Raw genomic sequence first — 57,098 nt, 5'->3', positions numbered from 1 at the left:
GACCGTCGCAGCCGCGCTTCTCGCCGGATTGCCGGCCGCGGCTCAGGACGGGGGAGAGCTGAACCTCTATTCCTCGCGCCATTACGACACGGACGAGCAGCTCTACGACGAATTCGAGGAGCAGACGGGGATCACGATCAACCGGATCGAGGCCGATGCCGACGAGCTGATCGCGCGGATGGAGGCCGAGGGGGCGAATTCGCCCGCCGACGTGTTCATCACGGTGGACACGTCGCGGCTGGAACGCGCCAAGGATGCGGGCCTGCTGCAATCGGTCGAGAGCGACGTTCTCGAACGGCGGATCCCCGATTCGCTGCAGGATGCCGACAACGAGTGGTTCGGCTTTTCCCAACGCGCGCGGATCATCTTCTACAACCCCGAGACGGTCGAGAACCCGCCGATGAGCTACGAGGAGCTGGCCGACGACGCTTACGAGGGGATGATCTGCATCCGCTCCTCGACCAACGTCTACAACCAGACGCTGATGGCCGCGCTGATCGAGCATCTGGGCGTCGAGGAGGCGACCGCCTGGGCCGAGGGCGTGGTCGGGAACCTCGCCCGGTCGCCGCAGGGCGGCGATACCGACCAGCTTCGCGGGATCGCGTCGGGGGAATGCGACATCGCGGTCGCGAACACGTATTACTTCGCGCGCGCGCTGTCCTCGGATGTCGAGGGGCTGGAGAATGCGGCCGAGACGATCGCCTGGGTCTTTCCCAACCAGAGCTCGACCGGCGCGCACATGAACCTGTCGGGCGGCGGCGTGGCGGCCAATGCCCCCAACCGCGACAATGCCGTGGCCTTCCTCGAATATCTGGCCTCCCCCAGCGCGCAGGAATACTTCTCGGCGGGCAACAACGAATATCCGGCCGTCTCGGGCGTCGCGATCACCGACGCGGTGGCGCGGATGGGCTTCTTCCGGCCCGATGACGTGAACCTGTCGGCGGTGGCGGCCAACCTTCCCGAGGCGCAGCGGATCTTCAACGAGGTCGGCTGGGAATAAGGCACCCGTTCGGACGACGCGGACAGGACAGTACCGGGCCCGGAGCGTGGATGCTCCGGGCCCGTTTCGCATGCGGGGCGGCACATGACCGGATCGCGGGCACGCGCTGCGGCGGGTGCCGGGCATGGCGGTCGCGAGGGCGGGATGACGCCGTCGGTTGACTATGCGCTCGCGGACGGGAAATGAACGGGGCGCATGTTCATGGAACCGGCGGCAGGCCGGATGTTGCGTTCACGGAGACTGCACGATGGCGACCTTTCTGCTGATCCTTCATCTGCTGATCGTCATCGGCTTCACGCTGCGCGTCTTTCTGCGCGACGATTACTCGCCGCAGGCGCGACTGGCGTGGTTCGTCGTCCTCGCGGTGCTGCCCTATGTCGGGGGCATCATCTATTTCCTCTTCGGCGAAGTCGATCTGGGGAACCACGCGAACCGGCGGCATCAGGAAATCTTCGACCAGATCCGGGCGCGGGCACCGCATCTCATGGGGGATCCGGCCGATACCGAACGGCTGATCGATCCGCTCTACAGGCCGGCCTTCCGGTATGCGGGATCGATCAACGGTTTCCATCCGGTCGGGGAGAACCGTGCGGAGCTGATGGCCGATGCCGAGGAGACGAACGCGCGGCTGATCGCGGATATCGACGCCGCGCAAAGCCATGTCCACGTGCTCTATTACATCTGGCTGGACGACCGGACCGGAACCGACGTCGCGCATGCGCTGATCCGCGCCGCGGAGCGCGGCGTGACCTGCCGCGCGATGGCCGACGGGCTGGGATCGCGCGCGCTGATCGGCTCCGCCCTCTGGCACAGGATGAGGGATGCGGGCGTGCAGGTGGCCGTGGCCCTGCCGCTGGACAACGTGATCCGCACCGTCCTGTTCAGCCGGATCGATCTGCGAAACCACCGCAAGATCACGGTCATCGACAGCAAGATCACCTATTGCGGCAGCCGCAACTCGGCCGATCCGGAATTCCTGATCAAGGCGAAGTATGCCCCTTGGGTGGATATCATGCTGCGGTTCGAGGGCCCGATCGTCGCGCAGAACGAATTGCTGTTCCTCAGCGACTGGATGCAGGCGACGGGCGACACCCTCGACGGGTTCTCGCTGACGGCGCATCCCGTCGGGGGCGGGTTTCCCGCGCAGGTGATGGGGGACGGCCCGACCGAGCGGCGGGGGGCGACACCTCAGCTCTTCTCGGCGCTGATCGGCAGCGCGCGGGACGTGTTGACGCTTTCGACGCCGTATTTCGTGCCGGACGCGACCGTGCTCGATGCGCTTTGTTCGGCCGCGCATCGCGGGGTGGAGGTCACGCTGATCTTTCCCAAGGTGAACGACAGCTGGATCGTCGCGGCGGCGAGCAGGAGCTATTACCCCAAATTGCTGTCGGCCGGGTGCCGGATCCACGAGTTCAAGGGCGGTCTGCTGCATGCCAAGACGCTGACGCTCGACGGAAAGGTGACGTTCGTGGGCTCGTCGAACCTCGACCTGCGGAGCTTCGATCTGAACTACGAGAACAACATCCTGCTGCAGGACCCCGACATGACGCGGGCCGTGCGCGAGCGGCAGGAGACCTATATCACGCGATCCGATCCCGTGACGCTTGCCGCGGTCTCCGACTGGCCGCGCCACAGGCGCATCTGGAACAACGCGATCGCGACGATCGGGCCGGTCCTCTGAGGGGGCGGGGTCCTGCCGCGTGGCCGGTCCGCGCCGCCCGCCGGGCCGAGCGCGCTGGAAGGCCGCCGCGGCGTATGCTTGATGCCTTTGGGGGGATGGGTATCCCCGATAGATCCGGGAGAACTCCATGAGCTGGAACATCGTCGAGGGCTGGGCCACGCATCTTCATCCCGACAAGTGGTCGGGCGCGCTGATCATCCTCGCGCTCTTCGTGCTGGCGGGGCTGGTGCTGTCGCATCTGCTCAAGCACACGATCCGCCTGGTCGTCGAGCGCGACCACGACAATCGCCTCGACCGCATGTCGATCTCGTTCCTGTCGAAGGTGGCGAGCGCCTTCGTCTGGATCATGATCCTGATGCTCTATGCGCACATGATCCCGGCGCTCGACAAGCTTGCCACAGCGCTGCTGGCGAGCGTCTCGGTCGCGTCGGTGGTCTTCGGCCTCGCCGCGCAATCGACGCTGTCGAACTTCGTCGCGGGCTTCAGCCTGATCTTCTACCGGCCGTTCCGGCTGGGCGACAAGCTGCAGATCACCGCGCCGACCGGCGTCGAGACAGGAATCGTCGAGGACGTGTCGCTGGGCTACACGATGCTCAAGACCTACGACAATCGCCGGGTCATCATCTCGAACTCGTCGATCTCGAGCACGACGATGGTGAACCTGTCGGCCAAGGAACAGCGGACCATGGCGATCATCGCCATCTCGGTCGGCTACGATTCCGACATCGACACGGCCCGCGCGCTGATCCTCGAGATCGCGTCCGGCATTCCCGAGATCGAGGAGGTCGTGGGCTGCCCGGTCACCAATCTCGGGGCCTCGAGCGTCGATTTCAGCCTGCGCGTCTGGTGCGCGGATTCGGGTGTCGCGGCCGGGGTCACGAACACCGTGCTCGAATCGGTGAAGAAGCGGTTCGACGCGGCCGGGATCGAGATTCCCTATGCCTACCAGAACCTCGTGATCAAGGAGGTGCCCGAGGCGCTCCGCCGGGAGGAGCGTGCCGGGGCCGAATGATCGAGGCCGCTCTCGGGCGTATGCGTTGCGATGCCCGCCGGGGGCGCGGGGTCAGGATGCAAGAAGGGGCGTACTGGCGGCGATCGCCCAGGCCAGGATGACGCCGAGCGCCAGGCCCGCGGACCACGGATCGCTGCGGAGCCGGACCCACCGCGCGGCGATCCCGTAGACGAGCCAGAAGAGGACCATGACCGGAAGCACGGTGAAGGCGATCCCGAGGGGCGGGGTGATCAGCATCGCCCCGAGCAGCGTGACGAGGGGCAGAAGCCGTTGCAGCCCCGCCGCCACCCAACCCGATCGCGCCGTCACCACGGCATCCGCGACGCAGAAAGGGATCGTCCCGAGCATCAGCAGGCCCATCAGCCCCAGTCGGGGACCGGTCGGCACGAAGGCCGCGCCGTAGCGGTCGAGCGCCAGGGCGAAGATGCCGAGCCCCCAGACGAGCAGGATCGCGATGGCGGTGGGATGGAGGCGGCCCGGACGCATCCCGCCGCGCCGGAGCAGTGCAAGCTGGACCGCCCCCCAGATACCGAAGAAGGCCGCGAAGGCGGCAAAGGCGACGAAGGAGCCCGCTGCGGGCGGGACCGCGATCGTCGCCAGAAGGGCCGGTGCGACGGGCAGAGCGAGCATCGCGACCGCCTTGCGCCCCAGCCGTTCAGGATGCGGCACGACGGGGCCGGTCATGCGCGCGACGGGCCACATCAGCAGGACGAGCGAGGACAGCAGCGCCAGCAGCCACGGCCCGATGCGCGGGAGGGGGGCTGAGGGCGTTCCGTCGCGCGCCCCGCCGATCCAGTCGCGCACCTCCCGCAGGGTGACGGGGGAGTAGAGCACGCCCACGTGACCGACCCGGGGTGCCGAGACCGCGCGCCGTTCGACAGCGCCGCGCGTGACGGTCACGCCTTCCGCCCCGTCCGGGTCGATCTGGCGCAGGCGGTCCAGCGCGACCTCGCGCAGGCGTCCCTCATGCGCGCCGGAGACGATCAGCAGGCGCTCCGGCGCGTCCGGCGTGACGGCATCGGAATACATCGAGATGGCCACGACCGCCGCCGTCCGGTCGAGCCGGTCCGCCGCCCGGATCACGATGTCGGTCGCCATCGAATGCCCGACGAGGGAAACCGGATCGCTGACGCCCGGCAGGTCGCCCGCCGCGCGCGCGACGGCCAGGGTCTGATCGACCAGCTGCGCGGTCGTGCCGTCGATCGATGTCGGATCGCCCTGCATCGGGATCGGATTGCGGCCGTGCCCGAAGAAGTCGAAGGCCGCGACGGTGAAGCCCGACCGCGCCAAAGCGATGGAGATCGGCTGCATCATCCGGCGCGATCCGGCATAGCCGTGTGCGACGACGACGAGCGGGCCGCCCCCGGCATCGTCGGGGCGCCAGATCGTGACGGGGGAGGATGCGAGGACCAGCCGCTCGGACGTGACGCCACCGCGCTGCCGTTCGAGCATGACCACGGACAGCACGGCGAGAAGAGCCGCCACCGCCAGAACCGCTGCCGTCGTTCGATCGATCCGCATGGAGGTGAGTATAGGGCGGGATCGGCGGATCGCCCTGCCGGGGCGAGGCCTTCGGGTGTCGTCGGGTCGCGAAATCGGGAGGGGCGTCGGGCATCCCTGCGTCCGGGACGGCGACGGGAGGGTGCGGAACGGGGCTTGTTCGACGGGGCGGCCAAGACCACAGGGTTCCTTGCCATCGTTTGGGGACTTCAGTTCCGGCCTTTCCCCGATCATTCTCGGGCGGGGCGCGATGCGCGTCGGAACGCTCGGACAAGAGGCAGCCGCAATGATCATCGACCTCACCGCACCGATCCTGTCCCCGCCGGATGGCGGTGGGCGCTGTGCGGCGATGGAGGGGGCGCGATGAGCGGCCGGTCGAGATCGCTGAGCCTGGGCCTGCTGCTGGTGGCGGAATTCGGGGCCATGTCGCTGTGGTTCGTGTCGTCCGCCATCCTGCCCGATCTGCTTCGGGCGTCGGATGCGGGACCGTGGCGGGTCGGGCTGCTGTCGATGGCCGTGCAGATCGGCTTCGTGATCGGGGCACTGACGCTCGCGATCCACGGCACGTCCGACCGGATCGATCCGCGGAGGGTCTTTGCGGTCAGCGCGCTTGCCGCCGCGGCGGCCAACCTCGCGCTGATCTTCACCGCGCCGGGCGGCACGGCGCAGATCCTTTCGCGCGCGGTGACGGGGATGTGCCTCGCCGGGGTCTATCCGGTCGGCATGAAAATCGCCGTCGGATGGACCCTGCGCCGCCGGGGGCTGGTGATCGGGGCGCTGATCTCGGCGCTCGCCTTCGGATCGGCGGCGCCGCACGGGCTCGCGCTGATGGGCGGGGCGGATTGGGGGCGGACCGTGATCCTCGCGAGCGGGATGGCCGCTTTGGCGGGCGTGATGATCCTGTTCACCGGCCTCGGGCCGCATCACGCGAGGGCGCAGGCCTTCCGGCCGGGGGCATTGTGGCTCATGTGGCGTCTCAGGCCGGTGCGTCTGGCGACGGCGGGCTATCTCGGCCACATGTGGGAGCTCTATGCGTTCTGGGCGTGGATCGGCAGCGCGCTGATCGTCTCGTTCGAGGCGGGCGGACGGGCGGATGCCGAGACGCTTGCCAGATCCGTCACCTTCGCGGCGATCGCATTCGGGGCCGGGCTCTGCATTCCGGCGGGGGCGCTGGCCGACCGTATCGGAAAGGCGCGCGTCGCGGGCGGGGCACTGGCGCTGAGCGGGAGCATGGCGCTCGCCACGGCGCTGTCCTTCGGGGGGCCGGCATGGCTGACCATCGCGCTCGTCCTGGCATGGGGGATGTTCGTCGTGCCCGACAGCGCGCAGTTCTCGGCCCTCGTCGCGGATGCCGCGCCGCCGGAAAGCGCCGGAAGCCTGATCACGCTGCAGACCGCGCTCGGCTTTCTGCTGACGGTGTTCACGATCCAGATCGCGCCGATCCTCGCCACGCAGTTCGGCTGGCCCGCGACCCTCGCCCTGTTCGGGATCGGGCCGCTTGTCGGTGTGGAGGCGATGCGACGGCTGATCGCGCTGCAAAGGGCATGAGGCGGCACCGGACACGGCGTCCGGCGGTGTCGGAGGGGCATGGCGGTTGACGTCGAAGGGGGCATCGTGTGAGTCGACCGGCCTTTAGTTCTTTTCCGGCGCATGCGCGCCAGACCTGACCGAAGGAAGGATCCATGGCTCTCACCCTGCATCGCAATCGCGAGGGCGACCTCGCGCCCCTGGCGGCAATGCTGCCGCCCGAGGAGATTCCGCTGATGAACCCGAATGCGAAGGTCCCGTTCGACGAGATGGAATGGCATCGCAAATGGCTGGGAGAGCTGGACGATGTCTCCTACTATCTTCGGGACGATGCGGGGCGCGATGTTGGATTCTTCGCCCTGAGGGTCGGGATCGGCCCGGAGGTCCGCCACCTCACATATGTCTACCTGAGCGAGGAGGCGCGCGGCGGTGCCGCGTCGGAACTGACGGAGCGCGTGGAGCAGGCGGCGCGGGATCTGGGCGCGCTGGCACTGACGCTGAAGGTGGAGCTCGACAATGCGCCCGCGCTGAACGCGTATCTGTCGGCAGGCTACCAGGAGCTGTCCCGCCGTCAGGGCACCGCCACCATGCGGCTGGACCTCGAGGACGAACGGACGGGATGATCCGCCCGGCCGCGCGGCGCGGGCCTAGCGGGGGATCACGAGTGTATGCCGCGTGCCGGTGGTCTCGCTCTTCAGGTGCATCTTGCCGTCGAGCTGGGTCGTGAAGGCCTCCGTCAGCTTCTGGCCGAGGCCGGAATCGACGCGGGCATCGGGGTCGATGCCCGGCCCGTCATCCCAGACCGACAGGGTCATCGCATTCCCGTCGACGGAGAGTTCGACCCCGAGCCGTCCCCCGGGCCGCCCGGCATAGGCGTATTTCAGGCTGTTCGTGACCAGTTCGTTCACGATCAGCCCCAGCGGCACGGCGACCCGCGTCGAAAGCCGTATGTCGGCCACGTCGAATTCCGTCGAGACGGCGTCCGCCTGGCCCGACGATGCGACGACGTTGCCGACGAGGGCGGTGAGGTAGGATTGCGCCGTCACCGTGTCGACGGAGCGGGTCTGCGACAGGCTGCGATAGAGGCTCGCGATGGCGTCGATCCGGGCCCGCATCCGCGAGAAGGCCGCGCGGCAGGCCTCGTCGCTCATGTTGCGCGCTTCGAGAGCGATGATGCTGCCGATCATCGTCAGGCTGTTCATCACCCGGTGGTTCAGCTCTTCGAGCAGCCTGTCGGCATGGTCGAGGGCGTCTGTCCGCTCGGCCTCCAGCCGCCGCTGCGCGGTCACGTCCTGCATCGCGAGAAGCAGCAGGTGGGTGTGATTGTCCTCCCGGAAAACCTTGCGCGCATTGAGCAGGATGATCCGCTCGCCCAGGTCGGGAAAGTCGTGGCTGACCTCGAAATCCTCCACCACGGTGTTCCGCGGCACCACGTCGGTCAGGAGGTCGAGCAGTTTCGGGATCGCCCACTGGCCGTTGCCCAGATCGGCCAGCCGCCGTCCGATCGTGGCATCCGGTTCGACATTGAACGTCCTGTAGAAGGACCGGCTTGCCAGCACGACGGAGAGCTGTTCGTCCAGCACGAGGAGCGGCTCCCGGATCGTGTCGACGATGCCCACCGACAGCAGACGCTCGCGTTCGAGGGCCGTGGCGGCGTCGCGTTCGGCGGTGACGTCCTCGATGGCGAGGAGGATGCGCCGCGACCCGTTGCCCGGGCGCACGGTCTTGCGCGCGTTCAGACGCATCACCCGCCGCCCGATCTGTTCGAAGGCGTGATCGACCTCGAAATCCACGACCTCGTCTCCGCCCGAGACGATCCTGCCGAGTTCGCCGAGAAGGGCGGGGATATCCCACTGGCCGTTGCCAAGCGTGGACAGCGGATATCCGACGGTCTCGTCCGATGCGACGTCGAAGGTGCGGAAGAAGCGGTCGTTGGCATATTCCACGACCAGATCCTCGGTCAGCACCAGCAGGCTCTCGCGCAGGCTGGCGACGATTTCGGCGGGGTCGATCTGGCGAAGCAATGCGATGTTGATGGCGGGCCCTCCCGAACGGGCAGAACCGCTGTCGGAGCCCGCAAGAGAGAAGACATACACGATTTGAGCGGCAATCGAAAGGGTTGGCAGCCGATCCGTACGGTGGGGGATATCCACGATCGATGCGACATCGGAGAAGGGGCCCGCGTTTCGGGGGCGGTGATCGCGTCGGTCCGCCCCGGGGAAGTAGGCGCGAAGGTCCCTGTTTCGGGATGGGTCCGTGCGCGTCGGGTGCGGCTGATTCAGGCTGCGGATGCCTGATTTTGCGGTTCGAGCCCGGCTTTCCCGGCCACGGGGGCAGGATGAAGGTATCCCGACCCGTGAGCCTCGGCACCGGTCCTGAGGGGGCGCTTCAGGCCGTTTCCCTCGGGATCAGTTCCGCCTTGAGGCTGACGGATCTGCCACCGCTCGCCTCGCCCAGCCAGAGGACGCATGCCTCGCACATTTCCGCGATTGGCTGCGAGAAGGTCGTCAGACGGTAGCTGTCCCAGGATGCCTGATGGATGTCGTCGAACCCGATGACGGAAAGGTCCTCGGGAATCCGCAGGCCGAACTCCTGCCGCGCGGCATCCATGAATCCGCATGCCAGAAGATCGGTGGTGCAGAACACGCCGTCCGGCCGATCGTCGGAGGAAAGGAGCGCGCGGCCCAGATCCCGCCCCGTCGCGTATGCGGTCGGGCCGATGGACCGGACCGTTATCGGAACCCCCGCGCGCCGCGCCGCGGCCTCGAAGCCCTTCGCGCGCAGCCGGAGACTGGTCGTCGCGTGCAACGAGGTCGCCAGCGCGGGCCGCGAGCATCCCCTTTTGCGCAGATGCTCGAACGCGTCTTCGCCGCATCTGACGTCATCGAGACGGACATGCAGCGCCTCGGGAAAGTCCTCGTCGCGGTTGATGAGGACGAGCCGCATGCCGTTGCGCTCGCAAAGGCGTCCGAGCTCGGCATCGGGGCGTCCCGAAAGGACGATGGCGGCATCGGTGCGGTAGGACATGGCCTGCCGGAGCGCGCCCTCGACGCTTTCGTCGGAGCGGTCGGTGTTGATGAGCATCGCGACCTTCCCAGCGGCCTGCAGCCGGTTGGTCAGGGATGCGACGAAACGGGAGCGGAACGGCGTGTCGAGCTCGGCCACGATGAGCGCGACGATCCCCGATTCCGACCGGTTCAGCCCGCGCGCGAGGTGGTTCACGTGATAGCCGAGCGCGTCCGCGGCGGCGAGCACCTTGGCACGGGTCGCGGGCGCGACGCTGGCACCGGGCGTGAAGGTCCGCGACACGGCCGTGCGCGAAACGCCCGCCAGTTCGGCCACGTGTTTCGCGCTGACGGAGCCGCGCGGCGGTTTCTCGGGACGATCGTGGTTCATGATACGCCTGACTACCCCGCAAATTGCCGCCCGCATACTTTTTGTTGACACGAGCCTACCCTCTCAGTGATCGTTTGCACAGCTGTGCAAAGGGAGGGGAAAGATGAAGAAGACCATGGTGATTCTCGCCGGAGGGGTCTCGGCCTCCTTCGCGGAAGCCGCATCCGCGCAGGATCTCAATCTCATCTGTTCGGCCGATCAGGCGGTCTGCGAGCGGCTGGTCGCGGAATTCGAGGGCTCGCACGACATCGACGTCAACATGGTGCGCCTGTCCTCGGGGGAGGCCTATGCCAAGATCCGCGCCGAGGCGCGCAACCCGCAGACCGATCTCTGGTGGGGCGGGACGGGCGATCCGCATCTGCAGGCCGCGATCGACGGGCTGAGCGAGGAATACCGCTCGCCCATGCTGGAGAAGCTGCAGGACTGGGCCGTCGAGCAGGCGGAGACGTCCGAGTACCGCACCGTCGGCGTCTATTCGGGCGCACTGGGCTGGGGCTACAACACCGACATCCTGGCGGAGAAGGGGATCGAGCCGCCGCAATGCTGGGCGGATCTGCTCGACCCGGCCCTGGCCGGCGAAGTGCAGATGGCCGATCCGAATTCCTCCGGCACGGCCTACACGGCGCTCGCGACGCTCGTGCAGCTGATGGGCGAGGACGAGGCGTTCGACTATCTCAAGAAGCTCGATGCGAATGTGAGCCAGTACACGAAATCCGGCTCCGCTCCGGTCAAGGCGGCCGGACGTGGCGAGTCGGGGCTCGGCATCGTCTTCATGCACGATGCGGTCGCCCAGGCGGAGGAGGGCTTTCCGATCGAGGTCGTCGCACCCTGCGAGGGGACGGGCTACGAGATCGGCTCCATGTCGCTGATCGCCGGCGCGCAGAACGAGGACTCGGCCAAGACCTTCTACGATTGGGTCCTGGGGGCGGACATCCAGTCGATGCTGCCCGAGGCCGGATCTTTCCAGATCCCCTCCAACGTCGATGCGAAGGTGTCGGAGGCCGCTCCGAAGCTCGATGACGTGAAACTCATCGATTACGATTTCGCCCAGTACGGCGGATCGGATCGCCGCGCCGAGCTGCTGTCGCGGTGGAGCCGCGAGATCGGCGGCGTCGGCAACTGAACGGACGAGGTCGGCGGGAGAGCCGCCGACCCTGCCTTTCGGAGGACCATCCATGCAGCGCGACAATCTTCGGCTCGACGTTCTCGTCGCGGCCGCGCTCCTCAGCTTCGTCCTGCTGCCGTGGTATCACATCCGCGGCGGGTTCTTCGGGATGTCATGGCTCGCGGACTGGGCGGGCGACCGTGACCTCTGGCCCGGGATCGCGCAGCTCGCGGCCCCGTGGCTCTGGCCGCTGCCGGTCCTGATCGGGGCGGCCGTGGCCCTGCGACTGATGCGGGAGCCCGGATCGCGACGCGGCGGCGCGCTGCTGGCACTCGGGGCGGCGGGGCTGGCCTGGCTCGCCATCGAGGGGCTTTCGATCGGCCTGAGGGGGTGGAACTCGGCGCTGCTGGAGGCGGCCTTCGGCACGGTCGAGGGACAGCCGGCCTTCGGGGCGGGGGCGATCGGTCTGGGTCTCTGCTTTGCCTTCATGATCGCCTTCGGTCTTGCCGAGCGCGGCGCGTTGAAGGGCGATGCGTTCGTTCTGGGCGCGATCACCCTGCTGGTGCTGCTCGTCACGCTTTTCGTGCTCTATCCCATCGGCTCGATGTTCGCGGGCGCGTTCCAGGATTTCCGCGGGGCCTTCACGACCGAGGGCGTTCGCGACAATATCGGCGATCCGCAGATCTGGAGCCTGCGCTGTCTGACCGGATCGGGCGGCTGCGGTGTCGCGTGGCGCACCCTTCTGCTCGCGCTCTCGACGGCGACGGGCACCACCGCGCTCGGGCTCGCCTTCGCGCTCGTCGCGACGCGGACCGGGATGCGGTTCAAGAAGGGGCTGAGGCTGCTGACGGTCCTGCCGATCATCACGCCCCCCTTCGTGATCGGTCTGACGCTGATCCTGATGTTCGGGCGCGCGGGCTTCGTCACGGAACTGATCGAGGACGTCACCGGCCTCCAGATGGGGCGCTGGCTCTATGGTCTGACGGGGATCTGGATCGCGCAGATGCTGAGCTTCACGCCGATCGCCTTCCTCGTGCTGATCGGGGTGGTCGAGGGCGTCAGCCCGTCGATGGAGGAGGCGAGCCAGACGATGCGGGCGGGGCGCTGGCGGACGTTCCGCAAGGTGTCGCTGCCGCTCATGGCACCGGGCCTCGCCAACGCGTTCCTGATCGGCTTCATCGAATCGATGGCGGATTTCGGCAATCCGCTCGTGCTCGGAGGGTCCGGAGGGGTGCTGTCGACCGAGATCTTCTTCGCGGTCGTCGGGGCGCAGCACGATCCCGCGCGCGCGGCCGTGCTGGCCACCGTCCTGCTCTGCTTCACGCTGTCCGCGTTCCTGCTGCAGCGGCTCTGGCTCGGCCGTCGAAGCTTTGCGACGCTGTCGGGCAAGGGCGACGGGGGGCGGCACGCCTCCCTGCCCAGGCGGGTCGCCGTGCCGGTGATCTTCGTCGTGGCATGCTGGTCGGCCTTCACGATATTCGTCTACGGAATGATCATGTTCGGTGGCTTCGTGAAGGTCTGGGGCCTCGACCATTCCCTGACGCTCGAACATTTCGCCCGCGCCTTCTCGATCTCGTTCGCGGACGGCCTGGTCTGGACGGGGGTCGCGTGGAACAGTTTCTGGACGACGATGCAGATCGCGCTCATCGCCGCACCGCTGACCGCGGCGATCGGGCTGCTGACGGCCTGGCTCATCGTGCGACAGCGGTTTCCGGGGCGCACCGCGTTCGAATTTCTGCTGATGCTGAGCTTCGCCATCCCCGGAACGGTGATCGGCATCAGCTACATCTCGGCCTTCAACCTGCCGCCGTTGCAGATGACCGGAACCGCGCTCATCCTGATCTTCTGCTTCGTGTTCCGGAACATGCCCGTGGGCGTCAGGGGCGGGGTCGCGGCGATGGCACAGCTCGACAAGTCGCTCGACGAGGCGTCGCTGACCCTCGGGGCGTCGAGCCCGCGGACATTGCGGAGGGTCATCCTGCCGCTGCTGCGTCCCGCGATCCTCGCGGCGCTGGTCTATTCGTTCGTCAGGGCCATAACGTCGATCTCGGCGGTCATCTTCCTCGTCAGTGCGAAGTACAACATGGCCACCGCCTATATCGTGGGCCTCGTCGAGAACGGGGAATACGGCGTGGCGATCGCCTATTCGGCGGTCCTCATCGTCGTGATGCTCTCCGTCATCGGCGTTTTCCAGCTTCTGGTCGGAGAGCGCCGCCTGAGGCGCGGCCCGGACAACGCACGACGCGCAGCGGCAAGAACAACAGCAGAGGTACCGGCATGAACGGCGAACTTCGCGGGGCCGTCGCGTTCCGGCAGGTCCGGAAGAGCTTCGGGGCATTCACCGCGATCCACGACCTGAACCTCGAGATCCGTCCGGGCGAGCTCGTGACCCTTCTCGGACCGTCGGGCTGCGGCAAGACGACGACGCTGAGGATGCTGGCGGGTCTTGAAAGCCCGACCGACGGGGAAATCCATATCGGCGGGCAGGACGTGACGCGCCTGCCGGCGAACCGGCGCGACGTGTCGATGGTGTTCCAGTCCTACGCCCTGTTTCCGCACATGTCCGTGCGACAGAACGTGGCCTATGGTCTCGAGGCCGGTGGCATCAGACCGCGCGAGGCCCTCGGGCTGGCGGATGACGGCCTCGAACTGGTTGGGCTCTCCGGGATGGGAGAGCGCCTGCCGTCGGAATTGTCGGGCGGCCAGCAGCAAAGGGTGGCCGTGGCGCGTGCCCTCGTGCTCGAGCCGCAGGTCCTGCTGCTGGACGAGCCGCTCTCGAACCTCGATGCGCGGCTGCGTCGCCGGGTCCGGACCGAGATCCGCGACCTGCAGAAGCGGCTCGGGTTCACGGCCGTCTACGTCACCCACGATCAGGAGGAGGCGCTGGCCGTCTCGGACCGGATCGTGGTGATGCAGGACGGCCGGATCGCGCAGCAGGGCACGCCGCGCGAACTCTACGAGGCACCGAAATCGGAATTCATCGCCGATTTCATCGGCGAGGCGAACATCCTCGACTGCAATGTCGAGGCGGTGTCGGACGGGATCGCGACGATCGCGGTGGGCGACCTGAGGGAGAGGTTGCCCGCGCGGGGTGCGGTGCCGGGGCCCGCGAAACTGGCCGTTCGCGCCAATGCGATCCGGCTCGCCAAGGGCGAGGGGCCGCTGACGGGAACTGTCCAGTCGTCCGCTTATCTGGGGGATCACATGGAATACGAGGTCGAGACGGGAGATGCCCGCCTCTTTGTCATCGCCCATGAGGAGGACCGCGCGCTGATGCGGGGGGACCGCGTGTCGCTCGAATTCAGGCCGCGCGGACTGGCGCTGATCTCGTGAGCGGGGCCCTTGATGCCGACGCGCGTCTCGCGGTCGCCGAACGCATCGCCCGCGAGGCCGGCGCTCTCGCCAAGGAGTATTTCGACCGGCGCGAGACATTGGCGGTCGAGACCAAGCGCGTCCTGCAGGATATGGTGAGCGAGGCGGATCGCGATGTCGAGAGAATGATCCGAACCGGGCTGTCGGAGGCGTTTCCGGACGACGCACAGCTGGGCGAGGAGCACGGTCATCTGGAGGGGACGTCCGGCCTCACATGGGTGATCGATCCGATCGACGGCACGGCACCCTTCCTCGCGGGTCTGCCCGGCTGGTGCGTCTGCGTCGGGGCCTGCGACGATGCGGGCCCGCTGATCGGCGTGATCCATGCCCCGATCCTGGGCGAGACATTCGTCGCCGCGAGGGGTCGCGGCGCGACGCTCAACGGGTCGGCCATACGTGTCACGGACCGGTTCGACCTTTCGACGGGGCTGCTCGGGATCGGCGCGAACGACCGGGTGCCGCACGGGAATGTCGGCGACATGCTGGCGGCCTTCATGGAGGCCGGGGCGAGCTGGACTCGGTACGGGTCGGGCGCGCTGATGCTGGCCTGGGTCGCGGCGGGTCGGCTGGTCGGATATGTCGAGCCGCGGATGAGCGCGTGGGACTGCATGGCCGCCTATTGCCTGATCGAGGAAGCGGGCGGCCGCGTGCTGCCGTTCCCGCAGGGCGAGGCGATGCTCCGGCCCGCGCCCGTGCTGGGCGCGTCACCCCGGTGTTACGAACAGATCCTAGAGCTTTCGCAATTGACCGACGACGCGGTTTGGGGAGGCCGCGACAATCGCGGGTGAAACTCCTTCCCTATCTCGCATCACCCGTCAATTTGAGTCAGATCGGGAGAATGACATGCTGAAGACGATGACCGCCGCCGCGATGATGTTGACGGCGACATCTGCGATGGCCGCAGACGACGTGATGCCGCTGGCAAAGGCGCATGCCCACAACGATTACGAACACGAGAGGCCGCTGCTCGATGCGCTCGCGCACGGGTTCACCGGATTCGAGGCAGATATCTGGCTCGTCGGCGGTGAACTGCTCGTCGCCCATGACGAGGACGAGATCGAGGAGGGACGCACCTTGCAGAGCCTCTATCTCGATCCGTTGCGCAAACGCGTCGAGGAGAATGACGGAAAGGTCTATTCCGCCGAGATGGATCGACCGGCGATGCTGCTGATCGACATCAAGTCGGACGGGGCCGAGACCTACGAGGTCCTTTCGTCGGTCCTCGAGGGCTATTCCGACATGCTGACCACCTACCGGGACGGGAGCATGGAACCCGGCGCGGTGACGGCCGTGATCTCGGGCAACCGGCCGCGCGAGATGATGATGGATCAGGACGTCCGCCATGCGGGCTATGACGGGCGCATGGACGATCTCGAATCCGACACGCCCGCATCCTTCATGCCGCTGCTGAGCGACAACTGGACGAACCATTTCGACTGGACCGGCGAGGGCAAGATGCCCGACGAGGAACGCGCCAGACTGGACGAGATCGTGTCGACCGCGCACGACAAGGGCTGGCAGGTCCGGTTCTGGGCGACGCCCGACGAAGCCGGCCCGGCAAGGGAGGCGATCTGGACCGAACTTGACGATGCGGGCGTGGACCGTATCAACACCGACGATCTGGCTGGCCTGCAGGAATTCCTGCAGTCGCGATAACGGCTCTGGACGTCTTTCGCCGGCGCGGTCCGACTGCGCCGGCGGTCAGCCGGGATAGGCGGCGTCGTGGAAGGCGTATTCCAGATCCTGCACCATCCCGAAGATGCGGCTGCAGGCGGCCGCCTCGTCCTCGTCCATCCCGGTGCCCGCGATATCCAGGCGCGACCTGAGCCAGTGGGCCCCGTCGACGAAGCCGGGTTCGGTATGGAGATCCACCCAGGCGCGGATGTCGGGGTCCCCGTTCGGATGCGCGCCGGCCCGCCTGCACCACGTCATGTACATCCATTCGGCCCCGAACATCGCCGCGACGATCTCGGCGAACGTGCCCCCGGCCGCGATATCGTGCATTCCGCGGTCGAAGGCCACGACGCGCGGATCGGCGGTGACGGCGGGATCGGCGGCGATCCCGCGACGCAGGAGAACCTGCTCGAAATAGGGGATCTGCTCGTTGGCGAGCGCCTCCTGCACCGCGATGGACTTGCGCCGATCCTCGATGTCCTGCGCCTTGATCGTTGCGAAGGCGAAGATCGAGATGGCGGTCGCGACGAACGCGCCTTCGATGAGGAGGTAGCGATCGAAGACCTCGGGCGGCAGGCGGTCGGCCTCGATATCGCGGACGAACCTGTGATCGACCATCCGGTCGAACCGGTCCCGGTTCTCGCGCAGGCAGCGATCCGACAGACGCTCCGTCACAGCGCGTCCGCCGCGCGGGCGGTGAAGCTCTTGACGCGGGCGGGCTCGACCGGGTTCCACCAGACGCCGTCCTCCTTCAGCGACGAGGCGACGATCACGCCATCCGTCAGGCCCAGGATCTCGACGACGTTGTCCTCGGTCACGCCGGAGCCCACCAGCAGCGGGAGATGCGTGGCGCTCGCGATCTCGGTGATCTCCTCGGTCGTGGCGCTGTTGCCGGTCCTCTGGCCGGTGGCGATGACGCAATCCGCGTCGAAGAAGGCGAGGTCGCGGGTCAGCTCCACGATCGTGCGGTCGGCCGTGATCGCATGCGCGCCGTGCTTGACGTGGGAATCGGCGAAGACGCGGATATGCTCGGCCCTGAGCGCGGAGCGGTATCGCATCGCCTCGGCCGCGCGCCCCTCCATGAAGCCCTCGTTCGCGACATAGGCGTTGGCCCATTGGTTGACCCGGATGAAGGATGCGCCGGACGCGGCCGCGGCGGCGAATGCCGGGATCGGGGCGTTGGCCAGCACGTTGATGCCCGCCGGCACGTCGAACCGGTCGAGGATCCGCCGCGTCACGACCGCGAGGAAGGCGGAGGTTTCGGGCCCCATATCCTCGGGCTTGGAAAAGGGAATGTCGCCGTGATTCTCGACGATGAGCCCGTGCATCCCGTTCTCGATCAGCCGCTCGGCATCCCGGAGGCAGGCATCGCAGATCTCCTCGAGCGACGCGCCGCGATACCGGGGCGAGCCGGGGAAGGGCGGGCAATGGATCATTCCGATCAGGGCTTTCGGGCGTCCGAAGATGTCCTCGATTGCACCGGAGGATCTGCTGGATATGACGGTCATCTGTCGCCTTTCATGCGTGAGACGGAATGTCGGATCTGCGCGCTTTCGCCACCCGATACGCGCCCTTCAACGAGGTGTCCGGAGTGGGGGCCGTGGCGGCGATCGCCGGTCCGCGGCCCGATCCGGGCGCCGCGGTTCCCGCCGCGCCCGGAATGGTCGGCATGCCCGAAAGAGGGGCGGATCACCGGGCGACGAGCCAGGAGATCAGGTTGCGCCAGAGCACGGGGTAGCCGTCCCATTCGCAGAAGGCCGGAGGCAGCCAGTGCGGACCGAGATCGCTGGTCCAGACGGCGCTCCGGCCCTTGCCGTAGCTGCCCGTCACGATGAGGGGATGGCCGCCCTGATGATCGGGCAGGCGCGCGACGACCGTCGCGTCGTCCTTCGGTTCGACCTCGTTCACGCCCAGAAGCAGCGGCCAGTCGCCTGCGGGGAAGCCCGACATCACCGGGTGGTCCGAGGCCACGGACTGGAGCGTCGCGCCTTCGGGGATCTCCACGCGGTCGTCCCAGGGCAGGCAGCGGACGGGAAGAGCATCCTCGACCGGGGTCCGGCGCCAGCGTGCGCGACCGTCGATCCCCTGAAAGCTGAAATAGCCCCCCACCATCATGAGGTTGCCGCCATCGGCCACCCAGTCGCGGATGAGGTTCAGGCGGTTCGGTACGGGCTTGGAGCGCAGCCAGACATCGGGCGGCAGGAGGAAGGTGTTGGACCCGATATCCGACAGGATCAGCACGTCGTAGGCATCGAGGCCCTCGCGCTCGAACGGGAACTTCTCGGCGGCCTCGTGCGCCGTCATCCAGTCGAGCTCGACCTCCGTATCCTTCAACGCGTCCACCATCGGCTGCGCGCCGAGATGGAAATGAACGCTGCCGAACTGGTCGAACCCCTTATAGTGGGTTTCGGAAGTGACCCAGCTTTCTCCGACGAGAAGAGCCTTGATCGTCATGCGGGGGATCCTTTCAGGGTATTTTCGGTGTCGAACACACTGCGTGCGTTGTGGGTGAGCATGCTCATCGCGGTCTCGGCCGGCATTCCGTGGCGCGCGAGCCGCGGCAGGAAATGACGCAGGACGAACGCGTAGCCGTTGCCGCCGTAGCGGGTGAGCATCATCTTGATGAACACGTCCTGCGACAGGAGCAGCCGGTCGAGATGGCCCGCGTCGGCAAGCCCGACGATCGCGCGGGCCACCTGGTCGTCGGAGGGGGATTGCACCCCCTGATCGGCATAGAAGAAGTCCATCCCGATCATGTCGAATTCGAGGAAGGCACCCCGTTCGGCCAATTCGGTCTGATACGCCACGTCGTCGAATGACGGGTTCATGTGGCAAAGCACCGTCTGGCGGAGATCGGCCCCTTCGCGCTCCACGATGTCGAGGACCTTGTGGGCGTGGCGGAACCAGCCCGGAAGATGGACCATCAGCGGCAGGCCCGTGCGGACCTGCGCCCGCGCGGCCCCCACGAGCGACCGCTCCTCGATCTCGAGAAAGTCGCCCGACACGCCGATCTCGCCGATGAGGCCGATCTTCGCATCCGTGCCATCGACGCCCGTCAGCGCCTCCTCGACGATCTCGTCGGCGATGTCGTCGGCGGACTTGCCCTCGACCGCGTCGGGCATCGACGAGGCGAGGTAGTAGCCCGCCCCCATGACGATCTGGAGGCCCGTCCGGGCCGAGATCTCGCGCAGCTTCGCGGGGTCGCGTCCGATGCCGCGGCAGGTCGGATCGACGATTGTTTGCCCGCCGAGCCGCACGAACTCCTCGAGCTCCTCGACCGCGAGGTCGAGGTCGTCGAGCGCGATGTTGTGGCGGTTCACGAACGGGTCCTGCCGCAGCTCCGACAGGATCTCGATCCGGACGGGGCCGTCGGCCAGATGCCGGCGATCCTCGGTCCGGGGCGGGTTCCACCAGCAGCTGCAATCGTTCTGCAGATGCTCGTGCATGAGCGTCACCCCCATCTCGGAGGAGGCGATGGGGCCGTCGACCGTCATGACGAGGCCCGAGTTCGTATGCGCGCTGGAGAGTTCAGACATTCGGCGCCCCCTTCCGGATCTTCCACGATCCGGTGAAGAGCCGGGTGTTCATCCAGATGGCGAGCAGGATGATGATGCCGGTCACGATCTGCGTGAAGAAGGGAGAGACATGCATCAGGATCAGCCCGTTTCCGATCACCGCGATGGTCAGCGTGCCGAGCACGGTCCCGATCATAGAAGTCTTGCCCCCCATGAGGGAGGTGCCGCCCAGGACCACGCCCGCGATGACCTGAAGCTCGAACCCCTGCGCCGCGTTGGAGGAGCCCGACCCGAGGCGCGCCGCGAGCAGAAGTGCCGCCAGCGCGCTCGCCACGCCGGCCAGGACATAGACGGAGTTGACGACCCGGCGGGCGGGCATGCCGACGCGCCGCGCGGCCTCGAGGTTCGATCCGCAGGCGATGATCTGCCGTCCGTAGGGCGTGCGCCACATCACGACGAAGCCCAGGATCACGACGAGGATCGCGATGATGGCGGGCACCGGAATGCCGAGAAGCGTGCCGCGCCCGAGCCAGAGGAACCCGTCCGCGCCCTGGATCGGGATCGAATACCCCTCGGTCAGGAGGAGCGCCGCACCGCGGTAGATCGAGAGGCCCGCGAGCGTCACGATGAAGGCGGGGATCCCCTGATAGGCCACGAACCAGCCCTGCACCCCCCCGATCACCGCGCCGACGGCGAGCATCAGGAGGATCGCGATGGGCCACGGCACGCCCGCGGCGATCGTGATCGCGGTCAGCGCGTTGACGAAGGCGACCTGGCTGCCGACCGACAGGTCGATCCCCGCGGTCGTGATGACCAGCGTCATCGCGACGGCCACGACGAGGATCGGCGCGGCCTGCCGGACGATGTTGAGAAGGTTCGCCGTGCTCAGGAACACGTCCGACATGGCCCCGAAGAAGACAAGGCAGACGATGAAGAACGTCGCGATCGACAGGACCTGGGCGTAGTCGGTGACGAAGTCGCGGAACGCCGATCCGGCGACGCGTTCGGTATAGGTCGTGGACATCAGTGACCTCCCTTTCCGACGATGAGGTCGACCAGTTCCTCGAGATTGGTCTCGGAGGTGCGGCGCTCGGCGACCTTGGTGCCCTCGTACATGACCGCGATCCGGTCGCAGACGCGGAAGAGGTCCTGCATCCGGTGGGTTACGAGGATCACGCCGACGCCGCGCGCCTTCACCCGGTTGATGAGTTCGAGCACCGCCTCCACCTCGGCCACGGCGAGCGCGGAAGTCGGCTCGTCCATGATGAGGATGTCGGGCTCGAAGCTTGCCGCGCGGGCGATGGCGATGGCCTGCCGCTGTCCGCCCGAGAGCTTCTCGACCTTGGCGGTCAGGCGCGGGATGCGGATTTCGAGCCGGGCGAGCATCTCCTCGGCGCGTTCGATCATCCGCTCCTGATCGAGGAAGGGCCCCTTCTTCATCTCGCGCCCGAGGAACAGGTTGCCCACGACGTCGATATGATCGCAGAGGCTCAGGTCCTGATAGACCATCTCGATATGACGGGCCCGTGCATCGGCGGGGGACTGGAAGCTGACCTGCTCGTCGCGCAGCCTGATCTGCCCGCCATCGGGAACATGCGTTCCGGCGATGATCTTCGACAGAGTGCTTTTCCCGGCGGCGTTGTCGCCGATGAGGCCCACGCATTCGCCCGCGAAGATGTCGAGATCGACGCCGCGCAGCGCCTGATGCGATCCGAAGGTCTTGCTGATGCCCCTGAGGGACATCAGCGGCTTTCCGTCGGAGGGGAGATCTCTCCCCTCCGACGCGGTGCGGATATCCGTGTCGGTCGCCGTCATTCGAAGAGGGACCGGAACTCGTCGACATTGTCCTGCGTGACGATCGTCACGGGGACCGAGATCTCGGCCTCCACCTCGCCGCCATCGGCCAGGGTGGCGAGCGCGCGGATCGCCGCGGCACCCATCTCGGCCGGATCCTGCTGGATCACCGCCTCGACATAGCCTTCGTCGATCCCGGCGATGGCCTGTTCGGTCAGGTCCCAGCCGTAGATCGACACGTCGCCGGTGCGCCCCTGCGAGGTGACGGCGGCGATGGCGCCCATCAGCGCGGGCTCGCCGGTGCCGTAGATCGCGTTCATGCCCGGATTGGCCGTCAGCAGGTTCTCGGACGCGTTCAGCGCCACGTCCTGGATGTTCTGGCCGTCGACGGTGTTCACGACGGTCACGCCGTCGGGCAGGTTCTCGACGAAGCCGTCGCGGCGCACGTTCTGGATATATGAGTTGAGCGCGCCGACCACGCCGAGCGACATCTCTCCGCCATCCATCGTCTCGCCGATATGGGCGGCGAGGTCCGCGCCGGCCTGGGCGTTGTCGACGCCGATCTGCGCGGCCTGCGGCCCGTCGGGCAGGATCGCGTCGATGGCCACCACGGGAATGCCCGCGGCATCCGCCTGCTCGACGGCGGGCATGATGCCGTTCACGTCGATCGCCACGACGGCGATCCCGTCGACGCCCTGCGTGATGTAGGTCTCGATCGCGGAGTTCTGCTGGAACGCCTCGTTGTTGGCGTTGAAGATCACCAGTTCCGCGCCGAGCTCCTCGGCGGCCTGCTCGGCCCCGCGGTTCATCTCGTTGAAGAAGAGCGCCTGCTGGTTGATCTGCACGAGCGCGAAGGTCTTGCCGTCCTCCTGCGCGAAAGCCGCGCTTGCGGTGAGGGCCGTCGCGCCTGCGAGCGCGAGGGCCATCCGGCTGGCCGTTCCCTTGATGGTCATGTCATGTCCTTCCTGTTGAGCGTCGCTTGGCGTTTCCGGCCGGCGGGGCGACGGAGGCCCGCTCGACCAGGGTCACGGGAAGCAGCTTTTCTGTCGAAGCCGTTTCGCCCGTGTCGTCCTTCAGCGTCTCGAGCAGCATCCCGAGAGCGCTTCGCCCCAGATCGCGGACCGGCTGGCGGATCGCGGTGACGGGCGGAGAAAAGAGGTGGAGGGGCCCGACATCGTCGAAACCCAGGATCGAGACGTCGCCGGGGATCGAGACCAGCGCATCGCGCAGCACCTCGATCAGTCCGATCAGGATCTCGTCCGACGACGCGAAGATCGCCGTGGGGCGGGGGTCCATCCGCAGGAACCGGCGTCCGGCCTCGCGGCCCGTCTCGGGCGTGTAGGTGCCGCGGACCCGGTCGATGCGGACGGGGCCGTCGGACCCTTCGGCCATCGCCTGCTCGAACCCGCGGAGCCGTCGCCTGCCCGAGATCATCTCCTCGATGCCGCCGACGAAGAGGACCGACCGGTGACCCATCGCGGCCAGATGTGCGCCGGCCATGCGTCCGCCCGCCTCGTTGTCGCAGAAGACCTTGGGAACCCGCGCGCCGGGCACGTCCTCGTCGAGCAAAACGAGATTGCGGCAGGAACTTACCGCGTCGAGGAGCGTGTCGTCCGCGGCGCGGTTCGTCACGAAGATCATCCCGTCGAGGTGACGCATCCTGAGCCCGTCGAGATAGCGCATCTCGCGCGCGGGGCGGTTCAGGGTGGCGTGCAGGACGAGCCCCAGATCGAGCCGGTCGGCCTCCTCCTCGATCGCGGCGACGAGATGGGAGAAGAACGGACCCGCGATGTCGGGAACGACGAGGCCCACCGCGTCGGAGCGTCCGCGCGACAGCCGCCGGGCGTGGGGATTGGGTACGTAGCGAAGCTCGGCCACGGCATCGCGGATCTGCTGCGCCCGCGCCTCGGGAAGCGAGAGCGAGCCGTTCAGGAAACGCGAAACGGTCGCGACCGAAACGCCTGCCTTCTTCGCAACATCGCTGAGATTCGCCATTTCACACCCGGTAAACCGCTTTACCAGCGCACAACATCGCCGGGAGCGTTGCAAGAACTTTCTGTCGGTTCGCCGAAAATTCGACCGCTCCGGAAAGACGGCCTTGCCCGTTCGTCCGGAAACGGCAAACAGCCCGGCCTGACGACCGGGCGCGGTGTTGCTGCGGGTTCAGGGGCTGGATCGTGGCCGGAGAGCGAAGCACCGGCCATCGCCCGCGAGGCGTCAACCGCCGCAGAGGGCGGCGATCATCTTCGGGATGGACCGGTGGTCGGGTGCCGTTCCGACCTCAGAGAAGCATCGTCTCGTGGAACATCGCCTCGAAGCGGGGGGCATCGACCCCGGTCGCGACCGCGCAATTGGCACGGGCGAGCCCGGCGGGGCGGCGATCCGGGATGGCCTGTCCGCGGGTCAGGTGGCCCGACAGCTCGATGTCGATCCGCATCCGTTCGAGCTGCAGGAGGTCGGGGGCATGGCAGGCCGCCACGGCAAGCGGGTCGTGCAGCGGGCAGCCCGCGATGCCGGGATGCATCGTCTCGTAGGAACGGACATAGAATTCGGCGATGCGCATCAGCATGCGCGACGCATCGGTGCCGTTCGCCTCGATATCGGCCATCATCTCGCGCGACATCAGCGTGGTCATCGTGGCGTCCATCCCCACGACCGTGATCGGCGCGCCGGATTGCATGAGGATATGCGCCGCTTCGGGGTCGTTGTGGAAATTCGCGTCCACCATCGGACGTGCGACGCCCTGGATGCCCGGATGCGACAGGGTCGATCCCATCACGATCACCGATGCGACCAGCCCCGCGATCTCGGGTGCCTTGGCCAGCGCGATGCCCACGTTCGTCATCGGCCCGACGGGGCAGAGCGTGATCTCTCCCGGCATCTCCTTGATCGTGCGGATGATGAAGTCGGCGGCATGTTCGTCGGTGGCGGTCGCCGAGGGCTCGGGCAGGTCGACATCGCCGAGGCCGTTGCCGCCATGGACGAAATCGGCCTCGCGCGTATAGGGATTGATGAGCGAGCGCGCCGCGCCGGCCGCCACGGGAATGTCCGCGCGGCCCGCGAGATCGAGGATGCGCAAGGTGTTCGCGGTCGCGATCTCGACATCGGTATTGCCGTAGACGCAGGTGAAGCCCACCGGGTCGAGTTCGGGATGGCGCAGCGCGTAGTAGATGGCGAGCGCGTCGTCGATGCCGGTATCGACATCCATCAGGATCTTGCGTGTCATTCCTTGTCCTTAATTCAGGCCGGCGCCAGTCGCCGGCGTCGTCCGCGCAGGGCCCCCAGCACCAGCGCGGCGAGCGTGATGACGTAGGGCACCGTGTCGGTCAGCTGGTTCGGGAGCCCCTGCGCCTGAAGCTGTACCGACAGCGTGTCGGCAAAGGCGAAGACGAGGCAGACCGCCGCCGCCCAGATCGGATTGTCCCGCGCCAGCATCACGGCCACGACCGCGATCCAGCCGCGCCCCGCGCTCATGTCCTCGGCGAAGATGCCGACCGTTCCGATCGAAAGCTGCGCGCCCGCGAGGCCGCAGAGCGCGCCCGCGACGATCACGGTCCAGAACTTCGTCCGGTCGACGTCGATGCCGAGGGTGCGCGCGGCGTCGGGGTTCTGCCCGATCCCGCGAAGCCGCAGCCCGAGGGGCGTGCGAAAGAGAATGACAGCGATGACGAGGACCAGCACCCATGAGGCGTAGGTGATCGGCGTCTGCCGCGACAGAATCCAGCCGATCCAGGGAACGGTCGCGATCTGCGGAATGACGATGCGGTCGAGCTCGGCGATGGCGGGATCGGAGAACACGCCCGACTGCCCGAACATCTGCCCCAGGAGGTAGGCGGTCAGCCCCGAGGCCAGGAGGTTCATTCCGATGCAGATCACGATGCTGTCGCCGCCGAACCGCGTCACGCCGAGCGCGAGGATCGAGGCGAAGATCATGGTGGCGAGCATGCCCGCCGCGATGCCGCCGAGCGCCGATCCGGTGTAGAAGCTTCCGGCGATGGCGAAGAAGGCCCCGATCAGGATCTTGCCTTCGAGTGCGATATTGAAGACGCCCACACGCCCGCAGAGCACGCCCGCGAGCGCCGCCAGCAGGATCGGCGTCATGCCCTGGACGGTGGCGTTGACGGTGAAGGCGTTGAGCATGTTCATCGCTTGCGCCGTCCCGGACGCGCGGTCCCGTAGCGAAGCGAGACGAAGAGGATGATGATTGCCTGCAGCACCATCGACAGGACGCGCGGGACCTGGATCTCGCGCTGCATCGCGAAGCCGCCCGTCTGCAACGCGGCGAAGAAGAAGCCCGCGATCACCGCCTTGAGCGGGTTGCCCCCTGCCAGAAGCGCGGCCATCAGGCCCGACCAGGTGTAGCCCGGCGAGACGAGCGCGCCGTTCTGGAAACGGTGATGCGTCTCGAGGATCACGATCGCGCCCACCAGCCCCGCGATCGCCCCGCTCGCGAACATCGTGGCGATGCTCTGCCGTTCGGTCCGGACGCCGCCATATTCGGCGAAGCGACGGTTCAGCCCGCGCATCCTGAGCTCGTATCCGGCGACGGTCCGGCGATCGACGAAGATGACGGTCGCCACCACGATCAGCATGAGGACGAGCCCCGTGCTGAGCGGCCCGGGCAGGTCGGGGAGTTCGGCGGCGGCCGGGATCGCCCGGGTCTGCGGCAGCCCGGTCGCGGTGTCGCGGAGCGGAAAGCCGGTCGCCCATGAGGTGATGCCGATGGCCGGATAGGACAGCAGCAGGGAAGTCACGAGCATGGGGATGCCCAGCCGCGTCTCGCCCAGGGCCGCGAGCGCAGCCCAGAGCCCCGCGGCCAGCATCGCGCAGAGCATCGCCGCGCAGATGAGCAGGACGCCAGGCAGGGGCAGTAGATCGGCGAGGTAGACCGGCACGACCGCTCCGGCGAAACCGCCGATCACGATCTGGCCGTCGCCGCCGAGATTGACCATGCCACCGCGCAGCGGGATCGCGGCGACGAGCGTCATGCCCACGAGCGGGATGGCCCATGAGAGCGTGTTGGACCAGTTTCGCGGGGCGAAGGCCCCCTCGACGATCTCCCGGTAGGCCGCGACGGGGTCGTCGCCCGAGGCGAGCAGCATGAGCGCGCCGATCACGAGGCCCGACAGGACGGCGAGCGCGACGGGACCGGGTCGCAGGATCTCGAGCGCGGCCTTCATGCCGCGGGTTCCGCACGACCGGCCATCAGCAGGCCGAGTTGCGCCTCGCTCGCCGTTCCGGCGGGAATATCGGCAAGGATCCGGCCTTCGTACATGACGAGGATCCGGTCCGAGAGCCCGAGGATCTCGGACATCTCGGCCGAGACCAGCAGGATCGCGCGGCCCGCGTCACGCTCGGCCACAAGGCGCGCATGGATCGCCTCGATCGCGCCTACATCGACGCCGCGCGTCGGCTGCTCGGCGATCAGAAGCGGCGCGCCGCGGTCGAGCTCGCGCGCGATGACGACCTTCTGCAGGTTGCCGCCCGACAGCGTCGCCACGTCGCTCCGCTCCGACGGGATGCGGATGTCGTTCGTTGCGATGAGGTGCCTTGAATGGGCCGCGATGGCGGTCTCGTTCAAAAGCGGCCCGCGCACCAGCGACGGATCGTCCTGACGGCCCATCAGCATGTTCTCGGCGGCGCTGGCCCCGGCCGCCGTGCCGGTCGTGGCGCGATCCTCGGGGATGTAGGCCAGCCCCGCGCGGCGGCGTCCGGCCACGTCGAGCCCTCCGAGGTCGCGATCCTTCAGCGCGATGCGGCCGGATGCGGCGCGCAGGCCCGCGACCGCCTCGATCAGCTCGCTCTGGCCGTTGCCGGCGACGCCCGCGATGCCGACGATCTCGCCCGCGCGCACCTCGAAGGACACCGCGTCGACGACAGGCTTGGGCCCCGCGCCGACCGAGACGCGGTCGAGCTTCAAGACCACCTGTCCGGGACGCGCCGGTGCCTTGGCGACGTCGAGATTGACCGACCGGCCGGTCATCGCGCCGATGATGGCTTCGGGGCTGCTCTCGCGCGTCTTCATCCGCGCGACCAGCTTGCCGTGGCGCAGCACGCTCACATTGTCTGTGATCTCCATCACCTCGTGCAGCTTGTGCGTGACGAAGAGGATCGTCCGCCCGTCCGCCCGCAGCGTCCGGATGACGCCGAAGAGGCCGTCGCGTTCCTGCGGGGTGAGGACGGCGGTGGGCTCGTCCAGGATCAGGATGCGGGCATCGCGATAGAGCGCCTTGAGGATCTCGACCCGCTGGCGGATGCCGACCGAAAGCTCGCGGACCCGGCGCGTCACGTCGACCCGCAGGTCGTAACGCTCGGTCAGCGCGCGCACCGCCGCGATCGCGCGTCCCCGGTCGAGAAACCCGCGGCGTCGCGGCTCGGCCCCCATGACGACGTTCTCCCAGACGGTCAGATCCTCGAACAGCTTGAAGGCCTGGTGCACCATGCCGAGCCCGTGGTCGATCGCATCGAGCGCCGAGCCGAAGCGGACCTGCCGCCCGTCGATCACGATCTCGCCCTCGTCCGGTGCGACGAGACCGTAGAGCATCGACATCAGCGTCGACTTGCCCGCGCCGTTCTCGCCCATGACCGCGTGAACCTCGGCACGGGCGACGCGCAGGTCGACATGATCGGTGGCCGTCAGCGCTCCGAACCGCTTGGTCAGCCCGACGGTCTCGATCTCCCAGTTCATCGCCGCGATCCGCGCTAGCGCGCCATCTGCATCGGATCGGCGACCTCGATCTCGCCCGCGACGATGGCGTCGCGAAGGGCCGCGACCTGTTCGATGACCTCGGGATACTCGGCGATGAGGCACTCGCTGTCCTCGACCCCCGGTTCGAGCCCGGTCAGCGTCATGCCGTCATCGGCAAGGCCGAGCGCCACGAGGGCGGGCTGCGTGCCTTCGATGATGCCGCGCACGCCCATCTCGATCACGACGTCGGTGTTCTTCTCGATGTTGTCCATGACGGTTCCGGGTGCCTGAAGGCACTGGTTCACGTCGACGCCGAAGCCCGCCGCGCCGGGGAAGTCCTCGAGCGCGCGGAACACGCCGCCATTGGTGCCGGAGGCGGCGGTCAGGATCCGGTCGGCCCCGCCCGATGCCATGATGGTCGCCCGCTGCTGTCCGCGCGCGGGATCGGCGAAGGGATTGTCGCCCCCGATCCAGAGGGTCGGCGCCACGTCGATGTCGGGCACCGCGTGGCGTGCGCCGGCGATGAAGGCATCCGTGTAGCGGTGGATGAAGGGGATATCGACCGCGCCGATGGCACCGATCGTCCCCGTTTCGGACGTCAGCGCCGCCTCGGCCCCCGCGAGGAACGCGGTTTCGTGTTCGCGGAAGACCGAGCAATGGACGTTCTCGGGCGCGTCGGGCGCGCAGCTGTCGACCTGCAGGAAGGCCGTTTCGGGATGCTCGGTGGCGATCTCGGTCAGGATCTCGTCGAACTCGAAGGTGATGACGACGACGATGTCGGCCTCGCGCGCCGCGGCTTCGAGGTTCTGCAGCTTCACCGTCGGATCGGAGCTTTCGTAGATCTTGGCCTCGAGGCCCATCTCCTCGGCGATGCGGCGCGTGCCGTCGGCCCCGAGCTGCAGGAAGTCGTTGATGCCGACCGGGTTGGGCGAGACGTATATCACGCTCCGGTAATCCTGGGCGGCGAGCGGTGTCGCGATAAGCGCGAGCGTGGCGGCAAGTATCCTGGATGTCATTGTCGTCTCTTCTCCGGATCGAGATCAGTAGGGGGTGTCGCCCGCATCGGCGTTGATCGCCTGTCCGCGCACCAGAATGGCGTCGTCGCCGAGAAGGAACGAGATCACGGCCGCGACCTCGGCCGGGGCGATATGGCGGCCGAGCTGCGGCATCGTCATCTGGGCGAAGACGCTCTCGGGGTCCTCGCCCGTCACCTTGCCGTAATCGGCCGCCACCTGCCGCAGCATCGGCGTGGCCACGCCGCCGGGGCAGACGCAGTTGACGTTGATGTCGTAGGGGGCGAGCCGCGCGGCGAGGATGCGCGTCCACGAGATCACGGCCGCCTTCGAGCTGGAATAGGCGAGGCTGTCGAGATGGCCCTTCTTGCCCGCCTCTGAGGCGAGGGTGACGATCGCGCCGGGCTTCTCGGCGGCGATCATCGCCTTGGCCGCGGCGACGGCCATGTCGTAGGCACCGAAGACGTTGACCCTGTATTGCATCTCCCAATCCGCGCGGGAAATCTCGAGCGGATCGCAATGGCGCACCACCGCGGCGCAGTTGACGAGGCCGTCGAGCGGCCCGAGCCTCTCTGCGACCTTTGCCATCGCGGGCCCCGTCGCGTCGGGGTCCGACACGTCGCAGGCGATCGCCGCGGCACCCAGCTTTCCGGCGATCTCGTCGAGCTGGTCCGTGGCGAGGTCGGCGATCATCACGCGTGCGCCCTCGGCCACGAGCCGCCCGGCCACCGCATGGCCGATCCCGCTCGCTCCGCCGGTCACGAGGATCGCGCGGTCCGCGTGACGGCCCGGAACGGGGGCTGCACGCTCGGCGAGCCTGTGGTCGGATCGGTAAGTCTTGTATTCGCCCATCCCGTCCCCTCGGTCGGCCTTCCCGCGTCGCAGCCAGTGACGCCCGCCGCGACGCGAGGTCAACGCGGCGGCGTGCCCACGGCGCGGCACCCGGGAGCGACAGCCCAAAGATTGGGCGGATGGGTCGAAAAGCGGGCAGGCTGGAACCGGCGCGAGGATCGGGTTGCCGTCATGCCTGCCGGAGGCGGCAGATGCCTCGACCCCGACGCGGGGTTTCAGGCGCGATGGTGGCGCAGATCCGGAGGCTAGTCCCCGGCAATCGCGCTTGTCAGCGCGTCGTAGCACATGCCGTCGATCGACGTTCCGACCATCCCGGACATGATCTCGTGCACGCGCTCGCGCGGCAGCGCGGGCTTGTAGGGGCGCTCGGCCGACAGGGCGTCGTAGATATCCGTGACCGTCAGGACCCGGACGTCGAGCGTCAGGTCGTTCGCGCCCAGCCTGTAGGGGTATCCCATCCCGTCGAGCCGTTCGTGATGCGCCTCGGCCAGGTGCGCCGACCGCGCGAAGACGCCGATCTTGCCGAGGATCTTCCGCCCGATCAGCGTATGGGACTCGATCACCCTGCGCTCGCCGGTGTCGAGCTTGCCGGGCTTGTCGAGGATGCGGTTCGGCACCCCGAGCTTCCCGATATCGTGGAGCAGGGCCGAGCGGCGCATCCAGGCGCGGCAGTGTCCGTCGTATCCGAGCGTGGCCGTCACGCGATCGACATATCCCGCCACGCGTTGCGAATGGTTGTTGGTGAAGGGGCTCTTGGCGTCGATGACCTTCGAGAACCCCGCGATGATGCGGTCCATCTTGTCGTCGGTGAGGTCCGCCGCCCCGATCACGGCCGGGTTCGAGAAGACGGCACGCGCAAGGTCCGGGGCGGCGAGCCGCGCGCGCAGGGACGGATCCTTCAGGACCGCGACGGCGACCCGAGCGACGGCTGGATCGAACCAGGTTCCGCTGCGGCTCGAAATCTCGTCGATCGCATTGTCGATACCACCCGATTGCATGAACACGTCAGCCACCTGCGCGACCAGCGCGATGCGCGCGCCGAGCGGGATCTCCTCTCCCGACAAATGCTCGGGCCGCCCGGAGCCGTCCCAGTGTTCGTCGAGCGCATGGATGCCGCGCGCGACCCGATCCGAGAACCCCATCGTGCATGCGATGGAGGACCCCTGCTGGCATCGCGTCTCGATCAGCTCGTCCACGATGGGCCCTGCATTCCGGATCACCGAGATCAGCGTCTTCGCGCGCCGGATCGTCGAATTCCCCCGCGCCGTTTCGCGGAGCAGGAAGTGCAGCGCCGATCGCGTCGTGCCGTCGATCAGCTTGAAGGCCTGTTTGAACTCCATGTCGTCGGCGAGATACAGCTCGCAGATCCGCGCGGCGTTGGAGGAGCAGCCCAGGTCCTTCAGCAACAGTGTGTAGTAGAGATCGTGACGCTCCTCCACGGGAAGGCCCAGACGGCATCCGATCTCGTCGCCGATTGCCGTCACGCGGATCGCATGACCGGCGGGCTGCCCTTCGGTGGCGTCGAGCGCGTGGCTGAGCGATCCCAGAAGTTCCGACAGCCGAAGCGTGCCCAGCCCGTCCGGCCAGCGATCGTGCGGCCGGAAATCTGCAAAATGTTTCATCCCGACGACGCCCACGAAAACGGCCTTCCCCGGGGGAAGGCCATCACTTGTAAAAACCTGTTTGAATGGAAGGGGTCGACCGGGTGGGCCAGGCCACACGGCAGATCTGCCACGCAGGCTTAGTCCTAATTCCCGAACCTTAACGAATGCTTGCTTTTTGACGGTGCCGGGACGGGACGCGTTTTCGGGTGAATGGCTCCGGATATCCGCGTTCGCCGCTCTCCGTTCCGTACGGCGGAGCCGGTCGAGACGGGCCCGCCGTTCGAAATGAAAACTTGACAGATTGACCCGTTCTCGTAACCTACCACGCGGTAGCCAAGGGGGGATCCAGATGCTTACCGGATTGACGAGGGCGCTTGCCGCCGCGACATGTCTGACCGCACCGGCCGCGATCGCGCAGGACGCGACATGGCAGCCGGACCGGCCCATCAACATCATCGTGCCGTGGGCTGCGGGGGGATCGACCGACCAGGTTACGCGCGTCGTGGCACCCATCCTGGAGGAGGCGCTGGGAACCGAGGTCGTCGTGGTCAACCAGCCGGGTGCGTCGGGCTCGACCGGCACGGCGGCCGCGCTCGACGCGCCGCGCGACGGCTATACCTGGACCGCGAACGCGATCGCCAACAATGCGACCTATGCGGTGACGGGACTGGTTCCCGACACCTCGATCGACGATTACCGCATCTATCTGCACGTGGCGAACGTGCCGCTGGTCAGCGTCAACGCCAACAGCGAATACCAGGACTTTCCCGCCCTGCTCGCGGCGATGGAGGACGGATCGGTCACGGTCGGCACGGCGGGCATCAACAGCTCGGGCGGCATGGCGCTCGCCGCGATCCGCGAAGGCGCGCAGAGCGACCTCTCGGGTGCGCGCATGATCACCTATGACGGCGGCAACCCCGCGGTAATCGCCGCCGCATCGGGCGAGGTCGTGGCCACGACCCAGCTCGCCGTGGAGCAGACCGAGATGGTGCGGGCGGGGCGTCTTCGTCCGCTGACCGTGCTGTCGGACGAAACGCTCGAGGTCGACGGGATCGATCCGGTCCCGCCCATCACCGACTTCATTCCCGATTTCCATGTCGCGGCGGATTATTTCGGCGTGTTCATCCCCGTGGGTGCCCCGCAGGAAGTCTACGACACCGTTGACCGCGTGTGGGAGGAGCACGTGATGAACAACGATGCGCTCAAGAAATACGCCAACGATCGCGGGGCCGTCTTCGCGCCCAGCTATGGCGAGGACGCGCTGGATCAGGCGATGCCCGTCGTGATCGCCGAGGCCTGTTCGCGCGTGACCCGCGGCGAGGCGGTCATCGATCCCTCCGAGATCGGGATCGACTGCCCCGAAAGCTGACGGGCCGGGAGGAGACATCGCGGGGGACGGCGGGAGGCCGTCCCCCGCATCTTTGAGGGGAGGAGCGATCCATGCAGATGACCATGGCCGATCGGCTGATGGCGGGCGTGCTCGGCGCGCTGGGTCTGGCGATGGCGGTGGGCGGGTTCCGGATGGACCGGCTGGAATTCCGCCAGATCCATCCCGCCTCCATTCCGGGGCTCGTCCCGATGATCCTCGGCGGGCTCATGGTGATCTGCGCGGTGCTCCTCTGGCGCGAGGCGTCGCGCGGTGCCGATCGCGACCCGGTCCTGGCGGACGGGTCCTGGCTGCGGCTCGGCCTCACGGCGGGGACATGCCTCGTCTATGCGCTGATCCTGGTGGGGTGGCTCCCGTTCCTGTGGTCCACGGGCATCTTCGTCTTCGCCTTCGCCGCCATCTTCGGATGGCCGGAAAACGGTGACAGGGGGGCACGGGTCAAGGCGGTCGTCGGGGCCGCGATCCTCGCGGCCTGCACGGCCTTCGGGACATCGATCCTCTTCTCCGAAGTCTTCCTGGTGCGGCTGCCATGAACGCGATCGCCAGCCTCGGGAGCGAACTGCTCTCCCTGCTCACGCCCACGATGATCTTTCACGCGGCGTGGTCCACGCTTCTCGGGATCGTCATCGGCAGCCTTCCGGGCCTGACGGCCACCATGGGTGTGGCCCTCATGACCACGCTGACCTACTCGCTCGACAGCACGACGGCGATCCTCGTCCTGCTCTGCATGTATGTGGGCGCGATCTACGGCGGATCGCGCAGCGCGATCCTGCTCAACATTCCCGGCACGCCGGCCAGTGCGGCGACCTCGCTCGACGGCTATCCGCTGGCCCAGCAGGGGCGCGCGGGCTACGCGATGGGCCTCGCCACCGCGGGCTCGATGGTGGGAACGCTGGTGGGGATCGTGCTGCTGGTGATGATCGCGCCGCCTCTGGCCGAGGCCGCACTCAATTTCGGCAGCTTCGAGTTCTTCTGGCTCGCCGTCTTCGGGGTCGTGATCTCGGGGCAGCTCACCGCCGACACCACGCCGGTCAAGGGCTATATCGCGGGTATCCTGGGCCTGATGGTCGCGATGGTGGGTTCCGAGGGCATCCACGCGCATATCCGGTTTAACATGGGGTTTTCCGACCTCAACGGTGGCATCGGGCTGATCCCCGCGATGGTCGGTGCCTTCGGATTCGCCGAAGTTCTGAACGCGATGTGGGGCAGGGCCGGCGTGCTCGCCACCGCCAAGGACAAGAGCGACCGGATCATTCCCAAACTCGCCGATCTCTGGCGCTACAAGGTCACCTCGATCCGGTCGGGCATCATCGGCACGCTGGTCGGCATCGTCCCCGGCGTGGGCGAGGATATCGGTGCCTGGGCCAGCTACGTCGCCGCGCGCCGCACCAGCAAGGAGGCCGACCGCTACGGCAAGGGCAGCTACGAGGGCCTGACCGCCGCCGAGACCGGCAATTCCGCGGTGGTTCCGGGCTCGCTCATCCCCGCGATCACGCTCGCCGTGCCCGGCTCGGCCAGCTCCGCGGTCCTGATCGCGGCGCTCTTCATCCACGGCATCCGCCCCGGCCCGCTCATCATGATCGAGCAACCGCAATTCATCTCCTCGGTCGCGGCCATGCTGATCCTCGCGACGCTCTTCATGGGGTTCTACGGACTGACGCTGACGCGGGCCTTCGTGCAGGTGCTGCGGGTGCCCTATGCCCATCTGATGCCGGTGGTCTTCGTGCTCTGCGTGATCGGAACCTACGCGCTGAGCCAGCGGATCTTCGACATCTGGGTAATGGTCGGGTTCGGCCTCGTCGGGTTTCTGTTGCGGCAGATGAAATACCCGATGGCTCCGCTGGTGCTGGGGATCATCCTGGGCGACCTGCTCGACAAGAGCCTTAGGCGGGGTCTGACACTCAGCGACGGGGATCTCACGCCGTTCTTCACGCGGCCGGTTTCTGCTGCATTCGTTCTGCTGATCGCCGTGTCGATCCTGGCCAATATCGGGTTCGTCCGGCGCAGGATCTCGCAACTCCTCGCACGTCGGAATCGTCGCGACGCCTGACCGCCCTGACAGGTTTCGCGGCGAAACCTGTGTGTCGGGGCGACCTCTCAGTGTTGGCGCGGAGTTGGCGGGGTGTTGGCGGGGATATTTTTCGCGATTGACCCTACCATTCGGTAGGTTTATGGGTTCGGGGGAGGAAAGCAGCAGGAGGAGCGGGAGAGTGAAACACCAACGCATCGGCATCATCATGCACGGCGTGACCGGGCGGATGGGGATGAACCAGCACCTGATCCGGTCGGTTCTGGCGATCCGCGCTCAGGGGGGCGTGACGCTTTCGGACGGCTCGCGGCTGATGCCCGATCCGATCATCGTGGGGCGCAACGTCGACAAGATCGAGGCGCTGGCCCGCCGGCACGGGGTGGAGCGGTTCACGACCGATCTCGACGCGGCGCTGGCCAATCCCGACGACACGGTGTTCTTCGACGCGGCCTCGACGCAGATGCGTCCGGGCCTGCTGCGGCGCGCGATCGACGCGGGCAAGCACGTCTATTCGGAGAAGCCCGTGAGCGAGGGGCTCGACGAGGCGGTCGCCATCGCGCGCCATGCCCGCGAGAAGGGTGTGAAGAACGGCATCGTGCACGACAAGCTCGACCTGCCGGGGCTCGTGAAGCTGAGGCGTCTGCGGGATCTGGGCTTCTTCGGCAAGATGCTGAGCGTGAAGGGCGAGTTCGGCTACTGGGTCTTCACCGGCGACGACCTCGCGCCGCAGCGTCCGTCGTGGAACTACCGCGCCGAGGACGGGGGCGGGATGATCTCGGACATGCTGTGCCACTGGCGCTACGTGCTCGACAACGTGGTGGCCCCGGTGAAGTCGGTGAGCTGCCTGGGCTTCACCCATGTGGACACGCGCCTCGACGAGGCGGGCGCGCGGTTCAGGGCCACGGCCGACGACGCGGCCTACGCGACCTTCCTGCTCGACGGTCCCGACGGCGAGATCGTGGCGCATATCAATTCCAGCTGGTGCACGCGGGTGCGCCGCGACGACCTGGTGACGTTCCAGATCGACGGGACGCACGGCTCGGCGGTGGCGGGCCTGCACGATTGCTGGTCGCAGCACCGCGTCAACACGCCCAAGCCCGTCTGGAACCCCGACGAGCCGCAGCAGATCGACTTCTTCGAGAACTGGGAGGAGGTCCCCGACAACACGGTCTTCGACAACGGCTTCAAGGTGCAGTGGGAGCAGTTCCTGCGCCACGTGGCCGAGGATGCGCCGTTCTCCTACACGCTGGCCGAGGGGGCCAAGGGCGTGCAGCTGGCGCAGGCGGGCTACCTGTCGTCGAAGGAGCGTCGCTGGGTCGACCTCGAGGATCTGGGGCTGTGAGCGCGGTCCTGAACCTGCCCGGCGGGTCCGTCACGCTCGAAGCGGGCCCCGCGCCCGCGAGGGGGGGCGACTGGACCCGCACGGCCTATGCCGCGGCCCATGTGGTGGCCGATCCGCTGGCCGAGGCCGATCCGTGGGTCGACGTCGCGCTCGACTGGGACCGCACGCTGGCCTTCCGCGAGCATCTCTGGGATCTGGGCTTCGGCGTGGCCGAGGCGATGGATACCGCGCAGCGGGGCATGGGGCTCGACTGGCCGACCTCGCTCGAGCTCATCCGCCGCTCGACCGAGCTGGCGAAGGGGCGCGGCGCGCTCGTCGCGAGCGGGGCGGGGACCGACCACCTCGCTCCGGGGCCCGAGGTCACGATCGACGACGTGATCCGCGCCTACGAGGAGCAGTGCGAGGCGGTCGAGGCGGCCGGCAGCCGGGTGATCCTGATGGCCTCGCGCGCGCTGGCGAGGGCGGCCGCGGGCCCCGAGGATTACGCGCGGGTCTATGGCCGCGTGCTGTCGGGGCTCGGGCGGCCCGCGATCCTGCACTGGCTGGGCGAGATGTTCGACCCCGCGCTGGAGGGGTACTGGGGCTCGGGCGACCACATGGCGGCGATGGAGACGTGCCTGTCGGTCATCGCCGAGAACGCCGACAAGGTCGACGGCATCAAGATCAGCCTGCTCTCGGCCGAGAAGGAGATCGCCATGCGCCGCCGCCTGCCCGAGGGCGTGGTCATGTATACCGGCGACGACTTCAACTATCCCGACCTGATCGAGGGCGACGCGGAGGGCCATTCCCACGCGCTGCTGGGCATCTTCGACCCGATCGCCCCCGTCGCGGCCCGGGCGCTGTCGGAGCTGGCCCGGGGCGACGCCGCGGCCTATCACGGGGCCTTCGCGCCGACCGTGCCGCTGTCGCGCCACATCTTCCGCGCGCCCACGCGGTTCTACAAGACCGGCGTGGTGTTCATGGCCTATCTCAACGGCCACCAGGACCACTTCACCATGGTGGGCGGGCAGGAGAGCACGCGATCGACGCTGCACCTGGCCGAGATCGTGCGGCTCGCCAACGCGGCCGGGCTGATCGCCGATCCCGACATGGCGGCGGCGCGCGCCCGCGCGGTCTTCGCCGCGCGCGGGGTTGCGGCATGAGCGGGCTCGGGCCCGAGCGGCTGTCGCTCAACACCGCGACATTGCGCGAGCAATGGACCCTCGCGCAATGCATCGAGGGCTGCGCGCGGCACGGGATCGGGGGGATCTCGCCCTGGCGCGACAAGCTCCACGAGATGGGCGCCCGGACCGCGGCGCGGGCGATCCGCGATGCGGGCCTGCAGGTCTCGGGGCTCTGCCGGGGCGGCTGGTTCACCGAGAGCGGCGCGATCGACCAAGGCGTCGTCGACGACAACAGGCGCGCCGTGGACGAGGCCGCCGCCATCGGGGCCGAATGCCTCGTCATGGTGGTGGGGGGGCTCGCGCGGGGGTCGAAGGATCTGCCCCGCGCCTGGGATCTGGTCGAGGAGGGGCTCGCCCGCACGCTCGAGCATGCGCGGGGGGCGGGCGTGAAGATCGCGATCGAGCCGCTGCATCCGATGTATGCCGCCGACCGGGCCTGCGTGAACACGACCGCCCACGCGCTCGACATCTGCGACCGTCTGGGCGGGGGGATCGGTGTCGCGCTCGACGTCTATCACGTCTGGTGGGACCCGGATCTCGCCGCGCAGATCGCGCGGGCGGGGTCCGCGCGGATCATGGCGTTCCACGTCTGCGACTGGCTGGTGCCGACGCGCGACCTGCTGACCGACCGGGGCATGATGGGCGACGGCGTGATCGACATCCCGCGCCTGCGCGGGCTGGTCGAGGCGCAGGGCTTCGACGGGCTCGCCGAGGTCGAGATCTTCTCGGATCGCGACTGGTGGCGGCGCGATCCCGACGAGGTCCTGGCGACGATCGTGGACCGCGGACGGACCGCCTGCTAGAGCGTCGCGGAGCCGGTCCGCGGCATCGCGAAGGATGACAGCCATGACCAAGCCCCCGGTCCGCCGCCGCCGCAACGCCGAGCGCACGCGCGAGGAGATCCTGCAGGCCGCGCTCGAGGAGTTCTCGAGCATGGGGCATTCGGGCGCGCGGGTGGACCGCATCGCGGCGCGCGCGGGCGTGTCGAAGCCGATGATCTACGACTACTTCGGCGACAAGGACGCGATCTACGCCGCCGCGCTGCGCGAGGCCTACGTGCAGATCCGCCGCGGCGAGGAGCAGCTCGCGCTCGATCCCGACGATCCGCGCGAGGCGGTGCGCGAGCTGGTGCGCTTCACGATGGACCACTTCCGGCGCAAGCCGTGGTTCATCCGCATCCTCAACTCCGAGAACCTGATGGGCGGCCAGACGGTCGCCCGGATGCACGACGCGGCCGAGATCCAGTCCGTCCTCGTCAAGCGCCTCACGAGGATCCTCGCCCAGGGGGCCGAGCAGGGCGTCTTCCGACCCGACGTGGACCCGGCCGAGTTCTACGTCTCGGTCGCCTCCCTGTGCTACTTCCCGATCTCCAACATGCACACCCTCCGCGTCGTCTTCGACCTCCCCCTCGACGACCCGTGGATCGAACGCCGCGCAGAAGAAGCATCCGATATGCTCCTCGCATGGCTCACAATCAAAACAGATTGAAAAGAGCTCCGCGATACATGTCGAAAGGGGGCGGGATGTCCCGCGTCGAGGCAGCTGGTGGTACCCGCGGCGGCCCCGTGGTGAAGCGATGCGGGGACCGCTGTTTCAGGCGATGTCCGCGGGCAGGACACCTTCGGGGATGTTCTGGTAGCAGACGGGCCGGAGGAAGCGGCGGATCGACAGGGTGCCGACGCTGGTCGCACCGAAATTGGTCGAGGCCGGGTAGGGGCCGCCATGGACCATGGTGTCGGCGACCTCGACGCCCGTCGGAAAGCCGTTGGCGAGAATGCGTCCGGCCTTGCGTTCGAGGATCGGGAGGAGGGATCGCGCCATGTCGGCGTCATCGTCGTCCATCTGCAGCGTCACCGTCAGCTGCCCCCTGAGGCTGCGCGCGACTTCTTCCATCTGCGCGCGATCCTTGCAGCGCACGATCAGCCCCAGCGGGCCGAAGACCTCTTCGGCCAGCCGGTGGTTGCCCAGCCACGCCTCGGCGTCGGTTTCGAAGAGGAACGGCGTGCCGCTGCGATCCGCCGGTTCGGTCGCGACCACAGCGGTCACGCCGGCCTCGGCGGACATTGCCCGGGCCCCGTCCCTGTAGGCCGCCGCGATGCCGTCGGTCAGCATGGTCTGGGGGCCCATCGCCGCGAGCGCGGATCGGGCCGCATCGCGCATCGTGTCGGCATGGGCGTCGTCGAGAACGACCGCGATGCCCGGATTGGTGCAGAACTGACCGGCCCCCATGGTCAGCGACCCGGCCCAGCCGGTGCCGAGCGCGTCGGCGCGGGCGGACATGGCGGCGGGCAGGCAGAACATCGGATTGACGCTGCCCAGCTCTCCGAAGAATGGGATCGGCTCGTCCCGTTGCGCGCAGAGATCGAAGAGGGCACGCCCCCCGGCGAGCGATCCGGTGAAACCGACGGCCTTGATCAGCGGATGCTGCACCAGCGCCGTGCCCACGTCGCGCTTGCCGCCCTGGATCAGGCTGAAGACGCCCGCGGGCATGCCGGTTTCGCGGATCGCGGCGTCGATCGCCTCGGCCACGATCTCGCCCGTGCCGGGATGGGCGGAGTGGCCCTTGACGACCACCGTGCAGCCGGCGGCCAGCGCGGCGGCGGTGTCGCCCCCGGCCGTCGAGAAGGCCAGCGGAAAGTTCGAGGCGCCGAAGACGGCCACGGGCCCGATGGGCCGCTGGATCATCCGAAGGTCGGGGCGCGGCATGGGGGCCCGGTCGGGCAGGGCCGCATCGTGGCGCCGGTCGAGATAGGCGCCGTCGCGGATGTGGCTGGCGAAGAGGCGCAGCTGGCCCACCGTGCGGCCCCGTTCGCCTTCGAGCCGGGCCTCGGGCAGACCGGTCTCGGACGTGCCGATGGCGGTGATGTCGGCACCGCGCGCGTCGATCTGGTCCGCGATCGCCTCGAGGAAGGCCGCACGTTCGTCGCGGGTGGTGTCGGCATAGGCCTGGAAGGCCGCCTCGGCCGCCTCGCAGGCGCGGTCCACCAGATCGGGCGTGCCGACCGAGAAATCGTGAGCGGCACCATGGGCGGGCGCGGATCGGAAGGTCGCCGCTCCGGCGACCCATTCGCCGGAGATCAGGTGCTTGCCGCTGGGGGTGAAGGTCATGTCGTCCTCTTTCTTCGGATCAGGTCGGTCGCGGAAGGGGCTTCCGCACGGGGTCGCCTCGCGTGCCGGGGCGGGGTGGAACGGAGTGTCGCGGGCCATCGCGGCAACGATCGGCTGCCACGCGCCGGGATCTTCGCGCCCCGCATCATATGATGGCACGTCCAAGTCATCATATCATTATTGACACAAGGCGATCCTGCGGGCAAGAAGGCATCCGAACAATCGGAGACGCCGCGCATGGACATATCGACACTCAAGGCTTCACTCGGATCGGGCCTGCTTTCCTTCCCCGTGACGCCGTTTGACGCCGACGGTCGGTTCGTGCCCGATCCCTATCAGCGCCACATCTCGTGGCTGACGGGGTTCGACGCGCCGGTTCTCTTCGCGGCAGGGGGGACGGGCGAATTCTTTTCGCTCACCCCCGACGAGATCCCGGCGATCGTCCGGGCCGCCAAGGAGGCGGCGGGCGACACGGCCATCGTCTCGGGCTGCGGATACGGCACCGCGATGGCCGTCGATATCGCGCGCAATGCCGAGAAGGCCGGGGCGGACGGAATCCTCCTGTTGCCCCATTACCTGATCGATGCGCCGCAGGACGGAATGTTCCACCATATCAGGGCCGTCTGCGACAGCGTCGGCATCGGCGTCATGGTCTACAACCGCGACAACGCGCAGCTGACCGCGGACACGCTGGCCCGGCTCTGCGAGGTCTGCCCGAACCTCGTCGGCTTCAAGGACGGCACCGGCGATATCGGGACGATCCGCCAGATCACGGCGACCATGGGCGACCGGCTGACATATCTGGGCGGAATGCCGACGGCCGAACTCTTTGCGGAGGCTTATCTCGGGGCGGGGTTCACGACCTATTCCTCGGCCGTGTTCAACTTCGTGCCTGCGCTTGCCAACCGGTTCTACGGCGCGCTGCGCGGCGGGGACAGGGCGACCTGCGAGGCGATCCTGAAAGATTTCTTCTATCCGTTCATGGAGTTGCGGTCCCGCAGGCAGGGCTATGCCGTCGCGGCCATTAAGGCCGGCGTAAGGATGCAGGGCTTCGATGCGGGTCCGGTGCGGGCGCCTCTGACGGATCTGACCCGGGAGGAGGAGCGCATCCTTTCCGACCTGATCGACGCCAACAATGCCAGGGCCGCGGCATGATCATCACCGACATCACCGTAAAGATCTTCGAGACGACGACGCGCCGCCATTCCGACAGCGCGGGCCATGCCCATCCCGGCGAGCCGCATGACGTCCGGCAGGCGCTGCTGACCATCCGCACCGAGGACGGGCACGAGGGATACACCGTCGTTCCCCCCGAAATCGTCCGACCCCACGTCATCGACAAGTTCGTGCGCAAGGTCCTGATGGGACAGGATCACCGCGACCGCGAACGGCTGTGGCAGGACCTCGCGCATTGGCAGCGCGGATCGGCGGCGCAGCTGACCGACCGGACGCTTGCCGCCGTGGATTGCGCGTTGTGGGACCTTGCGGGGCGCACGCTGGGCCAGCCCGTCCACAAGCTGATCGGGGCGTACCGCGACAAGGTTCTGGCCTACGGGTCGATCATGTGCGGCGACGAGATCGAGAACGGGCTTGCCACGCCCGAGGATTACGGACGGTTCGCCGAGAAACTGGTCGCGCGCGGCTACAAGGGGATCAAGCTCCATACATGGATGCCGCCGGTCTCATGGGCGCCCGATGTGAAGATGGACCTGAAGGCCTGCGCCGCCGTGAGAGAGGCCGTGGGCCCCGATATCAGGCTCATGATCGACGCGTTCCACTGGTATTCGCGTACCGACGCCCTGGCGCTGGGGAGGGGACTCGAGAAGCTCGGCTTCGACTGGATCGAGGAGCCGATGGACGAGCAGTCGATGTCATCATACAAGTGGCTCTCCGACAATCTAGACATCCCGGTGGTCGGACCCGAAAGCGCGGCCGGCAAGCACTGGCACCGGGCCGAATGGGTCCGGGCCGGGGCATGCGACATCCTGCGCACGGGGGTCAACGACGTGGGCGGCATCACCCCCGCGCTGAAGACGATGCGCATGGCCGAAGCCTTCGGCATGGAATGCGAGGTTCACGGCAACCAGGCGATGAACCTGCATGTCGTCGCATCCGCCAAGAACTGCCGGTGGTACGAGCGGGGCTTGCTGCATCCGTTCCTCGAATACGACGACGGGTTCGACTACCTGACCGAGCTCAGCGATCCGATGGACGGGGACGGTTTCGTCCACGTGCCGGATCGGCCGGGGCTGGGAGAGGCGTTCGATTTCGACGCCATCGAGAACCGGCGCGTCGCATGACCAGCGACCCCGAAGGCCCAAGACCCTGGAGGGCGCCGCGGTGAAGAGCGTCCTTGCCTACGGCGACAGCCTGACCTGGGGGGCCGACCCCGTCACGACGCTGAGGCACCCTCATGCCGATCTCTGGCCATCGGTGCTGGAGGCCGGGCTTTCCGGTTTGGCGCGGGTCATCCATGACGGGGTCGGGGGGCGCACCACGTGCTTCGACGACCATAGCGGGCCGTGCTGCCGGAATTCGGTGAAGACCCTTCCGGTGGCGCTGGCCGCGCACATGCCGCTCGATCTCGTGATCCTGATGCTCGGGACGAACGACCTGAAGCCGATCCACGGGGCGACGGCCGCGAATTCGCAGGCGGGAATCCGTCGGCTGGTGCAGCTGACGCGGACGCAGAGATACAAGCCCAAGGGACATGTGCCAGAGATCCTCGTCGTCGCACCGCCCGCCTGCAGGCAGGCGACGGGCCGGATGCCGGACGGCCCCGACCGCATTCCCCAATCGCTGCGCTTCCCGTCGCTCTACGCCGATGTCGCGCGCGAGGAGGGGGCGCATTTCTTCGATGCCGCCACCGTCGCGACGGCCTCGGAGGAAGACGGCGTGCATCTGCACCGCGATCAGACCCGCGCCATCGGCTCGGCGCTTATCGAACCGGTGGCACGCATCCTCGGACTTTCGACACCGCCGACCGGGGAGGAGTGACGCCGGTCGCGGAACGTGCCGATTCAACGCGCCCGGGAGAGACAAGGGGCGTCCAACAGGAGGAATACATGAAACATCTTCTCGCATCCGCAGCGCTCGGCGCGCTGCTGCTCGGGCAGGCGGGTCTCGCCGATGCCGAAACGCCGGACGACCAGCTGATCGTCGGCTTCGACATGAACAACGTCCTGACGCTCGACCCGGCGGCCATCACCGGGGCGGACGCGGTCCAGATCCTCAACAACGTCTACGACACGATCGTGCGCCTCGACCCCGAGACATACGAACTGGTCCCGTCCATCGCCACGAGCTGGGAGGTGGCCGAGGACAACCGGTCGATCACGTTCCAGATCGACCCCGACGCGACCTTCGCCTCGGGCAATCCCGTGACGGCCGAGGATGTCGCCTACAGCCTGCGTCGGCCGATCAAGCTGAACCTCGCGCAATCCACGTGGCTCGTCAGTCGCGGCTACACGGCCGAGAACATCGAAGAGATGACCGAGGTGGTCGATGACAAGACGCTCCGCCTGCACCTTCCGCAGGCGGACGATCCGCGCTTGCTGATGATGACACTCACGATGAACGGTCCGGGCTCGATCCTCGACCGGGCGGTGGTCGAGGAGCACGACGACGGCGACATGGGCACGGCGTGGCTGACCAACAACTCGGCCGGATCGGGTGCCTTCACGCTCAACCAGTGGCGCGCCAACGAATACGTCATCCTGACGAAGAATCCCGAATACTGGGGCGATGAGCCGTCGATGGAGCGCGTGCTGATGCGCCACCTCCCCGAAAGCCAGAGCCAGCGTCTAGCGCTCGAACAGGGCGATCTGGACATCGGCTATTCGCTCGGGGCGGCCGATCTGCGCGCGCTCGAGGCGAACGAGGACATCACGGTCGAAACCGTGCCGAGTGCGGGGTTCTATTATCTCGGGGTCTCGATGAAGAACGAGATCCTCGCCAACCCGAAGGTGCGCGAGGCGCTGCGCTATCTGATCGATTACGACGGGATCAACAGCGCGATCATGCCCTATTTCGGGGTCGAGCGTCAGGTGCCGGTCAATTCCTACGCCTTCGCCGCGGCCGACGATCCGGGCTACGAGCTCGATGTCGAACGCGCGAAGGAACTGCTGGCCGAAGCCGGGTATCCCGACGGGTTCGACACCACGTTGCGCGTGATCTCGGAACAGGAATTCCTCGACAGCGCGACGGCGATCCAGGGAACGCTGGCGCAGGCCGGGATCAATGCCGAGATCATCACCGGCGACGGGGGACAGATCTACGGGGCGATGCGGTCGCGCGAATTCGATATGCTGGTCGGTCGTGGCGGCGGCGGTCAGAACCCGCATCCAGACAGCAACCTGCGCGCGGTGGCCTACAACCCCGACAATTCCGACGAGGCGGGTCTGACCAACTACCAGGGCTGGCGCACGAGCTTCTTCGACGAGGAGTTGAACGAGATGATCGAGAACGCGCTCGTCGAGGGCGACGTCGAGGTCCAGGAACAGATGTATGCCGACATCCAGGCCCGCATGCAGGAGCTGGTCATGTCGATCCAGCCCTTCTCGGAGGTGGTCGTGACCGCCGCCTATCAGGACGATGTCGAAGGTGTCGTCGTCGATGTCTGGACGTCGCGGTTCGAGGACGTCACGAAAAACCGCTGAGGGTCGATCGACCTGATCATGCAGGGCGCGGCTTCGGTCGCGCCCTGTTTCTATGCGAGGCGGTCGCGCAGGAAGTCGATGGACGCGGTGAGGACGTCCCGCGGGCAGGTATGGCGCTCGTCGTGGAACCCGGCATCCACGGTGGGGTGCAGCGATGCGATGCGCGCGAAGGCGCGCGCGGCGCTGGCTTCCGGCATGTGACGGTCGCCCCTGCCGACCCGCAGGAACAGAGGCTTCGGCGCGGCCGCCGCCGCGAGATCCGGATAATCCGCAGCGATTCCGGGATGGAGGAAATGGAAGGCGGATTGGCCGCGCAGGAACGGAGAACCGGCGGCGAGCATGTCCGCGCGGCAGGCCATCCACCCGATCGACGCTGCAGCCGAGACCGCCTTTGACAGAGCGAGGACCTGCCATGCCCGGAAGCCGCCGAACGAGAAGCCGAACGCCCCCACGGATGTCACGCCATCCAGCGATGCGAGCCATCGCGCGGCCTGCATGTCCTCGGCCGCGGTGATGCCCGCAAGCGACCAGCCGAGCCCCATCGCGCCTGCCGCCAGCGCCTGCTGCGCCTCGTAGCCGCCGGACCATCGCGCGCCGAACCCCACGGCGTCGAGGCAGAGCACCGACAGACCCGCCGCGCGGATGGCCCGCAACGGCGCGAGACCGTGGTAATGCGCGCTCGGCCGGGCGAGCTTGCCCCAGCCCCGGACGAAGTCGCCGCCATGCTCGTGCAGCGCCAGGATCGCGGGCCCCGGCCGTTCGCCCCGGAGGAAGACGCCGGTCGCGCGCGCGCCGGTCGCGAACCGGAACGCCACGCGGATGCCTCGGCGTCTGACCTCGGGCAGGCCGTCATGCGGGGGAAGCGTCGCGCGCCATGCGGAAAGATCGGCGGGCGGGCCGGTCCAGCCTCGTCGCCTGATCTCCAGGAAATCCGGCAGCCGGTCGATCAAATCGCCCGCTCGTAGGCCAGCGAGGCACCGATCAGCTCGCGCGCATAGGGGTCGGTGGCACCGTTGCCGGGAATGTCCGCACGGTCGAGCACCTCGACGATCCGGCCGCCCTGCATCACGGCGAACCGGTCGCACATATGGTCCACCACGGCCAGATCGTGACTGACCATGATGTAGGTAAAGCCCTTCTCGGATCGCAGACGCGCCAGCAGGTTCAGGATCTCGGCCTGAACGCTCACGTCCAGCGCCGAGGTCGGCTCGTCCAGAAACAGGACGTCGGGCTCGAGGATCAGGGCGCGGGCGATGGCGACCCGCTGCCGCTGCCCGCCCGACATCTGGTGGGGAAACCGCTCGAGAAAGTCGTCCGACAGGCCCACCTCGCGCAGTGCCTGTCGCATCCTCGCATCGCGATGGCCGAGCCCGTGAATCGCGAGCGGTTCGGTCAGGACCGTCCGGACCGACTGACGGGGATGCAGCGATCCGTAGGGGTCCTGGAACACCATCTGCAATGTCCGGCACCGCGCCATCGGGTCCATGTCGCGCACCGATTGCCCGCCGATCGTCACCTGCCCCTCCCAGTTCGACATGAGAAGCGAGGCACATCGCAGCACGGTCGACTTTCCCGATCCGCTTTCGCCGACCAGCCCGAAACATTCGCCCGCGGCGACGTCGAAGCTGACTGAATGCAGGATCTGCAACGCGCCCAGCGTGATCGACAGGTTCTTGACGCCGACCGACTTCATGCCGCGCCCTCCGACCAGCTCGCCTGCCGTTCCAGCACCGGAAGCGGCGCGCGGTCGCCGCCGATCCGCGGCTGTGCCGCGATCAGGCCACGCGTGTAGGGATGTGTGGCGCGGTCGAGATCGGCCGCGTCGAGGACCTCGACGACCCGGCCGGCATACATGATCAGCACCCTGTCGCAGAAATTGCGGACGAGGTTCAGATCGTGCGAGATCATCACGAGGCCGATCCCCCGTTCCTTCACCAGCGCGTCGAGGATGCGCAGGACCTCGAGCCGCACGGTCACGTCGAGCGCCGATGTCGGCTCGTCCGCGATGACGAGGTCCGGATCCGTCATCAGCATCATCGCGATCATCACCCGCTGGCCCATGCCGCCCGAAACCTCGTGCGGATAGAGGCCGTAGACCCGTTCGGGATCGCGGATCTGGACGGCCTTCAACATCTCGACCGTCTTCGCGCGGGCCTCTGCCCTGGTTGCGCGGATATGGGTGCGATACGCCTCGGCGATCTGGTCGCCGCAACGTTCGATCGGGTTCAGCGAGAATTTCGGATCCTGCAGGATCATCGACATGCGCGCCCCGCGCACCTTCAGCATCGCGCGCTCGGGCAGGTCCAGCAGGTCGAGCCCGTCGAACCGCAGGCGGTCGGCCGTCACGTCGGCCCCCGGCAGAAGCCGCATGATGGCACGTCCGACGGTGGATTTGCCCGACCCGGATTCGCCCACGATCCCCAGCCGCTCACGCCCGAGATCGAAGCTGACCCCTTGCACCGCCGGATCGGTCGATCCGCCGTAGCGCACCGTGAGGTTCCTCACGCTCAGCATAGGATCCATCGCGCTTACCTCTTGTTCATCTGCTTGGGATCGAGCGCGTCGCGCAGGCCGTCGCCCAGAAGGTTGAAGGCGAGGCTGACGGCCAGGATCGCGATGCCGGGAAACGTCACGAGCCACCAGCTGTCGATCATGTAGCGGCGTCCGGTCGCGATCATCGCCCCCCATTCCGGCAGCGGCGGCTGCGCGCCGAGCCCGAGGAAGCCCAGGCCCGCGGCGGTCAGGATGACGGTCGCCATGTTGAGCGTCAGCCGGATCAGGACCGAGGGCAGGCACATGGGCACGATGCTCTTCCAGATGATGCGGGCCGAGGACGCCCCCTGCAGCCGGGCCGCCGCGATATAGTCCGCCTTGCGGAAGGTCAGGGTTTCCGCCCGTGCCAGACGCGCGATCGGCGGCCAGGCGGTGAGCGCGATGGCGATGATCGCGTTGTTGAGGCTCGGCCCGAGGGCGGCCACGAATGCGAGCGACAGGATCAGCGACGGGAACGACAGGAAGATATCCGTCAGGCGCATCAGCGCGGTGTCGATGCGCCCGCCGAAATATCCCGCGACCGTCCCGACGAGGAGGCCGATCGGTCCGACCACGATCGACACGATGAAGATGATCGACAGGGTGATGCGCGACCCGTGGACGATACGGCTGAAGATGTCGCGCCCGAGTTCGTCGGTTCCGAAGAGGTTCGCGCGCGACGGCGGCATGAGCGTGTTCGTCAGGTCCTGCGCATAGGGATTGTGCGTGGCCAGCAGCGGCGCGAAGAGCGCCATCAGGATCAGCAGGGCAAGCACGACCAGCCCGAAGGCCGATGGGGGGGAGCGCAGCAGGAAGGTCACGATACGCCCGAGCGATGTCACGGCATGGGGCATCCTGCGGCGGCGGGCAGGTCCGAGCGGTAGGGTCACCATCAGCGCGTCCTCGGGTCGAAGACCCTGTAGAGAATGTCGGAAATCACGTTCAGGCCGATGAAGATCAGCCCGACGATGAGCACGCAGGTCATCACCGCGTTCATGTCGCCGATGAGCAGGTTGGCCGTCAGGTACTGGCCGAATCCCGGCCATGCGAAGACCGTCTCGATCAGGACAGCCCCTTCGAGGAGCGAGCCGTAGGCCAGCGCCACGATCGTCACGAGCTGCACGCGGATGTTGCCGAAGGCGTGCCGCCAGATCGTCTTGTTCCGCGACAGGCCCTTTACCCGGGCCGTCGTCACGTATTCCTGGTTCAGCTGGTCCAGCATGAAGCTGCGCGTCATCCGCGTGATGTAGGCGGAGGAGGAATATCCCAGCAGGGAGGCCGGAAGGATGATGTGGTTGACGGCACTCCGGAAGACGTCCCACTGGCCGGCGAGTGCGCTGTCGATGAGCAGGAAGTTCGTCCGCTCGGGCACCATGCCGATGTAGAACTGGCTCATCCTTCCCGATCCGCCGACCCAGCCGAGCCCGGCATAGAAGATCAGGAGCGCGATCATCCCTGTCCAGAAGATCGGCATGGAATGGCCCGTCAGGCTGATGATCCGGATCACGTGATCCACCCACCGGTCCTTGTTGACCGCTGCGGCGACGCCCATCGGTATCCCGAGTGCCGCGCCGATGATGATGGCGAATGTCGCGAGTTCGATCGTGGCGGGTAGGGCGCGGGCGATGTCGTTGAGCACCGGTTGGCCCGTCCGGATCGACGTGCCGAAATCGAGCGTCAGGATATCGCCGATATACATGAAGAACTGCTGCCAGACCGGCCGGTCGAGGCCGAGCTGGCGATAGACGTTCTCGTAGACCTCTCGTGTCGCGTCCTCGCCCACGATGGCGCGGACGGGGTCGGTGGGCATGATCCGTCCGATCACGAATGTCAGGATCAGAAGTCCGGCCAGCGTGACGAGGATCGCTCCCGCCTGTCCCGCGATATCCGGTAAAACCCTCCGCCGCATCACACCCCTCCCCGGTGAGTTACAATCGTAGTATGACCAAACTAAGTTATATTACAAGTCCTGTTGCGCCGTCCCGCGCCCGAGGAGGCCGCGATACCTGGCAAGGCTGCCTTGCAGATGCTTGCGCATGGCGGCAGAGGCCGCCGACGGGTCGTTGGCGAGGATCGCCGAGACGATCTCGCGATGCTCCCGCGCCAGCAATTCCAGATAGGACGGATCGACGGTCGCGTCGGTGCCGCCCTGCCGCACCCCGCGGCGCGGGATCAGGCTGGGCCCGATCACCGTCAGATATTCCTCGAACCGCGTATTGTTCGACGCCCGGGCGATCGCGACATGCAGGGCGAAATCGGCTTCGACCGAGGTTTCTCCGTCAGCGATCAGTTTTTCCATGTCGTCGAACCGGGCGATCATCTCCTCCTCCTGGCGGGCCGAACGACGTCTGGCGGCCAGCGCGGCCGCCTCGACCTCGAGCGCGATGCGCAGCTCCAGCACCTCGATGACCGACGATACCCGGGAGGGATCGACGTTGCGGAAGGGGATCGCCTCGTCCACCGGCGGTTCCGTCACGTAGACGCCCGATCCCTGTCGCGGCTGCAGAAGGCCGTCTGCCCGCAATGCCGCCACCGCTTCGCGCAGGACGGTGCGACTCACGCCCGCTTCCTCGCAGAGCTTCGCCTCGCTCGGCAGGCGGGACCCGACCGGAAACTCGCCGGTCGCGATCCGTCTGCGCAGGGTCGCGACGAGGTCCACCACCATCGTTCCGCGTCGTCCGGCCCGTTCCTGCATCTGTTTCGTCTCCTTCTTCGGCTCGCCGGTCGAAGTTATCATATGGATTTACTGTATGATAGCATCACGATTGAACAGCCGAGGATTGTCCCGCAGCGACCTCGGGCAGGGGAGGGGATCTGACGGAATTGGAAGAAATCTGTGGGGGATTGTCCGGATCGGTGGCGCACAGCGTCGATCGGAGGCAGGTTCGAGGGGGCTGAGCGGCAAATGCGAGGAGGATTCGATCTTGGAGCGAATGGGCCGGATGATTTCGATCACCCCTGAAGTCGGCCTCCAAGCGCGGTAGATCGGAGATTGGTTGTGAACGTGGGGTTTCATTTACGGATCGTCGGGCGCTGCGATGGGATCCTGCGCGCACTCGATGGCGGGTGCGATCCGGTCGGGCTCGCTACGCCGATGGATATCGCCCGCGCCGCGGAGCCAGCGGCATGAGGATCGCGCTGGTCAATCCCAATACCGATGCCGCCGTTACCAGCGCGATGTGCGAGATCGCGCGGCGCAGGGCCCCTCCGGGTCTCTCGATCACGGGGCATACCGCGACGTTCGGGGTGCCGCTCATCACCGATGCCGTCGCGTTGTCGGAGGCCGCGCGCGCCGTCGCGGCGTTTGCCCCCCAACTGGCGCATTATGACGGCGTCGTGGTTTCGGCCTTCGGCGATCCGGGGGTGGAGGCGTTGCGGGACGTACTCGAATGCCCTGTCGTCGGTATAGCCGAGGCGGCGATGCGGGCCGCGGGCGCGGGTGGACGCGCCTTCGCCGTCGCGACCACGACGCCCGATCTCTGCGAGGCGATCGCCGCGCGCGCCGTTGCGTATGGCCATGCGAATTTCGTCGGCACCTGGGTCACGCCGGGCGACCCGCGGGACGTGATGGCCGACCACGACACGTTGGCGGCGGCCCTTCTCTCCGCCAGCCAGTCGGCGGTGAAGGACGGCGGTGCGCAGGCGGTGATCGTCGGCGGTGGACCTCTCGCCCGGGTTGCCGAGACGATGCGCGGATGCCTGTCGGTTCCCGTGATCGCCCCCATACCGGAAGCGATCGACCTGATCGCGGCCTACCTGATGGAGGAGCGATGACGAGGCGCGTCATTCTTGCAGGCGGGTTTGCTTGGATCGGCTGATCGAAGCGGTTTCGGCAAGGGGCTTCCGGCAACACTGATATCGGCGGTTGTAAGCTCGTCTTGCCTTTGCGGATCACCGTGCAAAGCTGACGGCGGTTAGGCCTAGCCCCTGCGATGAGCCGCTCGAACGGCTGCGGAATACGTGACTTGGATCCTCGCTTCGGCACGCTGAGGTCTTCGTTCGAGCTGGTCTCGTGAGCTGCGCCTGCTGCTGGAGCATTCGCGCGGCCGTCCATCGGAAACAGGACAATACCCGGATCAGATTCATGGATTGGCGAGATTTCCGATCGGTTCAGGTCTCGGACGTGTCGGATTCCTCATCGGTTTCGGTCTCGGAGTGGCGTTCGCCGAGGAAATCGGCAAGCCCGCCCATCCCGTCGATATGGGCCGAAATCGTCCTGAGCGCGGCCAGAAGTGGCACGGCGACCACCATGCCCACCGCCGACCAGAGCCATGCCCAGAACGAGACGGCGAGGAACACGACCACCGTGTTGAGCCGCAGGTTCCGCCCGACGAAATAGGGTGTCACGATCTGGCCCTCGATCGTCGTGAGCATCAGATAGATGCCGCCCACGACCGGTGCCCACCCCACCCAGTCGAACGAGACGAGCGCGACCGCCGAGGCGACGACGATCCCGGCAAGCGCGCCCAGATAGGGGACGAAGTTGAAGAGGAAGGCGATCATTCCCAGGATGATCGGCGAGGGCATCCCCACGGCCCACATGGCCGTCCCGACTGCGATCCCGAGCCCCGCATTGATGACGGTGATCGTGAAGAGATATCGCGAGAGCTCCCGTTCGATGTCGCGGATGGCCGTCATCGCCCGCCGCTTGTCGCTGAAGCGCGGGATCACGTGGACGAGCTTTTCGTAGAACATGTTGCCCGAGGCCAGCAGGAAGAACAGCAGGACGAGCGTGAAGACCACCTGCGCCGCGATGCCGGGCACCAGCGCCGCGATGTCGGTGGCGTATCCCCCCTCGGCCATGACGACGCGCTGCACGTCGTCGCCGGGGGCCCCGAGGGTGTTCAGACGGTTGGCGGCCTCGAAAAGCCCGCCCATCGCGCCCGAGATCTCGCCGATCTGATCGCGGACCTGTGCCGTGATCTCCGGGGCGCGGCTGATCCAGTCCGTCACGGGGAGGGACAGCGTCCCGAGGATGCCGATGCTCGTGATGAGAAGGCTCAGCACGATGATGAGGGATGTGAGTGCCGAGGGAATCCCCCGTCGGTCGAATACCCGGCGGATGGGAGAGAAGACGAGGGTCAGCAGGAAGGCCAGCACGACGGGCACGAAGAACGATTTCGCGTAGCTCAGCGTGAAGACGGTCGCATAGATGAAGATCGCGATCCCCGCCCAGCGTGGCATCGATCGCAGGTGTCGTATCTTGCTGTCGTCGGAGGCGTCCGATTCGCCGGAGGAATCCTGCATGGTCCCGGTCCTTTCAATGTCGCGCGATCCCTGCGCCGCGTATCGCCATCCGAAGACGGACGGTGCAACCTTCGGCCTGCGCCTCGCCTCCGGTCGAAAGGACGAGGTCGGCCATGTTACACGTCCCGAACCGCCACGAACGCCGGTGGTCCCACCCGAGAGTATCGGACCCCGTCAGACGAAACGAGTCCGACGTGGATGCCACCCGGCGGCCCCGCCCGCCGGACAGGACGGGCGGGGCAGGCTCAGCCGCGCGCGACGACCTCGCCGAAGAACCGGATCATCTCGGCCGACGCATCGGGCCCCGTGGCATCGGCATAGGAGCCCGCGGCGTCGCCGCCCGACCAGGCATGGCCCGCGCCGTCGATGAGCCAGAGCTCCGATCCGTCCTCCGTCGTCAGGCGCGACCAGCTCCGCGCGCCCCGGCCGTCACGCGTCTCGACCCCGTTGCCTTGGATCAGCGCCTTCGCGTTGGCAGGCGAGACGGTCCCGTCCGCCGTGCCGTGGAAGACGATGCCGGGCCGTCGCAGCGGTCGTCCCGCACGCTCGCCGCGCATGGCCGAGAAGGCCGAGACCATGTCTGACGCCGCGCCGGCGGGAATGCCGGAATGGACACCCACCGCGACGAAGAGGTCGGGATGCGTCTCGGCTAGAACAGCGGCCATGGCGCCGCCGGCGGAAAGACCCGCGGCGAAGACACGGCCCTCGACGTTCAGCTCGGCAGAGATCTCCCGGGCGATGGATGCGAGGATTGCGGGCTCTCCCGCATCGGGGCCCTGATCCTGCGCCCGGAACCAGTTCCAGCAGGATTGCATGTTCTGGGCACCCGTCTGACCGGGATAGGCGACGGCATAGCCCGCGGCCTCGGCGGCCTGATCCATCCGCGTCCCGAGGGCGAAATCCTCCGGCGATTGCGTGCAGCCATGCAGCATGAGGACGAGGCCGACCGGGCCGCCCGCACGTTCCGAGGGGATGAAGAGGCGGACGTCTCGGCCCGCGATCTTGCGCCAGGAAACCGTCGCCCCGTCAGGGACCGGTGCCTTGCGTCCCGAATTGCGGCCCGGCAGATCGGCCATGCCCGGCAGACTGCCCATCCCGGGAAGCTTGTCCATCCCCGGGAGGCCCGAGAAATCCGGCATGCCGCCTTGCAGGCCGGCGGGTTTGGCCATGCGGGCACAGGGACCGCATGGTTCTTCCGCCCGGGGCATCGGTGCCGTGCGACCCGAAAGCGCCGTGCGGATATACGCCGTGGCCGCGGCCGGATCACCGGCGCGCGTCGACCGGAGCGCCCGGCCGAGGGCCGTCGCGAGATCGTTGTTCATGATGTTCATCCTTGGATCCGGGGCGTATCGCCCCTCAGATTATGCGGTCCGATAGGGCCGCCTTTACGTCCTTGTTGGCCTGGAGCGATCCCAGAACGCTCAGCGAGCCGATCGTCTGCAACGCGAGGTCGACATCGACATCCGCCGCGATCCGGGCGAGTCCCACGACCTTCAGATGCAGCACTTCGCCGGCCTGCCGCAGCGCCTCGAGCTCGGCGCGCGTCACGTCGAAGAGTCCCATCTCGAAGCGGTGCCGGTCCACCGATTGCTCGACCGCGCGCGCCTCGGCGGTGAGCTGGGACCGGATGGCCGACCGGATGAAATCCGTCCGGTTGGAATAGAACCCCTCCCGCACGAGCAGGTCGATCCGGCCCAGATCGACGGGGCCGAGATTGATGGTGATTTTTTCGGTCTCGGCATGCTTTTCCGGCAGGCGGTGTATCTTAGGCATGTCTTCATCCTTCCACTTGGATGGTAAGTGGGTGCGGTATGCCCGACCGGCAAGAGGCTGACCGATGAAAGGGACCGAGCCGACCGTCACGGCAGCCAGCGCGATGCCGACAGGAGGGGATGATCGCTGGATATCTGGTGATTCTGCCGTGTCAGTTTTGCTTCCGATGAATTTTGTCGTCGCCGAATTTCTCGGAGATAATCCTTTGGGTCCGGTGCAACTTACAAATTCGCATTTTTGCCCCATATGTACTGAAGCGGTGGATTCACACCGCAACAGAAAGGCATTCCCTGATGACCATGTTTTCCATGAAGCCAAAGTTCGATCTTGCCGAATTTCTTGCGGTACCTGCGCCGGTCGGTGGCTCCAGAGGACGCTATGCCGGACGCCGGGGTTCCAAATTCCAGAAACCCGAACCTTCGGACGACACGGCAAACGCAAAATCGACGGAAAATTCGAGTTCCGGCGAAACCGTCGAGAAACTCGACGAGGCGTGACATGAGGGGGGTAGGGCAGAACTGTCGTTCGCTCTCGTGCCCCTCACATTTGTCCAGGATTGAAATTCGTTCCCACCCGGCTGTCTTCGGCCGGGTGACGTGTTTTCGACAGATTTATTTTGCGACAACCTAGCACGGATTTCGATATTCCCTCGATGGATCAGGTCTGGGCGCAGACGGTTCTCATAGGTGGAATTCGACCTGAGAATTTTGCCCAGAAGCTTCTCTGAAAATATGAGCCGGTCTCTCTACGATATGCCCGGCTCTATATTTTGGCGTATCGCAATTTTTAACGAATGCGGTTGAATGCAAGATGATGAGTTCGGGTGTAACCCGCGGTCGTTTCATCCCCATCTCAAAAGTACCAGGCGTGACGGCAAATTTTCTTCGTGCTGCAAGATTGGGATGACCGCTTTTCTCGGAGGTCGATGAGCCTGCAGACCGGGAGCGGAGCCCTGTGACACGCAGTCATCGTCAGTGCTGCGAGGATATTGGGAAGACGTCTGACACGTGAAGCGGGGCGGTCAATAAGTGGGATCGGAAGGTGCGAGGCCGCACCAATTTTTTTCTGAACCCCTACGATTTTCGGCCTTTGCCGAAGTGCGCGAACCCACCGGTCGATCTTCAACAAGAAACATGCATGTCCGCCCGCACCCTGTTGCGCGGATGCGGTCGTTGCAAAGCGGCGTCTACCGCCCGCGTCGCATCCGTGCCATCAGCAGGACGACCGGGAGCACTCCCACCGCGGCGATGGCGAGGCTCGGGACGGCCGCTCCGTTCAGACGTTCGTCGGCGGCGAGGCGATGAGCCTGAACGGCGAGCGTGTCGAAGTTGAAGGGCCGCATGATGAGGGTCGCGGGAAGCTCCTTCATCACCTCGACGAAGACGATGAGCGCTCCGCTGAGCAGCCCCGGTGCCATCAGCGGCAGATGCACCCTCCAGAGCGTGTCGAAAGGCCCGCGCCCGAGGCTGCGGGCGGCCGCGTCGATATTCGGGGTCACGCGGATCTCGCCCGTCTCGAAGGCGCCGATCGCGGCCGCAAGGAACCGGATCACGTAGGCCGCGACCAGCAGCCAGATCGTGCCCGTGACGAGAAGCCCCGTCGAAAGTCCGAACTGCGCGCGCATCACCGCGTCGAGCGCGTTGTCGAGCGCCGCGAAGGGCACGAGAAGTCCCACCGCGATGACCGTGCCCGGTACCGCATAGCCGAGACGGCCGAGATCCACCGCCCGTCTGCGCGCAGGCGTGGGCGAGAGCCTCCGGAAATATCCCAGCGCGATCGCCGCCGCGACGGTCAGTGCCGAAGCGATGCAGGCGAGCGTCAACGAGTTGGTGAGGAACCCGAGATAGCGCTCGGAGAAGAGCGATTGCTGCGCGCCACCCGCCATCGCGGCCAGATGCGCGCCCGGCACGATCGCGCCCAGAAGGACCGGTGACGCGCAGACGAATAGCGCTGCCCCTCCGCGGATCCCGCGCAGGCGCGGCGGCGGCACGGGTTCGCCCGCGCGCTCGGTCGAGAACCGGCCCGAATGGCGGGTCCGACGTTCCAGCAAGGTCAGAAGCAGCGTCATCGCCAGCAATCCCAGCGCCAGCTGCGCGGCCCCCGCGCGGTCGGCAAGGCTGAACCAG

The 57,098-nt window shown here is 67.3% G+C and carries 52 protein-coding genes (2 of these 52 only partly in view); 23 read left to right on the top strand and 29 right to left on the bottom strand.

Annotation, left to right across the window (positions count from 1 at the left end; translation table 11 throughout):
- From RVY76_RS16310 to RVY76_RS16300, 3 genes are all read left to right on the top strand, one after another.
- Positions 1-1,000 carry the 3' portion of a Fe(3+) ABC transporter substrate-binding protein gene (locus tag RVY76_RS16310; protein WP_317376950.1) on the top strand. It extends 14 nt beyond the left edge of the window, so only the last 1,000 of its 1,014 coding nucleotides appear in the window; its start codon lies off the left edge, out of view; the stop codon is at positions 998-1,000.
- Positions 1,001-1,247: 247 nt separating this feature from the next.
- Positions 1,248-2,681 carry a cardiolipin synthase gene (cls, locus tag RVY76_RS16305; protein ID WP_317376949.1) on the top strand — a complete coding sequence of 478 codons (1,434 nt, stop codon included), beginning with the start codon at positions 1,248-1,250 and terminating at the stop codon, positions 2,679-2,681.
- 127 nt (positions 2,682-2,808) lie between these two features.
- A complete protein-coding gene (locus RVY76_RS16300; RefSeq protein WP_317376948.1) occupies positions 2,809-3,693 on the top strand; it encodes a mechanosensitive ion channel family protein in 885 nt (294 codons plus the stop codon).
- A gap of 51 nt (positions 3,694-3,744) precedes the next feature.
- Here the strand turns inward: RVY76_RS16300 and RVY76_RS16295 are convergent, their stop codons facing one another.
- Positions 3,745-5,178 carry an alpha/beta fold hydrolase gene (locus tag RVY76_RS16295; protein ID WP_317376947.1) on the bottom strand — a complete coding sequence of 478 codons (1,434 nt, stop codon included), beginning with the start codon at positions 5,176-5,178 and terminating at the stop codon, positions 3,745-3,747.
- Positions 5,179-5,556: 378 nt separating this feature from the next.
- Here RVY76_RS16295 and RVY76_RS16290 point away from each other — a divergent pair, with 378 nt between their 5' ends.
- Together RVY76_RS16290 and RVY76_RS16285 are read left to right on the top strand one after the other, a co-directional pair.
- The gene (locus tag RVY76_RS16290; RefSeq protein ID WP_317376946.1) at positions 5,557-6,741 is read left to right on the top strand and encodes an MFS transporter; all 1,185 of its coding nucleotides are present in this window, start codon (positions 5,557-5,559) and stop codon (positions 6,739-6,741) included.
- Between the two features lie 134 nt (positions 6,742-6,875).
- Complete coding sequence (locus RVY76_RS16285) at positions 6,876-7,343, top strand: GNAT family N-acetyltransferase (RefSeq protein ID WP_317376945.1); 468 nt, start codon at positions 6,876-6,878, stop codon at positions 7,341-7,343.
- Between the two features lie 24 nt (positions 7,344-7,367).
- On the opposite strand, the gene RVY76_RS16280 is transcribed toward RVY76_RS16285, so the two are convergent.
- Together RVY76_RS16280 and RVY76_RS16275 are read right to left on the bottom strand one after the other, a co-directional pair.
- Entirely contained in the window at positions 7,368-8,816 is a 1,449-nt protein-coding gene (locus RVY76_RS16280; protein WP_317376944.1) for a sensor histidine kinase, read from the bottom strand.
- A gap of 292 nt (positions 8,817-9,108) precedes the next feature.
- The gene (locus RVY76_RS16275; protein WP_317376943.1) at positions 9,109-10,116 is read right to left on the bottom strand and encodes a LacI family DNA-binding transcriptional regulator; all 1,008 of its coding nucleotides are present in this window, start codon (positions 10,114-10,116) and stop codon (positions 9,109-9,111) included.
- A 115-nt stretch (positions 10,117-10,231) separates the two neighbouring features.
- Between RVY76_RS16275 and RVY76_RS16270 the strand changes: the two genes are divergently transcribed.
- From RVY76_RS16270 to RVY76_RS16250, 5 genes are read left to right on the top strand one after another with little or no spacing between them, the layout of a single operon-like run.
- The gene (locus tag RVY76_RS16270) at positions 10,232-11,239 is read left to right on the top strand and encodes an ABC transporter substrate-binding protein (RefSeq protein WP_317377169.1); all 1,008 of its coding nucleotides are present in this window, start codon (positions 10,232-10,234) and stop codon (positions 11,237-11,239) included.
- A gap of 52 nt (positions 11,240-11,291) precedes the next feature.
- Positions 11,292-13,502, top strand: a complete 2,211-nt coding sequence (locus tag RVY76_RS16265; RefSeq protein WP_317376942.1) for an iron ABC transporter permease — start codon at positions 11,292-11,294, stop codon at positions 13,500-13,502.
- Entirely contained in the window at positions 13,499-14,554 is a 1,056-nt protein-coding gene (locus RVY76_RS16260; RefSeq protein ID WP_317376941.1) for an ABC transporter ATP-binding protein, read from the top strand. The genes RVY76_RS16265 and RVY76_RS16260 overlap by 4 nt, the downstream gene beginning before the upstream one ends.
- The gene (locus tag RVY76_RS16255) at positions 14,551-15,381 is read left to right on the top strand and encodes an inositol monophosphatase (RefSeq protein WP_317376940.1); all 831 of its coding nucleotides are present in this window, start codon (positions 14,551-14,553) and stop codon (positions 15,379-15,381) included. The genes RVY76_RS16260 and RVY76_RS16255 overlap by 4 nt, the downstream gene beginning before the upstream one ends.
- A gap of 55 nt (positions 15,382-15,436) precedes the next feature.
- Positions 15,437-16,249, top strand: coding sequence for a phosphatidylinositol-specific phospholipase C/glycerophosphodiester phosphodiesterase family protein (locus tag RVY76_RS16250; RefSeq protein WP_410796043.1), 813 nt, complete (start codon positions 15,437-15,439; stop codon positions 16,247-16,249).
- A gap of 45 nt (positions 16,250-16,294) precedes the next feature.
- On the opposite strand, the gene RVY76_RS16245 is transcribed toward RVY76_RS16250, so the two are convergent.
- The 15 genes from RVY76_RS16245 to RVY76_RS16175 form a co-directional block, all read right to left on the bottom strand.
- Positions 16,295-16,942, bottom strand: coding sequence for a TenA family protein (locus tag RVY76_RS16245; protein WP_317376938.1), 648 nt, complete (start codon positions 16,940-16,942; stop codon positions 16,295-16,297).
- On the bottom strand, positions 16,939-17,775 hold the full coding sequence (locus tag RVY76_RS16240) for a BtpA/SgcQ family protein (RefSeq protein ID WP_317376937.1): 837 nt from the start codon (positions 17,773-17,775) through the stop codon (positions 16,939-16,941). The genes RVY76_RS16245 and RVY76_RS16240 overlap by 4 nt, the downstream gene beginning before the upstream one ends.
- 181 nt (positions 17,776-17,956) lie before the next feature.
- Positions 17,957-18,721 carry a glutamine amidotransferase gene (locus RVY76_RS16235; RefSeq protein WP_317376936.1) on the bottom strand — a complete coding sequence of 255 codons (765 nt, stop codon included), beginning with the start codon at positions 18,719-18,721 and terminating at the stop codon, positions 17,957-17,959.
- A complete protein-coding gene (locus tag RVY76_RS16230; RefSeq protein ID WP_317376935.1) occupies positions 18,718-19,803 on the bottom strand; it encodes a phosphotriesterase-related protein in 1,086 nt (361 codons plus the stop codon). The genes RVY76_RS16235 and RVY76_RS16230 overlap by 4 nt, the downstream gene beginning before the upstream one ends.
- On the bottom strand, positions 19,796-20,806 hold the full coding sequence (locus RVY76_RS16225) for an ABC transporter permease (protein ID WP_317376934.1): 1,011 nt from the start codon (positions 20,804-20,806) through the stop codon (positions 19,796-19,798). Before RVY76_RS16225 ends, RVY76_RS16230 begins: the two co-directional genes overlap by 8 nt.
- On the bottom strand, positions 20,806-21,597 hold the full coding sequence (locus RVY76_RS16220; protein WP_410796042.1) for an ATP-binding cassette domain-containing protein: 792 nt from the start codon (positions 21,595-21,597) through the stop codon (positions 20,806-20,808). The genes RVY76_RS16225 and RVY76_RS16220 overlap by 1 nt, the downstream gene beginning before the upstream one ends.
- Entirely contained in the window at positions 21,594-22,529 is a 936-nt protein-coding gene (locus RVY76_RS16215; protein ID WP_317376933.1) for a substrate-binding domain-containing protein, read from the bottom strand. Before RVY76_RS16215 ends, RVY76_RS16220 begins: the two co-directional genes overlap by 4 nt.
- A 1-nt stretch (position 22,530) precedes the next feature.
- Entirely contained in the window at positions 22,531-23,571 is a 1,041-nt protein-coding gene (locus RVY76_RS16210; RefSeq protein ID WP_317376932.1) for a LacI family DNA-binding transcriptional regulator, read from the bottom strand.
- Between the two features lie 286 nt (positions 23,572-23,857).
- Positions 23,858-24,802, bottom strand: a complete 945-nt coding sequence (locus tag RVY76_RS16205; RefSeq protein WP_317376931.1) for a nucleoside hydrolase — start codon at positions 24,800-24,802, stop codon at positions 23,858-23,860.
- A gap of 14 nt (positions 24,803-24,816) precedes the next feature.
- Positions 24,817-25,722, bottom strand: coding sequence for an ABC transporter permease (locus tag RVY76_RS16200; protein WP_317376930.1), 906 nt, complete (start codon positions 25,720-25,722; stop codon positions 24,817-24,819).
- Positions 25,719-26,756 (bottom strand): ABC transporter permease, encoded by a 1,038-nt coding sequence (locus tag RVY76_RS16195; protein ID WP_317376929.1) that lies wholly within the window; start codon positions 26,754-26,756, stop codon positions 25,719-25,721. Before RVY76_RS16195 ends, RVY76_RS16200 begins: the two co-directional genes overlap by 4 nt.
- Positions 26,753-28,264, bottom strand: a complete 1,512-nt coding sequence (locus RVY76_RS16190; protein WP_317376928.1) for an ABC transporter ATP-binding protein — start codon at positions 28,262-28,264, stop codon at positions 26,753-26,755. The genes RVY76_RS16195 and RVY76_RS16190 overlap by 4 nt, the downstream gene beginning before the upstream one ends.
- Before the next feature lie 14 nt (positions 28,265-28,278).
- Positions 28,279-29,280: a BMP family ABC transporter substrate-binding protein gene (locus tag RVY76_RS16185; protein WP_317376927.1), complete on the bottom strand. Its 1,002-nt coding sequence runs from the start codon at positions 29,278-29,280 to the stop codon at positions 28,279-28,281.
- Between the two features lie 24 nt (positions 29,281-29,304).
- Positions 29,305-30,129: an SDR family oxidoreductase gene (locus tag RVY76_RS16180; RefSeq protein WP_317376926.1), complete on the bottom strand. Its 825-nt coding sequence runs from the start codon at positions 30,127-30,129 to the stop codon at positions 29,305-29,307.
- Positions 30,130-30,374: 245 nt separating this feature from the next.
- Positions 30,375-31,751 carry an HD-GYP domain-containing protein gene (locus tag RVY76_RS16175; protein WP_317376925.1) on the bottom strand — a complete coding sequence of 459 codons (1,377 nt, stop codon included), beginning with the start codon at positions 31,749-31,751 and terminating at the stop codon, positions 30,375-30,377.
- 331 nt (positions 31,752-32,082) lie between these two features.
- Here RVY76_RS16175 and RVY76_RS16170 point away from each other — a divergent pair, with 331 nt between their 5' ends.
- The 7 genes from RVY76_RS16170 (at position 32,083) to RVY76_RS16140 (ending at position 39,142) form a co-directional block, all read left to right on the top strand.
- A complete protein-coding gene (locus RVY76_RS16170) occupies positions 32,083-33,102 on the top strand; it encodes a tripartite tricarboxylate transporter substrate binding protein (protein WP_317376924.1) in 1,020 nt (339 codons plus the stop codon).
- Positions 33,103-33,173: 71 nt separating this feature from the next.
- Complete coding sequence (locus tag RVY76_RS16165) at positions 33,174-33,653, top strand: tripartite tricarboxylate transporter TctB family protein (RefSeq protein WP_317376923.1); 480 nt, start codon at positions 33,174-33,176, stop codon at positions 33,651-33,653.
- Positions 33,650-35,170 carry a tripartite tricarboxylate transporter permease gene (locus RVY76_RS16160; protein WP_317376922.1) on the top strand — a complete coding sequence of 507 codons (1,521 nt, stop codon included), beginning with the start codon at positions 33,650-33,652 and terminating at the stop codon, positions 35,168-35,170. The genes RVY76_RS16165 and RVY76_RS16160 overlap by 4 nt, the downstream gene beginning before the upstream one ends.
- 187 nt (positions 35,171-35,357) lie before the next feature.
- Positions 35,358-36,491 (top strand): Gfo/Idh/MocA family protein, encoded by a 1,134-nt coding sequence (locus RVY76_RS16155; protein ID WP_410796049.1) that lies wholly within the window; start codon positions 35,358-35,360, stop codon positions 36,489-36,491.
- Positions 36,488-37,633 (top strand): dihydrodipicolinate synthase family protein, encoded by a 1,146-nt coding sequence (locus RVY76_RS16150; protein WP_410796041.1) that lies wholly within the window; start codon positions 36,488-36,490, stop codon positions 37,631-37,633. Before RVY76_RS16155 ends, RVY76_RS16150 begins: the two co-directional genes overlap by 4 nt.
- Positions 37,630-38,457 carry a sugar phosphate isomerase/epimerase family protein gene (locus tag RVY76_RS16145; RefSeq protein ID WP_317376920.1) on the top strand — a complete coding sequence of 276 codons (828 nt, stop codon included), beginning with the start codon at positions 37,630-37,632 and terminating at the stop codon, positions 38,455-38,457. Before RVY76_RS16150 ends, RVY76_RS16145 begins: the two co-directional genes overlap by 4 nt.
- A 43-nt stretch (positions 38,458-38,500) precedes the next feature.
- Positions 38,501-39,142 carry a TetR/AcrR family transcriptional regulator gene (locus RVY76_RS16140; RefSeq protein ID WP_317374465.1) on the top strand — a complete coding sequence of 214 codons (642 nt, stop codon included), beginning with the start codon at positions 38,501-38,503 and terminating at the stop codon, positions 39,140-39,142.
- Between the two features lie 105 nt (positions 39,143-39,247).
- On the opposite strand, the gene RVY76_RS16135 is transcribed toward RVY76_RS16140, so the two are convergent.
- Positions 39,248-40,762: an aldehyde dehydrogenase (NADP(+)) gene (locus RVY76_RS16135; RefSeq protein WP_317376919.1), complete on the bottom strand. Its 1,515-nt coding sequence runs from the start codon at positions 40,760-40,762 to the stop codon at positions 39,248-39,250.
- Between the two features lie 237 nt (positions 40,763-40,999).
- Here RVY76_RS16135 and kdgD point away from each other — a divergent pair, with 237 nt between their 5' ends.
- From kdgD to RVY76_RS16115, 4 genes are all read left to right on the top strand, one after another.
- Positions 41,000-41,917: a 5-dehydro-4-deoxyglucarate dehydratase gene (gene kdgD / locus RVY76_RS16130; protein ID WP_317376918.1), complete on the top strand. Its 918-nt coding sequence runs from the start codon at positions 41,000-41,002 to the stop codon at positions 41,915-41,917.
- Positions 41,914-43,062, top strand: coding sequence for a mandelate racemase family protein (locus tag RVY76_RS16125; protein ID WP_317376917.1), 1,149 nt, complete (start codon positions 41,914-41,916; stop codon positions 43,060-43,062). Before kdgD ends, RVY76_RS16125 begins: the two co-directional genes overlap by 4 nt.
- Positions 43,063-43,102: 40 nt before the next feature.
- Positions 43,103-43,759, top strand: a complete 657-nt coding sequence (locus RVY76_RS16120; protein WP_317376916.1) for an SGNH/GDSL hydrolase family protein — start codon at positions 43,103-43,105, stop codon at positions 43,757-43,759.
- 68 nt (positions 43,760-43,827) lie between these two features.
- A complete protein-coding gene (locus RVY76_RS16115; RefSeq protein ID WP_317376915.1) occupies positions 43,828-45,420 on the top strand; it encodes an ABC transporter substrate-binding protein in 1,593 nt (530 codons plus the stop codon).
- Between the two features lie 50 nt (positions 45,421-45,470).
- Here the strand turns inward: RVY76_RS16115 and RVY76_RS16110 are convergent, their stop codons facing one another.
- The 6 genes from RVY76_RS16110 to RVY76_RS16085 are packed head-to-tail and all read right to left on the bottom strand — an operon-like array spanning position 45,471 to position 50,689.
- Positions 45,471-46,370: a hypothetical protein gene (locus RVY76_RS16110; RefSeq protein WP_317376914.1), complete on the bottom strand. Its 900-nt coding sequence runs from the start codon at positions 46,368-46,370 to the stop codon at positions 45,471-45,473.
- Positions 46,367-47,113, bottom strand: coding sequence for an ABC transporter ATP-binding protein (locus RVY76_RS16105; RefSeq protein WP_317376913.1), 747 nt, complete (start codon positions 47,111-47,113; stop codon positions 46,367-46,369). The genes RVY76_RS16110 and RVY76_RS16105 overlap by 4 nt, the downstream gene beginning before the upstream one ends.
- Positions 47,110-47,943, bottom strand: coding sequence for an ABC transporter ATP-binding protein (locus RVY76_RS16100; RefSeq protein WP_317376912.1), 834 nt, complete (start codon positions 47,941-47,943; stop codon positions 47,110-47,112). The genes RVY76_RS16105 and RVY76_RS16100 overlap by 4 nt, the downstream gene beginning before the upstream one ends.
- 5 nt (positions 47,944-47,948) lie before the next feature.
- Positions 47,949-48,806, bottom strand: coding sequence for an ABC transporter permease (locus RVY76_RS16095; protein WP_317377161.1), 858 nt, complete (start codon positions 48,804-48,806; stop codon positions 47,949-47,951).
- Positions 48,807-48,844: 38 nt separating this feature from the next.
- On the bottom strand, positions 48,845-49,861 hold the full coding sequence (locus RVY76_RS16090; RefSeq protein WP_410796040.1) for an ABC transporter permease: 1,017 nt from the start codon (positions 49,859-49,861) through the stop codon (positions 48,845-48,847).
- Between the two features lie 51 nt (positions 49,862-49,912).
- Entirely contained in the window at positions 49,913-50,689 is a 777-nt protein-coding gene (locus RVY76_RS16085) for a FadR/GntR family transcriptional regulator (RefSeq protein ID WP_317376910.1), read from the bottom strand.
- Between the two features lie 389 nt (positions 50,690-51,078).
- Between RVY76_RS16085 and RVY76_RS16080 the strand changes: the two genes are divergently transcribed.
- The gene (locus RVY76_RS16080; RefSeq protein ID WP_317376909.1) at positions 51,079-51,726 is read left to right on the top strand and encodes an aspartate/glutamate racemase family protein; all 648 of its coding nucleotides are present in this window, start codon (positions 51,079-51,081) and stop codon (positions 51,724-51,726) included.
- A gap of 336 nt (positions 51,727-52,062) precedes the next feature.
- Here the strand turns inward: RVY76_RS16080 and RVY76_RS16075 are convergent, their stop codons facing one another.
- The 3 genes from RVY76_RS16075 to RVY76_RS16065 form a co-directional block, all read right to left on the bottom strand.
- Positions 52,063-53,199 (bottom strand): AI-2E family transporter, encoded by a 1,137-nt coding sequence (locus tag RVY76_RS16075; RefSeq protein ID WP_317376908.1) that lies wholly within the window; start codon positions 53,197-53,199, stop codon positions 52,063-52,065.
- Positions 53,200-53,444: 245 nt separating this feature from the next.
- Entirely contained in the window at positions 53,445-54,521 is a 1,077-nt protein-coding gene (locus RVY76_RS16070; RefSeq protein WP_317376907.1) for a PHB depolymerase family esterase, read from the bottom strand.
- Between the two features lie 34 nt (positions 54,522-54,555).
- The gene (locus tag RVY76_RS16065) at positions 54,556-54,972 is read right to left on the bottom strand and encodes a CopG family transcriptional regulator (protein WP_317376906.1); all 417 of its coding nucleotides are present in this window, start codon (positions 54,970-54,972) and stop codon (positions 54,556-54,558) included.
- Positions 54,973-55,265: 293 nt separating this feature from the next.
- Here RVY76_RS16065 and RVY76_RS16060 point away from each other — a divergent pair, with 293 nt between their 5' ends.
- The gene (locus RVY76_RS16060; protein ID WP_317376905.1) at positions 55,266-55,469 is read left to right on the top strand and encodes a hypothetical protein; all 204 of its coding nucleotides are present in this window, start codon (positions 55,266-55,268) and stop codon (positions 55,467-55,469) included.
- Positions 55,470-56,158: 689 nt separating this feature from the next.
- Here RVY76_RS16060 and RVY76_RS16055 read toward each other — a convergent pair.
- Positions 56,159-57,098: the 3' portion of an iron ABC transporter permease gene (locus RVY76_RS16055; protein WP_317376904.1), read on the bottom strand. It continues 683 nt past the right edge of the window; only the last 940 of its 1,623 coding nucleotides appear in the window; its start codon lies beyond the right edge, outside the window; it ends in the stop codon at positions 56,159-56,161.

The organism is Palleronia sp. LCG004, from assembly GCF_032931615.1.
GTDB lineage: Bacteria > Pseudomonadota > Alphaproteobacteria > Rhodobacterales > Rhodobacteraceae > Palleronia.
The sequence above is the reverse complement of the archived record's forward strand: the minus strand, read 5'-3'. Positions and strand labels throughout refer to the sequence as shown.

Excerpts from the sequence above, each read along its gene's own strand:
- RVY76_RS16195 (WP_317376929.1), bottom strand. The coding sequence starts at position 26,756 with ATGAAGGCCGCGCTCGAGATCCTGCGACCCGGTCCCGTCGCGCTCGCC.
- RVY76_RS16220 (WP_410796042.1), bottom strand. The coding sequence starts at position 21,597 with ATGACGGCGACCGACACGGATATCCGCACCGCGTCGGAGGGGAGAGAT.
- RVY76_RS16185 (WP_317376927.1), bottom strand. The coding sequence starts at position 29,280 with ATGACATCCAGGATACTTGCCGCCACGCTCGCGCTTATCGCGACACCG.
- RVY76_RS16105 (WP_317376913.1), bottom strand. The coding sequence starts at position 47,113 with ATGAAGTCGGTCGGCGTCAAGAACCTGTCGATCACGCTGGGCGCGTTG.
- kdgD (WP_317376918.1), top strand. The coding sequence starts at position 41,000 with ATGGACATATCGACACTCAAGGCTTCACTCGGATCGGGCCTGCTTTCC.
- RVY76_RS16075 (WP_317376908.1), bottom strand. The coding sequence starts at position 53,199 with ATGCAGGATTCCTCCGGCGAATCGGACGCCTCCGACGACAGCAAGATA.
- RVY76_RS16100 (WP_317376912.1), bottom strand. The coding sequence starts at position 47,943 with ATGGATCCTATGCTGAGCGTGAGGAACCTCACGGTGCGCTACGGCGGA.
- RVY76_RS16160 (WP_317376922.1), top strand. The coding sequence starts at position 33,650 with ATGAACGCGATCGCCAGCCTCGGGAGCGAACTGCTCTCCCTGCTCACG.
- RVY76_RS16190 (WP_317376928.1), bottom strand. The coding sequence starts at position 28,264 with ATGAACTGGGAGATCGAGACCGTCGGGCTGACCAAGCGGTTCGGAGCG.
- RVY76_RS16270 (WP_317377169.1), top strand. The coding sequence starts at position 10,232 with ATGGTGATTCTCGCCGGAGGGGTCTCGGCCTCCTTCGCGGAAGCCGCA.
- RVY76_RS16090 (WP_410796040.1), bottom strand. The coding sequence starts at position 49,861 with ATGCGGCGGAGGGTTTTACCGGATATCGCGGGACAGGCGGGAGCGATC.
- RVY76_RS16300 (WP_317376948.1), top strand. The coding sequence starts at position 2,809 with ATGAGCTGGAACATCGTCGAGGGCTGGGCCACGCATCTTCATCCCGAC.
- RVY76_RS16155 (WP_410796049.1), top strand. The coding sequence starts at position 35,358 with ATGCACGGCGTGACCGGGCGGATGGGGATGAACCAGCACCTGATCCGG.
- RVY76_RS16260 (WP_317376941.1), top strand. The coding sequence starts at position 13,499 with ATGAACGGCGAACTTCGCGGGGCCGTCGCGTTCCGGCAGGTCCGGAAG.
- RVY76_RS16065 (WP_317376906.1), bottom strand. The coding sequence starts at position 54,972 with ATGCCTAAGATACACCGCCTGCCGGAAAAGCATGCCGAGACCGAAAAA.
- RVY76_RS16115 (WP_317376915.1), top strand. The coding sequence starts at position 43,828 with ATGAAACATCTTCTCGCATCCGCAGCGCTCGGCGCGCTGCTGCTCGGG.
- RVY76_RS16240 (WP_317376937.1), bottom strand. The coding sequence starts at position 17,775 with ATGACCGTCATATCCAGCAGATCCTCCGGTGCAATCGAGGACATCTTC.
- RVY76_RS16175 (WP_317376925.1), bottom strand. The coding sequence starts at position 31,751 with ATGAAACATTTTGCAGATTTCCGGCCGCACGATCGCTGGCCGGACGGG.
- RVY76_RS16265 (WP_317376942.1), top strand. The coding sequence starts at position 11,292 with ATGCAGCGCGACAATCTTCGGCTCGACGTTCTCGTCGCGGCCGCGCTC.
- RVY76_RS16200 (WP_317376930.1), bottom strand. The coding sequence starts at position 25,722 with ATGAACATGCTCAACGCCTTCACCGTCAACGCCACCGTCCAGGGCATG.
- RVY76_RS16060 (WP_317376905.1), top strand. The coding sequence starts at position 55,266 with ATGACCATGTTTTCCATGAAGCCAAAGTTCGATCTTGCCGAATTTCTT.
- RVY76_RS16285 (WP_317376945.1), top strand. The coding sequence starts at position 6,876 with ATGGCTCTCACCCTGCATCGCAATCGCGAGGGCGACCTCGCGCCCCTG.
- RVY76_RS16235 (WP_317376936.1), bottom strand. The coding sequence starts at position 18,721 with ATGACGATCAAGGCTCTTCTCGTCGGAGAAAGCTGGGTCACTTCCGAA.
- RVY76_RS16290 (WP_317376946.1), top strand. The coding sequence starts at position 5,557 with ATGAGCGGCCGGTCGAGATCGCTGAGCCTGGGCCTGCTGCTGGTGGCG.
- RVY76_RS16080 (WP_317376909.1), top strand. The coding sequence starts at position 51,079 with ATGAGGATCGCGCTGGTCAATCCCAATACCGATGCCGCCGTTACCAGC.
- RVY76_RS16145 (WP_317376920.1), top strand. The coding sequence starts at position 37,630 with ATGAGCGGGCTCGGGCCCGAGCGGCTGTCGCTCAACACCGCGACATTG.
- RVY76_RS16215 (WP_317376933.1), bottom strand. The coding sequence starts at position 22,529 with ATGACCATCAAGGGAACGGCCAGCCGGATGGCCCTCGCGCTCGCAGGC.
- RVY76_RS16070 (WP_317376907.1), bottom strand. The coding sequence starts at position 54,521 with ATGAACAACGATCTCGCGACGGCCCTCGGCCGGGCGCTCCGGTCGACG.
- RVY76_RS16140 (WP_317374465.1), top strand. The coding sequence starts at position 38,501 with ATGACCAAGCCCCCGGTCCGCCGCCGCCGCAACGCCGAGCGCACGCGC.
- RVY76_RS16125 (WP_317376917.1), top strand. The coding sequence starts at position 41,914 with ATGATCATCACCGACATCACCGTAAAGATCTTCGAGACGACGACGCGC.
- RVY76_RS16210 (WP_317376932.1), bottom strand. The coding sequence starts at position 23,571 with ATGGCGAATCTCAGCGATGTTGCGAAGAAGGCAGGCGTTTCGGTCGCG.
- RVY76_RS16095 (WP_317377161.1), bottom strand. The coding sequence starts at position 48,806 with ATGCCCCATGCCGTGACATCGCTCGGGCGTATCGTGACCTTCCTGCTG.
- RVY76_RS16205 (WP_317376931.1), bottom strand. The coding sequence starts at position 24,802 with ATGACACGCAAGATCCTGATGGATGTCGATACCGGCATCGACGACGCG.
- RVY76_RS16225 (WP_317376934.1), bottom strand. The coding sequence starts at position 20,806 with ATGTCCACGACCTATACCGAACGCGTCGCCGGATCGGCGTTCCGCGAC.
- RVY76_RS16250 (WP_410796043.1), top strand. The coding sequence starts at position 15,437 with ATGCTGAAGACGATGACCGCCGCCGCGATGATGTTGACGGCGACATCT.
- cls (WP_317376949.1), top strand. The coding sequence starts at position 1,248 with ATGGCGACCTTTCTGCTGATCCTTCATCTGCTGATCGTCATCGGCTTC.
- RVY76_RS16165 (WP_317376923.1), top strand. The coding sequence starts at position 33,174 with ATGCAGATGACCATGGCCGATCGGCTGATGGCGGGCGTGCTCGGCGCG.
- RVY76_RS16180 (WP_317376926.1), bottom strand. The coding sequence starts at position 30,129 with ATGGGCGAATACAAGACTTACCGATCCGACCACAGGCTCGCCGAGCGT.
- RVY76_RS16085 (WP_317376910.1), bottom strand. The coding sequence starts at position 50,689 with ATGATAACTTCGACCGGCGAGCCGAAGAAGGAGACGAAACAGATGCAG.
- RVY76_RS16275 (WP_317376943.1), bottom strand. The coding sequence starts at position 10,116 with ATGAACCACGATCGTCCCGAGAAACCGCCGCGCGGCTCCGTCAGCGCG.
- RVY76_RS16170 (WP_317376924.1), top strand. The coding sequence starts at position 32,083 with ATGCTTACCGGATTGACGAGGGCGCTTGCCGCCGCGACATGTCTGACC.
- RVY76_RS16230 (WP_317376935.1), bottom strand. The coding sequence starts at position 19,803 with ATGTCTGAACTCTCCAGCGCGCATACGAACTCGGGCCTCGTCATGACG.
- RVY76_RS16135 (WP_317376919.1), bottom strand. The coding sequence starts at position 40,762 with ATGACCTTCACCCCCAGCGGCAAGCACCTGATCTCCGGCGAATGGGTC.